This window comes from Sphingomonas oligophenolica (assembly GCF_039522915.1).
Taxonomy (GTDB): domain Bacteria; phylum Pseudomonadota; class Alphaproteobacteria; order Sphingomonadales; family Sphingomonadaceae; genus Sphingomonas; species Sphingomonas oligophenolica.
The window spans coordinates 1-55,827 of sequence record NZ_BAAAEH010000030.1 but is presented as its reverse complement, the minus strand read 5'-3'; the positions used below and the strand labels follow the sequence as shown (position 1 = coordinate 55,827).

The 55,827-nt window shown below is 65.4% G+C and carries 55 protein-coding genes and 1 riboswitch (1 of these 56 only partly in view); of the genes, 38 read left to right on the top strand and 17 right to left on the bottom strand.

Annotated elements, in window-relative coordinates; translation table 11 throughout:
* From ABD050_RS14965 to ABD050_RS14950, 4 genes are all read left to right on the top strand, one after another.
* A protein-coding gene (locus ABD050_RS14965; RefSeq protein ID WP_343890225.1) for a GAF domain-containing protein crosses the window boundary here: on the top strand, positions 1–185 show its 3' portion. 3,772 nt of this gene lie to the left of the window's left edge; 185 of the gene's 3,957 nt are visible here — the last part of the coding sequence; its start codon lies beyond the left edge, outside the window; its stop codon occupies positions 183–185.
* On the top strand, positions 182–958 hold the full coding sequence (locus tag ABD050_RS14960) for a LytR/AlgR family response regulator transcription factor (RefSeq protein WP_343890224.1): 777 nt from the start codon (positions 182–184) through the stop codon (positions 956–958). The genes ABD050_RS14965 and ABD050_RS14960 overlap by 4 nt, the downstream gene beginning before the upstream one ends.
* Positions 959–1,169: 211 nt before the next feature.
* A complete protein-coding gene (locus tag ABD050_RS14955; RefSeq protein ID WP_343890222.1) occupies positions 1,170–1,763 on the top strand; it encodes an outer membrane protein in 594 nt (197 codons plus the stop codon).
* Positions 1,764–1,996: 233 nt separating this feature from the next.
* A complete protein-coding gene (locus ABD050_RS14950; RefSeq protein ID WP_343890220.1) occupies positions 1,997–2,455 on the top strand; it encodes a MarR family winged helix-turn-helix transcriptional regulator in 459 nt (152 codons plus the stop codon).
* Positions 2,456–2,461: 6 nt separating this feature from the next.
* On the opposite strand, the gene ABD050_RS14945 is transcribed toward ABD050_RS14950, so the two are convergent.
* Both ABD050_RS14945 and ABD050_RS14940 read right to left on the bottom strand, forming a co-directional pair.
* Positions 2,462–3,784 (bottom strand): MFS transporter, encoded by a 1,323-nt coding sequence (locus ABD050_RS14945; RefSeq protein WP_343890219.1) that lies wholly within the window; start codon positions 3,782–3,784, stop codon positions 2,462–2,464.
* 125 nt (positions 3,785–3,909) lie between these two features.
* The gene (locus ABD050_RS14940; RefSeq protein ID WP_343890218.1) at positions 3,910–5,025 is read right to left on the bottom strand and encodes a 5-methyltetrahydropteroyltriglutamate--homocysteine S-methyltransferase; all 1,116 of its coding nucleotides are present in this window, start codon (positions 5,023–5,025) and stop codon (positions 3,910–3,912) included.
* A gap of 180 nt (positions 5,026–5,205) precedes the next feature.
* Here ABD050_RS14940 and ABD050_RS14935 point away from each other — a divergent pair, with 180 nt between their 5' ends.
* The 4 genes from ABD050_RS14935 to ABD050_RS14920 all read left to right on the top strand — a co-directional run bounded on the left by ABD050_RS14935 (position 5,206) and on the right by ABD050_RS14920 (position 11,097).
* Complete coding sequence (locus ABD050_RS14935) at positions 5,206–6,075, top strand: amidohydrolase family protein (protein ID WP_343890217.1); 870 nt, start codon at positions 5,206–5,208, stop codon at positions 6,073–6,075.
* Positions 6,072–6,536 (top strand): Saro_0803 family transcriptional regulator, encoded by a 465-nt coding sequence (locus tag ABD050_RS14930; RefSeq protein WP_343890215.1) that lies wholly within the window; start codon positions 6,072–6,074, stop codon positions 6,534–6,536. The genes ABD050_RS14935 and ABD050_RS14930 overlap by 4 nt, the downstream gene beginning before the upstream one ends.
* Before the next feature lie 89 nt (positions 6,537–6,625).
* Positions 6,626–7,504, top strand: a complete 879-nt coding sequence (locus tag ABD050_RS14925; RefSeq protein ID WP_343890214.1) for an ABC transporter ATP-binding protein — start codon at positions 6,626–6,628, stop codon at positions 7,502–7,504.
* Positions 7,505–7,506: 2 nt separating this feature from the next.
* On the top strand, positions 7,507–11,097 hold the full coding sequence (locus ABD050_RS14920; RefSeq protein WP_343890213.1) for an ABC transporter permease/M1 family aminopeptidase: 3,591 nt from the start codon (positions 7,507–7,509) through the stop codon (positions 11,095–11,097).
* A 20-nt stretch (positions 11,098–11,117) separates the two neighbouring features.
* On the opposite strand, the gene ABD050_RS14915 is transcribed toward ABD050_RS14920, so the two are convergent.
* The 3 genes from ABD050_RS14915 to ABD050_RS14905 all read right to left on the bottom strand — a co-directional run bounded on the left by ABD050_RS14915 (position 11,118) and on the right by ABD050_RS14905 (position 14,792).
* Positions 11,118–12,434, bottom strand: coding sequence for a dihydrolipoamide acetyltransferase family protein (locus ABD050_RS14915; protein WP_343890212.1), 1,317 nt, complete (start codon positions 12,432–12,434; stop codon positions 11,118–11,120).
* Position 12,435: 1 nt separating this feature from the next.
* Positions 12,436–13,440 (bottom strand): alpha-ketoacid dehydrogenase subunit beta, encoded by a 1,005-nt coding sequence (locus tag ABD050_RS14910; RefSeq protein ID WP_343890238.1) that lies wholly within the window; start codon positions 13,438–13,440, stop codon positions 12,436–12,438.
* Positions 13,441–13,502: 62 nt separating this feature from the next.
* Positions 13,503–14,792: a 3-methyl-2-oxobutanoate dehydrogenase (2-methylpropanoyl-transferring) subunit alpha gene (locus ABD050_RS14905; RefSeq protein WP_343890211.1), complete on the bottom strand. Its 1,290-nt coding sequence runs from the start codon at positions 14,790–14,792 to the stop codon at positions 13,503–13,505.
* A 188-nt stretch (positions 14,793–14,980) separates the two neighbouring features.
* Between ABD050_RS14905 and ABD050_RS14900 the strand changes: the two genes are divergently transcribed.
* The 5 genes from ABD050_RS14900 to ABD050_RS14880 are packed head-to-tail and all read left to right on the top strand — an operon-like array spanning position 14,981 to position 21,401.
* Positions 14,981–15,205, top strand: a complete 225-nt coding sequence (locus tag ABD050_RS14900; RefSeq protein ID WP_343890210.1) for a hypothetical protein — start codon at positions 14,981–14,983, stop codon at positions 15,203–15,205.
* A complete protein-coding gene (locus ABD050_RS14895; protein WP_343890209.1) occupies positions 15,202–15,618 on the top strand; it encodes a GtrA family protein in 417 nt (138 codons plus the stop codon). Before ABD050_RS14900 ends, ABD050_RS14895 begins: the two co-directional genes overlap by 4 nt.
* Before the next feature lie 56 nt (positions 15,619–15,674).
* The gene (locus ABD050_RS14890) at positions 15,675–16,421 is read left to right on the top strand and encodes an ImuA family protein (RefSeq protein WP_343890208.1); all 747 of its coding nucleotides are present in this window, start codon (positions 15,675–15,677) and stop codon (positions 16,419–16,421) included.
* Complete coding sequence (locus ABD050_RS14885) at positions 16,339–18,054, top strand: Y-family DNA polymerase (RefSeq protein WP_343890206.1); 1,716 nt, start codon at positions 16,339–16,341, stop codon at positions 18,052–18,054. Before ABD050_RS14890 ends, ABD050_RS14885 begins: the two co-directional genes overlap by 83 nt.
* On the top strand, positions 18,051–21,401 hold the full coding sequence (locus tag ABD050_RS14880) for an error-prone DNA polymerase (RefSeq protein WP_343890204.1): 3,351 nt from the start codon (positions 18,051–18,053) through the stop codon (positions 21,399–21,401). The genes ABD050_RS14885 and ABD050_RS14880 overlap by 4 nt, the downstream gene beginning before the upstream one ends.
* A 26-nt stretch (positions 21,402–21,427) precedes the next feature.
* Here the strand turns inward: ABD050_RS14880 and ABD050_RS14875 are convergent, their stop codons facing one another.
* On the bottom strand, positions 21,428–22,429 hold the full coding sequence (locus ABD050_RS14875; protein WP_343890203.1) for a fumarylacetoacetate hydrolase family protein: 1,002 nt from the start codon (positions 22,427–22,429) through the stop codon (positions 21,428–21,430).
* 122 nt (positions 22,430–22,551) lie between these two features.
* On the opposite strand from ABD050_RS14875, the gene ABD050_RS14870 reads away from it, so the two are divergent.
* A complete protein-coding gene (locus ABD050_RS14870; RefSeq protein WP_343890202.1) occupies positions 22,552–23,703 on the top strand; it encodes an acyl-CoA dehydrogenase family protein in 1,152 nt (383 codons plus the stop codon).
* Positions 23,704–23,713: 10 nt separating this feature from the next.
* Here the strand turns inward: ABD050_RS14870 and ABD050_RS14865 are convergent, their stop codons facing one another.
* Entirely contained in the window at positions 23,714–24,064 is a 351-nt protein-coding gene (locus ABD050_RS14865; RefSeq protein WP_343890201.1) for a response regulator, read from the bottom strand.
* 300 nt (positions 24,065–24,364) lie between these two features.
* Between ABD050_RS14865 and ABD050_RS14860 the strand changes: the two genes are divergently transcribed.
* Both ABD050_RS14860 and ABD050_RS14855 read left to right on the top strand, forming a co-directional pair.
* Positions 24,365–25,762, top strand: coding sequence for a DEAD/DEAH box helicase (locus tag ABD050_RS14860; RefSeq protein ID WP_343890200.1), 1,398 nt, complete (start codon positions 24,365–24,367; stop codon positions 25,760–25,762).
* Between the two features lie 55 nt (positions 25,763–25,817).
* Complete coding sequence (locus ABD050_RS14855; protein WP_343890199.1) at positions 25,818–26,084, top strand: hypothetical protein; 267 nt, start codon at positions 25,818–25,820, stop codon at positions 26,082–26,084.
* 17 nt (positions 26,085–26,101) lie between these two features.
* Here ABD050_RS14855 and ABD050_RS14850 read toward each other — a convergent pair whose 3' ends face one another.
* On the bottom strand, positions 26,102–26,767 hold the full coding sequence (locus ABD050_RS14850; protein WP_343890198.1) for a nitroreductase: 666 nt from the start codon (positions 26,765–26,767) through the stop codon (positions 26,102–26,104).
* 130 nt (positions 26,768–26,897) lie between these two features.
* Here ABD050_RS14850 and ABD050_RS14845 point away from each other — a divergent pair, with 130 nt between their 5' ends.
* The gene (locus ABD050_RS14845) at positions 26,898–28,070 is read left to right on the top strand and encodes an acetyl-CoA C-acetyltransferase (protein ID WP_343890197.1); all 1,173 of its coding nucleotides are present in this window, start codon (positions 26,898–26,900) and stop codon (positions 28,068–28,070) included.
* Positions 28,071–28,092: 22 nt separating this feature from the next.
* The gene (locus tag ABD050_RS14840; protein ID WP_343890195.1) at positions 28,093–28,875 is read left to right on the top strand and encodes an SDR family NAD(P)-dependent oxidoreductase; all 783 of its coding nucleotides are present in this window, start codon (positions 28,093–28,095) and stop codon (positions 28,873–28,875) included.
* Positions 28,876–28,925: 50 nt separating this feature from the next.
* On the opposite strand, the gene ABD050_RS14835 is transcribed toward ABD050_RS14840, so the two are convergent.
* From ABD050_RS14835 to ABD050_RS14820, 4 genes are all read right to left on the bottom strand, one after another.
* Complete coding sequence (locus tag ABD050_RS14835) at positions 28,926–29,291, bottom strand: hypothetical protein (protein WP_343890194.1); 366 nt, start codon at positions 29,289–29,291, stop codon at positions 28,926–28,928.
* Between the two features lie 73 nt (positions 29,292–29,364).
* Positions 29,365–30,894, bottom strand: coding sequence for a DHA2 family efflux MFS transporter permease subunit (locus ABD050_RS14830; RefSeq protein ID WP_343890193.1), 1,530 nt, complete (start codon positions 30,892–30,894; stop codon positions 29,365–29,367).
* A gap of 3 nt (positions 30,895–30,897) precedes the next feature.
* The gene (locus ABD050_RS14825; RefSeq protein ID WP_425542464.1) at positions 30,898–32,061 is read right to left on the bottom strand and encodes an HlyD family secretion protein; all 1,164 of its coding nucleotides are present in this window, start codon (positions 32,059–32,061) and stop codon (positions 30,898–30,900) included.
* On the bottom strand, positions 32,054–33,526 hold the full coding sequence (locus ABD050_RS14820) for an efflux transporter outer membrane subunit (RefSeq protein ID WP_343890235.1): 1,473 nt from the start codon (positions 33,524–33,526) through the stop codon (positions 32,054–32,056). Before ABD050_RS14820 ends, ABD050_RS14825 begins: the two co-directional genes overlap by 8 nt.
* A gap of 105 nt (positions 33,527–33,631) precedes the next feature.
* Here ABD050_RS14820 and ABD050_RS14815 point away from each other — a divergent pair, with 105 nt between their 5' ends.
* The gene (locus ABD050_RS14815) at positions 33,632–34,273 is read left to right on the top strand and encodes a TetR/AcrR family transcriptional regulator (RefSeq protein WP_343890192.1); all 642 of its coding nucleotides are present in this window, start codon (positions 33,632–33,634) and stop codon (positions 34,271–34,273) included.
* 48 nt (positions 34,274–34,321) lie between these two features.
* Here the strand turns inward: ABD050_RS14815 and ABD050_RS14810 are convergent, their stop codons facing one another.
* Positions 34,322–35,104 carry a crotonase/enoyl-CoA hydratase family protein gene (locus ABD050_RS14810; protein WP_343890191.1) on the bottom strand — a complete coding sequence of 261 codons (783 nt, stop codon included), beginning with the start codon at positions 35,102–35,104 and terminating at the stop codon, positions 34,322–34,324.
* Between the two features lie 10 nt (positions 35,105–35,114).
* Complete coding sequence (locus ABD050_RS14805; protein ID WP_343890190.1) at positions 35,115–36,656, bottom strand: acyl-CoA synthetase; 1,542 nt, start codon at positions 36,654–36,656, stop codon at positions 35,115–35,117.
* Positions 36,657–36,769: 113 nt separating this feature from the next.
* Between ABD050_RS14805 and ABD050_RS14800 the strand changes: the two genes are divergently transcribed.
* The 4 genes from ABD050_RS14800 to ABD050_RS14785 are packed head-to-tail and all read left to right on the top strand — an operon-like array spanning position 36,770 to position 38,035.
* A complete protein-coding gene (locus tag ABD050_RS14800; RefSeq protein ID WP_343890189.1) occupies positions 36,770–37,210 on the top strand; it encodes a PaaI family thioesterase in 441 nt (146 codons plus the stop codon).
* Positions 37,207–37,584: a PaaI family thioesterase gene (locus ABD050_RS14795; RefSeq protein ID WP_343890187.1), complete on the top strand. Its 378-nt coding sequence runs from the start codon at positions 37,207–37,209 to the stop codon at positions 37,582–37,584. Before ABD050_RS14800 ends, ABD050_RS14795 begins: the two co-directional genes overlap by 4 nt.
* Complete coding sequence (locus tag ABD050_RS14790) at positions 37,581–37,805, top strand: hypothetical protein (RefSeq protein WP_343890186.1); 225 nt, start codon at positions 37,581–37,583, stop codon at positions 37,803–37,805. Before ABD050_RS14795 ends, ABD050_RS14790 begins: the two co-directional genes overlap by 4 nt.
* Positions 37,799–38,035, top strand: a complete 237-nt coding sequence (locus ABD050_RS14785) for a hypothetical protein (protein WP_343890185.1) — start codon at positions 37,799–37,801, stop codon at positions 38,033–38,035. The genes ABD050_RS14790 and ABD050_RS14785 overlap by 7 nt, the downstream gene beginning before the upstream one ends.
* Before the next feature lie 4 nt (positions 38,036–38,039).
* Here ABD050_RS14785 and ABD050_RS14780 read toward each other — a convergent pair whose 3' ends face one another.
* Positions 38,040–39,272, bottom strand: coding sequence for a PQQ-dependent sugar dehydrogenase (locus ABD050_RS14780; protein ID WP_343890184.1), 1,233 nt, complete (start codon positions 39,270–39,272; stop codon positions 38,040–38,042).
* Between the two features lie 236 nt (positions 39,273–39,508).
* Between ABD050_RS14780 and rimP the strand changes: the two genes are divergently transcribed.
* From rimP to pnp, 15 genes are all read left to right on the top strand, one after another.
* Positions 39,509–40,072 carry a ribosome maturation protein RimP gene (gene rimP, locus ABD050_RS14775; RefSeq protein WP_343890183.1) on the top strand — a complete coding sequence of 188 codons (564 nt, stop codon included), beginning with the start codon at positions 39,509–39,511 and terminating at the stop codon, positions 40,070–40,072.
* The gene (nusA, locus tag ABD050_RS14770) at positions 40,072–41,694 is read left to right on the top strand and encodes a transcription termination factor NusA (protein ID WP_343890182.1); all 1,623 of its coding nucleotides are present in this window, start codon (positions 40,072–40,074) and stop codon (positions 41,692–41,694) included. The genes rimP and nusA overlap by 1 nt, the downstream gene beginning before the upstream one ends.
* A 6-nt stretch (positions 41,695–41,700) precedes the next feature.
* Positions 41,701–41,928, top strand: coding sequence for a tautomerase family protein (locus ABD050_RS14765; RefSeq protein ID WP_343890181.1), 228 nt, complete (start codon positions 41,701–41,703; stop codon positions 41,926–41,928).
* 144 nt (positions 41,929–42,072) lie between these two features.
* Positions 42,073–42,798 carry a DUF448 domain-containing protein gene (locus tag ABD050_RS14760; protein ID WP_343890180.1) on the top strand — a complete coding sequence of 242 codons (726 nt, stop codon included), beginning with the start codon at positions 42,073–42,075 and terminating at the stop codon, positions 42,796–42,798.
* Positions 42,799–45,462, top strand: a complete 2,664-nt coding sequence (gene infB, locus ABD050_RS14755) for a translation initiation factor IF-2 (RefSeq protein WP_343890179.1) — start codon at positions 42,799–42,801, stop codon at positions 45,460–45,462.
* Position 45,463: 1 nt separating this feature from the next.
* Complete coding sequence (locus ABD050_RS14750) at positions 45,464–45,865, top strand: hypothetical protein (protein ID WP_343890178.1); 402 nt, start codon at positions 45,464–45,466, stop codon at positions 45,863–45,865.
* Positions 45,862–46,266 carry a 30S ribosome-binding factor RbfA gene (rbfA, locus tag ABD050_RS14745; protein WP_343890177.1) on the top strand — a complete coding sequence of 135 codons (405 nt, stop codon included), beginning with the start codon at positions 45,862–45,864 and terminating at the stop codon, positions 46,264–46,266. Before ABD050_RS14750 ends, rbfA begins: the two co-directional genes overlap by 4 nt.
* Entirely contained in the window at positions 46,229–46,588 is a 360-nt protein-coding gene (locus ABD050_RS14740) for an AbrB/MazE/SpoVT family DNA-binding domain-containing protein (RefSeq protein ID WP_343890176.1), read from the top strand. The genes rbfA and ABD050_RS14740 overlap by 38 nt, the downstream gene beginning before the upstream one ends.
* Positions 46,585–46,974 (top strand): type II toxin-antitoxin system VapC family toxin, encoded by a 390-nt coding sequence (locus ABD050_RS14735; RefSeq protein WP_343890234.1) that lies wholly within the window; start codon positions 46,585–46,587, stop codon positions 46,972–46,974. The genes ABD050_RS14740 and ABD050_RS14735 overlap by 4 nt, the downstream gene beginning before the upstream one ends.
* Positions 46,974–47,555, top strand: a complete 582-nt coding sequence (locus ABD050_RS14730) for a thymidine kinase (protein ID WP_343890175.1) — start codon at positions 46,974–46,976, stop codon at positions 47,553–47,555. The genes ABD050_RS14735 and ABD050_RS14730 overlap by 1 nt, the downstream gene beginning before the upstream one ends.
* Positions 47,556–47,593: 38 nt before the next feature.
* Positions 47,594–47,965: a DUF6491 family protein gene (locus ABD050_RS14725; RefSeq protein ID WP_343890174.1), complete on the top strand. Its 372-nt coding sequence runs from the start codon at positions 47,594–47,596 to the stop codon at positions 47,963–47,965.
* 47 nt (positions 47,966–48,012) lie between these two features.
* Positions 48,013–48,696 carry a site-2 protease family protein gene (locus ABD050_RS14720; protein ID WP_343890232.1) on the top strand — a complete coding sequence of 228 codons (684 nt, stop codon included), beginning with the start codon at positions 48,013–48,015 and terminating at the stop codon, positions 48,694–48,696.
* Positions 48,697–48,703: 7 nt separating this feature from the next.
* Positions 48,704–49,666, top strand: coding sequence for a tRNA pseudouridine(55) synthase TruB (gene truB / locus ABD050_RS14715; RefSeq protein WP_343890173.1), 963 nt, complete (start codon positions 48,704–48,706; stop codon positions 49,664–49,666).
* Positions 49,667–49,680: 14 nt separating this feature from the next.
* Positions 49,681–49,950 (top strand): 30S ribosomal protein S15, encoded by a 270-nt coding sequence (gene rpsO, locus ABD050_RS14710; RefSeq protein ID WP_343890172.1) that lies wholly within the window; start codon positions 49,681–49,683, stop codon positions 49,948–49,950.
* Between the two features lie 217 nt (positions 49,951–50,167).
* On the top strand, positions 50,168–52,543 hold the full coding sequence (gene pnp, locus ABD050_RS14705; protein WP_343890171.1) for a polyribonucleotide nucleotidyltransferase: 2,376 nt from the start codon (positions 50,168–50,170) through the stop codon (positions 52,541–52,543).
* A 182-nt stretch (positions 52,544–52,725) separates the two neighbouring features.
* On the opposite strand, the gene ABD050_RS14700 is transcribed toward pnp, so the two are convergent.
* Complete coding sequence (locus ABD050_RS14700; protein ID WP_343890169.1) at positions 52,726–53,112, bottom strand: acyl-CoA thioesterase; 387 nt, start codon at positions 53,110–53,112, stop codon at positions 52,726–52,728.
* Positions 53,102–55,405, bottom strand: coding sequence for a 5-methyltetrahydropteroyltriglutamate--homocysteine S-methyltransferase (metE, locus tag ABD050_RS14695; RefSeq protein WP_343890168.1), 2,304 nt, complete (start codon positions 55,403–55,405; stop codon positions 53,102–53,104). Before metE ends, ABD050_RS14700 begins: the two co-directional genes overlap by 11 nt.
* Positions 55,406–55,528: 123 nt before the next feature.
* Positions 55,529–55,733: riboswitch (cobalamin riboswitch) on the bottom strand.
* Positions 55,734–55,827: the final 94 nt, after the last annotated feature.

Below are 55,827 nucleotides of genomic sequence, written 5' to 3'. Positions count from 1 at the left end.
CCGAGCTCCATGCCTGGATCATGGCCGAACGCCCCGATCTGGCCGACCGGGTCGGTTTCGCGACCGGCGATACGCTCGGCGCCGCGGCCGAACGCTTCCTCGGCGAGGCTCGGCGCCCTGTCCTCGAAAAGCCCTTCACCCCGGAAGCGGTGACCAGCTTCCTCCAGCAGATGGATCTGGCATGACTGACGCTACACCGTTCATCGTCCTCGTCGACGACGAGGAAGATCTCCGCGAACCCGTCGCCGCCTATCTCGGCGAGCAGGGCCTCGAGGTCGCGGAAGCCGATGGCGGCGCCGCGCTCGACGCGATTCTCGCGCGGCGGACGCCGGCACTCGTCGTGCTCGACGTGACCATGCCCGTCGAGGACGGCTTCAGCATCGCGCGGCGCCTGCGCAGCAATCACCCCGCGATCGGCATCGTGATGCTGACCGCCCGGCGCGACGTGATCGACCGGGTGGTCGGCCTCGAGATCGGCGCCGATGATTATATCATGAAGCCGTTCGAGCCGCGCGAACTGCTCGCCCGTATCCGTTCGGTAATCCGCCGCCTGAGCGTCGAGCCGCCCGCCGCGGCTGCGGCCGAGGCGAGCGATGCGGACCAGCCGGCCAGCGTTTCGGACAATGTCGACTATCACCGGGAATTCTGGGTGCCGACCTCGCGTGGCCAGATTCGCGTGCCGGTCGACACGATCGAGTGGATCGAGGCGGCCAAGGATTATGCGCTGCTCCACACCCGCGACCGCAGCCACATGATACGCGTCACCATGACGGCGCTCGAACGGGGTCTCGACCCCGACCAGATGATCCGCGTCCATCGGTCGGCCTTTGTCCGCCCCAAGGCAGTGCTGCAGATCAACGCCATCGGCCGCCATATGGCGCTGATCCTGCGTTCCGGCGCCACCGTCCGCGTCGGCCCGCGCCACTGGGACGAAGTGCGCCACCGCCTGCAGAGCTGAGGCGCGGCACGCATCGGCGCGAGGCCGGGCGCAGGCACATCCTTCTCGTCGCTTCGTCGGCCCTCCCGCCATCCTGGACGCAGTTTCGTCGCGCCCGTCGCGACGGTGGTTTCCTGCCCCTTCTTCCCCGCTAACCGGCCCCGCGTCGGCCGCTGATGGCCGTCTGACATCGCCGGCAAGGGACCGGCTGCACACATACCAAGGAAGACTTATGCGTATCTTCAATATCCTGCTTGCCTCAGCGGCCATGGCGGCCGCTGCCGCCGCGACCCCGGCCTTTGCGCAGGATTCAACCTTCACCGGACCGCGCATCGAAGCCAATGTCGGCTATGATTCGGTCCATGCCGACGATCATGTCGCAGCGACCCCCAATTCGATCGACGCGGCCCGCCTCGGCATCGCCGCCGGCTATGATGTCGGCATCGGCAAGGTGGTGACGATCGGCGTCGAGGGCGGCATCGGCTGGGCGCTCGGCGACGGCCGCAGCTATACCAGCGGCGCCACCACCGTAACGGCCGACACCGGGCGCGATATCGACGTTTCGCTGCGGGTTGGCGCGCGGGTCGCGCCGCGCACGCTCGTCTACGCCAAGGGCGGCTGGGCCAACAGCGAGTTTCACGGCACCGTCAAGACCGGCGCGACAAGCGTCAGCGCGCGCAGCGACGAGGATGGCTGGCGGATCGGACTCGGCGTCGAGCAGATGCTCGGCGAGCATGTCTATGCCAAGGCCGAGTATCGCTACACGGACTATGGCGACGACGTGACGCGCCACCAGGCGCTGGTCGGCATCGGCTACCGCTTCTGACACCGTGCGCCCGGCGCCGTCGCCGGGCGCTCCCCCCCTTTTTCTGGAGAAAGACCATGTTGAAGACCATCGTACACTTGGCGCTTGCCTTGTTTCCGCTGGTGACGTTGATCGGCGTCATGGCCACCACCGCCTGAATTCCCGTGCCGATCCGCCCGCCGGGATACGCGATCGGTTGAACCGGGCGGCAGGCGATGCGATGCAGTGCCGAGAGCAACAGCAAAAGGGCAGGCATGGCAATGGCGGAAAGCGACGGCGAACGCGTCGATATCGGCGTACTCGACGGCCTGGTCGGCTATCATTTGCGCCGCGCGATGGGCGCCTTCAGCGTCGACTATGCCCGAGCGGTCGCGGGTACGCCGATGCGTCAGGGGCTGTTCGGCGTCATGTCGGTGATCGCCGCCAATCCCGGGATCAGCCAGGGCATTGTCGGAAAGGCGCTCGGCATCCAGCGCGCCAACATGGTCGCGCTGATCACCGAGCTCGGGGAGCTCGGCCTTGTCGATCGCGAGCCCTCCGCAACCGATCGCCGCGCCTTCAACCTGACGCTGACCGACAAGGGCATGACGATGCTGAAGGATACGCTCGCCCGCATCCGCGACCATGAGGAACGCATGCTGGCCGCGCTGAGCCCCGCTGCCCGCCAGTCGCTGACCGCAACGCTCCGCGCGATCGCCGCGGTCGAGGAATAGTCCGGGCTAGTTTCCAGCCATCACCGGCGCATCGACCCGCAGCCTGAGCATCAGCAACGCGCCGGCAGCGAGCAGCGACCCCATCGCCATCGCGATCGCCACGCCCTGCAGCCCGAAGCCCGACTGGAACAACACCCCCGCCAGCATCGGCGACAGGGCCGAGCCGCCGCGGCCGATCCCGATCGCGAAGCCGGTGCCGGTTGCGCGGACATGGGTTGGGAAGGCGCGCGCTAGGATCGTGTAGATACCGACAACGGCACCGTTGGTGAACAACCCCGCCGCGCAGGCAAGCGTCGACAGATGCGCGAGGGTCGAGTGGCCGGCGCTGCCGAACACCGATACCATCACCGTCGACGCGAGCAGGGCGGCGATCGTCAAGGGCTTCAACCCGAAACGGTGCGCGAGAAGGCCGAAGATCGCCCCGCCGACCGCGCCGCCGATATTGGCCCAGACCAGCACGCCCGCCGCGCTGCTCGGCGCGAACCCCATGTCGACGACGATCTTGGGCGACCATTTCAGGATGAAATAGAAGCTCACGATATGCGCGAAATAGGCGAAGGTGGCGAGAATCGTCGTGGCCAGCAGCGCCGGGCTGAAGATGTCGGCGATCGATTGCCGGCTTTCGGCCGCCGTCACCTCGGGCAATGAATCGACCACTTCGTGCCCCATTCGGGCGAGCGTGCGATTGATTGCCTCGAGCGCGCCCTTGGGCCGCCGCGCCACGAGGAACTGCACCGGCTCGGGCACGAAGAACCAGACCAGAGGGATGAAGGCTGCGGTCGCGATCGCACCGAAGGCGAAGACGGTGCGCCAGTCGCCGCCCTTGAGGAGCAGTGCCGAGATCGACCCGCCGATCACCGCGCCGATCGGGTAGCCGATCACCATGATCGCAAGCGCGAGGTTGCGGCGGCGCAGATTGGCGAACTCAGCGGTGATCGCATTGGTCGCGGCCAGCATGCCGCCGATACCCAGACCCGTCGTCACCCGCCACACCGACAGGTCGACAACGCCGTGCGCCTGAGTCGCCATCACCATGCCGAACACCATGACGACAAGGCAGCCCAGGATTGTCCGCCGCCGCCCGATCGAATCGGCAACGCCGCCGAGCAGCAGCGAGCCGGCCGCCATGCCGATGAGCTCCATCGACAGCACGACGCCGAGCGCCGCCCGGTCGATCCCCCACTCGGCCGCGATGCCGGGCGAGGCGAAGCTGATCGAGAGCACGTCGAAGCCGTCCAGCGCGTTGAGCCCGACCGCAATCGCCACCGCTGCGATCTGGAGCCCGCTCATCGGCCGCTCGTCGATCAATGTTCTTGGATCGCTGGCCATTCGCAGTCCCCTCTTCCCGTATATTTATCGAGCCGATTGTTACCCTCGATAACTATCTGCAGCAAGCGAGAGGGAGGGCAGCTGCTTCCTCCCTATCACAGACGGGGAGGAAGCAGGGAGCGAGATCAGATCTCGCCCCAGACCTCGCGGGCGACGTCGATCACCAGGCGCATCTTGTCCGCCTGCTGCTCGACCAGGATGTCGTTGCCATGGACGGTCGAGGAGAAACCGCATTGCGGGCTCAGCGCCATCTGGTCGACCGAGAGGAACTTTGCCGCTTCCTCGATCCGGCGCAATATGTCGTCGCGGGTCTCGAGCTCGCCGAGCTTGGTGGTGACGAGGCCAAGCACCACCGTCTTGCCCTTGGGCACGAAGCGCAGCGGCGCGAAATCGCCCGAGCGCGGATCATCATATTCGAGGAAGAAGGCGTCGATATCGAGCTCGTTGAACATGACCTCGGCGACCGGCTCATAACCGCCCTCGGCTGCCCAGCTCGATCTGAAATTGCCGCGGCACAGATGGACCGCCGTCACCATGTCGTCGGGCCGGTCGCGGATCGCGCTGTTGATCAGCGACGCGTAGAGGCGCGGCGCATCGTCCGGATCCATGCCGCGCTTGCGGGCGTTCTCGCGCTGCGTGTCGTCGCACAGATAAGCGAGATTGGTGTCGTCGAGCTGGAGATAGCGGCAGCCCGCCTCGGCGAGGGTGGCCACCTCGGCGCGGTAGGCGGCGCCGACATCAGCGAAGAAATCGTCCATCTCGGGATAGACGTCGGTCGGGATACCTTCGCGGCCGGCGCGGAAGTGGAGCATCGTCGGCGACGGGATCGTGACCTTTGGCGTCTGGCTCACGACAGATTTCAGAAACTCGAAATCGGCCTGCTGGATCGGCTTCACATGGCTGACCTTGCCGTTGATCACCATCGCCGGCGGCGCGTAATCGAGCTCGGTGCCGCTGATGTGGCGGAAATTGACCTGCGTGCCGCCCTTTTCGACCACCCCGTCGAGCTGAAGCAGGAAATCGGTATGGAAATAGGTCCGTCGGAATTCGCCGTCAGTGATTCCCTTCAGCCCGAGATCTTCCTGGAACTTGACGATGCCGCGGATCGCTTCGTCCTCGACCGCGCGCAATACCGCCGCGTCGATCTCGCCGCTGCGATGCTGCGCACGCGCATCAAGCAGTGCCTTGGGGCGAAGGAAGCTGCCGACATGATCGGCGCGGAAAGGCGGTGTCGCTGACATTGGGAACCCTGTGATGATGGATTGTGGAAATCGTATGCATGACATACCGCCGTCCGACTAGGCCGGGACGAGATAGCTATCAACAGTAACCGCTTTTCGATACGGCCATACCCAGAAGGGGCGCGCCAGCCAGGAGGGACCTCTTGACGCCGCCCGCAAGGAAATTGTGAAGACCGCAGCATGATCGATCCCGCCAAAATCACCGCCATTGATGTCCACGTCCATGCGGAAGTGTCGTGCCACGACCCCGAAGACCCGGTGATGGGCAAATATTTCGACGCCGCCAGCGCCTATTTCAAGGCTGACCGCAAGCGTCCGACCATCCCCGAGACGATCGATTTCTACCGGGAACAGAATATCGCCTTCTGCCTGTTCACGGTCGATTGCGAGAGCGGCATCGGCGCGAAACGGGTGAGCAATTACGAGATCGCCGAACTAGCCGCCGCGAACGGCGACATCGTCATCCCCTTTGCCTCGATCGATCCGCACAAGGGCAAGATGGGCGCCCGCGAGGCGCGCGACCTGGTCGAAAATTTCGGGGTCAAGGGCTTCAAGTTCCACGGCATCATGCAGGATTGCCATCCGGCAGACCGGGTCGCCTATCCGATCTACGAGGTGATTGCCGAGCACAAGCTGCCGGCGATCTTCCACACCGGCCATTCGGGCATGGGAACGGGCATGCGCGGCGGCGGCGGGGTGCGGCTGAAATGGGGGCAGCCGATGCTGATCGACGATGTCGCGGTCGATTTCCCCGACATGAAAATCATCCTCGCCCATCCGAGCTGGCCCTGGACTGACGAGAGCCTGTCGATGGCGCTGCACAAGGACAATGTCTTTATCGACCTGTCCGGCTGGTCGCCCAAATATTTCCCGAAGCAGGTGATTCAGTACGCAAACACGCAGTTGAAGCACAAGATGATGTTCGGATCCGACTTCCCGCTGATCCGCCCCGACAAATGGATCGCGGCGGCGAAGGAAGCTGGCTTTCGCGACGAGGTGATGCCGCTGATCCTCAAGGACAATGCAGCCCGGGTGCTGGGGTTGGCATGAGCGGGGCCGCGCCAGGCATTTCCCAGCCCGCGGAACCGGGCAACGACATCGGCGAACTGGACTCGATCCTCGGGTTCCACATCCGCCTCGCGCATGGTGCTGTCTATCGGCATTTCACCGAGAGCTTCAGCGACCTGGGCCTGACCCAGAAGCAGGTCTCGGTGCTCTGGCTGATCGACGATCATCCCGACATCTCCCAGGCCGAGATCGGCCGGCTGCTGCAGATCGATCGCGCGACGATCATGGCGATCATCAACCGTCTCCAGAAGCGAGGCTATGTCGAGCGCGGCAAATCGACCAGCGACAAGAGGCGCCAGACGCTTCACCTGACGCCCGCCGGCCATGAGGCGCGGATCGGCGCGCAGCAATGCATCCTCGGCCATGAGCAATGGCTGAAGGCGCGCTTCAGCGAGCGCGAGATCGCGACGCTGATCGACATGCTCCGCCGCATCCACGAATAAGCCGGCGGCCGCAGTCTCGGCCTGTTGACATCTCGCTGCTTTACAACAGCAACACACTTGATAAGATGCACGCAACCGGGAGGGTTGTCATGCTGAAGATCGAGAAGCTCACCCATGTCTACGGCAACGGCACCCGCGCGCTCGATGGAGTCGATCTGACGATACCGCAGGGCATGTTCGGGCTGCTCGGCCCGAACGGCGCGGGCAAATCGACGCTGATGCGCAGCGTGGCGACGCTGCAGACGCCGACCTCGGGCTCGATCGTTTTCGACGGGATCGAAGTGATCGCCGAGCCCGAGAAGCTCAGGCGCACGCTCGGCTATCTGCCGCAGGATTTCGGCGTCTACCCGCGCGTTTCGGCCTATGACATGCTCGATCACATGGCGGTGCTGAAGGGCATCTCCGGCCGCGGCGACCGCAAGACGACGGTCGAGGGACTGCTCAACCAGGTCAATCTGTGGAACGTCCGCAAAAAGGCGCTTGCCGGCTTTTCGGGCGGCATGCGCCAGCGTTTCGGCATTGCCCAGGCGCTGATCGGCAACCCGAAGCTGATCATCGTCGACGAGCCGACCGCCGGCCTCGACCCCGAGGAACGCAACCGTTTCCTCAACCTGCTCGGCGAGATCGGCGACAAGGTCGTCGTGATCCTGTCGACTCATATCGTCGAGGACGTCGCCGATCTCTGTCCGCGCATGGCGGTGCTGGCTGAGGGGCGAATCCTGCTCGAAGGCGCGCCGCTCGACCTGATCGCGGCGACCCGCGGCAATATCTGGCAGAAGACGATCGACCGTAGCGAGCTCGACGCAGCCCGCGAGAAATATCGGATCATCTCGACCCGGCTGTTCGCCGGCAGGACGATCATCCATGTCATGGCCGATGCATCGCCCGGTGAAGGTTTCGAACCTGTCTCGGGCGGGCTCGAGGATGTCTATTTCTCGACCCTCGACGCCTCGCGCCGCGCGGCCTGAACATGGGCATGTTCCTCGGCGTCTTCCGCTTCGAGCTTCGCTACCAGCTTCGCAACCCGGTCTTCTGGGTGGCGATCATCCTCTTCTTCCTGATCCCCTTCGCCGCAACGACGGTCGACCAGATCACGATCGGGTCCGGGGCCAATGTCCACAAGAATTCGCCTTATGCGATCGCCCAGATCACGCTGCCCATGTCGCTCTTTTACATGTTCGTATCGACCGCGTTCGTGGCGAACGTGATCGTGCGGGACGACGATACCGGGTTCGGGCCGATCGTGAGGGCGACGCGGATCACCCGAACCGCTTATATCCTCGGCCGGTTTCTCGCTGCTTTTCTCGTGGCTGCGATCGGCTTTCTTGCGGTCCCGCTCGGTATATGGGTCGGCTCGCACATGTGGTGGGTCGATAGCGAACTGATCGGACCGAACAGCTTCGCGAACTATGCGGTTCCTTATCTGTGGATCGGACTGCCGAACCTGTTGCTGACGTCGGCCTTGTTCTTCGCCCTCGCAACGATGACCCGATCGATGATGGCCACCTATGTCGGCGTGGTCGCATTCCTGATCCTGTGGACGATCACCCGGGTCGTGCTCGGCCGCAATCCCGCTTATGAGCTGATCGGCGCCTATGCCGAGCCGCTTGGTTCCGGGGCCTTTCGCTATCTCACCAAATATTGGACTGCGGCGGATCGCAACACGCTGACGGCGCCGATCGAAGGCGTGTTCTTCTGGAATCGGGCGGTGATCATCGCCGTGTCCGTCGCGATCCTGGGCGTAGTGAACGCAACGTTCCGTTTCGGTGCCAAACCATCGAAGAAAAGTCGCAAGGCCCAGGCACTCGCCGTGCAGAGCGAGGCGCACGCAGCGCCCACTGGAACGCTCGGAGAAATGCCCCGGCCACAGTTCGGCCGCGCGACCGCCTTCGCCCAATTGCGAGTCCGCACAAGGCTGGAAATGGCGCAGGTGTTCAAGAGCCCGGCCTATTTCGTGCTGCTGGCGCTTGGTGTGTTCAATTCGATCGGCGGCTTGCTCAATGTCGGCGAGATTTTCGGAACGCCCGTCCTCCCCCTGACCCGAGTCTTTATCGGCCTGCTCCAAGGCACCTTCACCATCATCCCGATCATCGTGTCGATCTATTATGCCGGCGAGCTCGTCTGGCGCGAGCGCGACCGCAAGGTGCACGAGATCATCGATGCGAGCGCGATCCCCAACTGGGCCTATGTCATTCCCAAGGCGCTTGCGGTCGCGCTGGTGCTGTGCACCACCCTGCTGGTCAGCGTTGTGACCGGCATCGTCATTCAGCTGATCCACGGCTATACCGATCTCGAACTCGGCAAATATCTGCTCTGGTACGTCCTGCCCGGAACGATCGACGCAACGCTGATCGCGGTGCTCGCCGTGTTCATCCAGGCGCTCAGCCCGCATAAATTCTGGGGCTGGGGCGTGATGATGCTGTTCTTCATCAGCCAGATCGTCTTCGGCACTCTCGGCTGGGGTGACGCGCTCTACAATTACGGTCAGGTGACCGATATGCCGCTCTCCGACATGAACGGTCTGGGGCGGTTCTGGATCGGCGCCTATTGGCTGCGTTTCTACTGGTCCGCCTTTGCGCTGATCCTGCTCGTGCTCGCGCATCTCCTTTGGCGGCGCGGCACGGAGACGCGGTTGCGGCCGCGGCTCGCGCGCTTGCCTGCCCGGCTCGGGGGCCAGGCGGGCGCCGTTGGTGCAGTGGCGCTGGCCGCATTCGTCGCGAGCGGTGGGTGGATCTTCTACAATACCCATATCCTGAACCACTACACGACGCCGCTCGCGGACGATCAGTTCTCGGCGGACTATGAAAAGGCGTTGTTGCCCTATGAGAAGCTGCCGCAGCTTTCGGTAAAAGCCGCGCGGGTTGCGATCGACGTCCGGCCGAAAGAACCGGGCCTCTCCGCACAGGGCGTGCTGACCCTGATCAACAACAGCGCAGCCCCGATCCGCGACGTGCATGTCCGGATGAACGACCAGATCACCAAGATCGTCTCGCTGAGCCTGCCGGGCGCCACGCTGATCAAGGATTATCCCAAATATCAGTACCGCATCTACCGGCTCGCGACACCGCTCGCGCCGGGCGCGACGACCGAGCTCGGCTTCCGCACCGAGCGGACCCAGCATGGCTTTCTCAACACCGGCAATGATACGCGGGTCGTCGAGAACGGCACTTTCGTGAACAACTTCGAGATCGCGCCCTCGATAGGGATGGATCGCGGCGGGCTGCTCCAGGACCGGGTCAAGCGCCGCAAATATGGCCTGCCGCCCGAACTGCGCCCGGCAAAGCTCGAGGATCTCTCGGCGACCCGCTTCAGCCAAATCCGCACTGACTTGGTGACGACCGACATCACTGTCACCACCGATGCCGGCCAGACCCCGATCGCGCCGGGCTACAAGGTGAGCGACACGATAGCGCATGGGAGGCGTACCGCGCGGTTCGTCACGGATGCGCCGATCCAGAATTTCTATTCGATCCAGTCGGCGCGTTATGTCGAGAAGCACCGGATGCACAATGGCATCGACCTCGCCGTCTATTATGATGCGCGGCATTACCGGAATGTCGACCGGATGCTCGCCGCCTTCGGCCATGGGCTCGATTATTATCAGCCCAATTTCGGGCCCTATCAGTTCCGCCAGGCGCGAATCATCGAGTTTCCCGATTACGCCCAATTCGCGCAGGCCTTTGCCGGCACCATGCCCTATTCGGAAGGGATCGGCTTCAACGCCGATCTCTCCGACCCCGACAAGATCGACTATGTCACCTATGTCGCCGCGCACGAACTGGCGCATCAATGGTGGGCGCACCAGGCGATCGGCGCCGACATGCAGGGCGCGACGATGCTGACAGAGACGCTGGCGCAATATTCGGCGCTGATGGTGATGGAAAAACTCTATGGCCGCGACCAGATTCGCCGCTTCCTGAAATATGAACTCGACCGCTACCTGCGCGGCCGCGGCGGCGACGTGGTCGAGGAAATGCCGCTCTACCGGGTCGAGAACCAGCAATATATCCATTACCGCAAGGGCTCGCTGGTCATGTACCGGCTGAAGGATGCGCTGGGCGAGGCGCGGGTCAACGCGGCGCTGAAACGCTATCTCGAACGCTTCCGCCTCAAGGGACCGCCCTATCCGCGCTCGCTCGACCTGATCGCCGAGTTCCGCAAGGGCGCGAGCCCCGAGGAACAGGCCCTGATCACCGACCTGTTCGAGCGCATCACGCTCTACGATATCAAGACGAAGAGCGCGGTCGTGAAAAAGCTGCCCGACGGTCGCTTCGAAACCACGCTGACGGTCGAGGCGCGCAAGCTTTATGCCGATGGCAAGGGCAAGGAGACCGAGGCGAAGATGGCCGAAACCTCCGAATTCGGCGCGTTCGGGGCGATGCCCGGACAAGGCAGCTTCGCAGCGAAAGACGTGCTGTCGTTGACGCGGCTTCCACTGCACAGCGGCACGCAGACGGTGAGACTGGTGACGAAGGCGCGGCCGGCATATGCGGGCGCCGACCCCTATAATATCCGGATCGACCGCAACTCGGACGACAATGTCATCGCGACCACGGGCTGAGCCGACCCAGGGCGTACCGGTCAGTCAGCGAACAGCAGGACAGGTGTTTCGAGATATTTCTTGAGCGCCTGGACGAAGCTCGCCGCATCCCAGCCATCGACAACTCGGTGATCGCAGCTGATCGAAAGGTTCATCAGCTTGGCGCGGCGAATCTCGTCGCCCCCCTGATTATTTTTGGCAAAGACCGGACGTTCGACGATCTTGTTCGGGCCGATGATCGCAACCTCGGGCCGGTTGATCACCGGCGTCGTGGCAATGCCGCCGAGCGGGCCAAGGGAGGTGATCGTCAGGGTGGAACCGGACAGTTCCTCCGATTTCGCCTTCCCGGTCCGCGCCGCCTCGGCGAGCCGGCCGATCTCGGTCGCGAGCTGCCACACATTGCGGTCCTGCGCGTCGCGGATCACCGGCACCATCAGCCCGGCGTCGGTCTGGGTCGCCATGCCGAGATGGACCGAGCCGTGGCGCGTCACCACGCCGGCTTCGTCGTCATAGCGCGCGTTGATCATCGGGAAGGCGGGAATCGTCTTGCAGATCGCGGCGATCAGCAACGGCAGCATGGTGAGCTTGGGCCGCGCACCGCGATTGGCGTTGAGATCGGCGCGCATCTCCTCGAGCGCGGTGACGTCGATTTCGTCGACATAAGTGAAATGCGGGATCGCGCGCTTCGACGCCGCCATATTCTCGGCGATGCGGCGGCGCATGCCGATGACCTTGATCGTCTCGTCGGCGCGAGCATGGCTTGCATGGGGAGCGTGATAGCCCTGGCCGGTGCCGTAGCGCAGATAGGCATCGAGATCGGCGTGGCGGATGCGGTCGCCATCGGATTTAACCGAGGCGAGATCGATGCCGAGATCGGCAGCGCGGGCGCGGACGGCGGGAGAGGCGAGGACGTGGGCGCGCGTGGGAGAAGGCGCGGGCGCCTCTTCCTGTTTCGCCGGCGAAGGAAAGGGTTCGAGCACGGCTTCGACCCCCGGCGTTTCAGCCTCGAACTGCGCCTCCACCTCTTCCGCTCGGGTTTCTTCAACCGGCAGATCGCCCGGCGCGATATCGTCGATCGTCTCCAATGACGGCTCGATCGCACCGTCGCCCTCATCCGCGTCAGTCTCGATCACCACCAGAGCAGCGCCAATCGACACCTGATCGCCGACCTCGCCGGCCAGCTCGACCACCGTGCCGGCGACGGGAGATTCCATCTCGACCGTCGCCTTGTCGGTCATCATGTCAGCGAGCTGCTGGTCCTCCTCGACCCGGTCGCCGACCGCGACGTGCCACGCGACGATCTCCGCCTCGGAAATGCCTTCGCCGATATCCGGCAGTTTGAACACAAAGCGCCTCATGTCAGTCCTTCATCACTTTCTTCAGCGCCTCGCCGATCCGCACCGGCCCGGGAAAATAGGCCCATTCAAGGCTGTGCGGATAAGGCGTATCGAAGCCGGTCACGCGCTCGATCGGCGCTTCGAGATGGTAGAAACAGCGTTCCTGGACGATCGCCGACAGCTCGGCACCAAAGCCGCTGGTGCGGGTCGCCTCATGGACGATCATACAGCGGCCGGTCTTCTTCACCGAGGCCTCGATCGTCTCGATATCGAGCGGCACGAGCGTGCGCAGATCGATGATCTCGGCGTCCACGCCGGCCTCGGCGATGACCGCCTGGCAGACATGCACCATGGTGCCGTAAGCGAGGATGGTGAGCGCCTCGCCGGGGCGGACGATCTTCGCCTTGCCGAGCTCGATCTTGTAATAGCCGGTCGGCACTTCGCCGGCGGGATGCTGAGACCAGTTCTGCGTCGGCCTGTCCCAATGACCATCGAACGGGCCGTTATAGATTCGCTTCGGCTCGAAGAAGATCGTCGGATCATTGTCCTCGATCGCTGCGATCAACAGGCCCTTGGCGTCATAGGGCGTCGAGGGGATCACCGTCTTCACGCCCGAGACGTGCGTGAAGATTCCTTCGGGGCTCTGGCTGTGGGTCTGCCCGCCGAAGATGCCGCCGCCGAAGGGCGAGCGCACCGTGATCGGCGAGGTGAATTCGCCCGCCGAGCGATAGCGCAGCCGCGCCGCCTCCGACACGAGCTGGTCGAGCGCTGGGTAGATATAGTCGGCGAACTGGATTTCGGGCACCGGGCGCAGGCCGTAGGCGCCCATCCCGACCGCGACGCCAATGATACCGCATTCGGTGATCGGCGTGTCGAACACGCGCGTCTTGCCATATTTCGCCTGGAGGCCGGCGGTCGCGCGGAACACGCCGCCGAAATAGCCGACATCCTCCCCCATCACGATCACATCGGGATCGCGCCCCATCATCACGTCCATGGCCGAGTTGATCGCCTGGATCATGTTCATGCGGGCAGTGCCGCGTTCGTTCGGCTCTGGGGCGATGATATCGGCGGGATCGGTGATGGCGCTCATGACTTGCGCGCCCATGGCCGGCCCGAGGCGGTTTCCTCGGCAATCATCTGCGCCTGCTGCTCCCGTAGATGCCAGGGCATCTCCTCGAAGACGCCGTCGAACAAGGTATCGAGCGGCTGGTGGAGGCCGTGGCCGAGGATGCCGTTCGCTTCCGCTTCCTTCTGCGCGCGCTTCACCTGTTCGGCGAGTTCGACATCCTGCGCGGCATGGCGCGCCTCATCCCATTCGCCGAGCGCGATGAGATGGTCCTTCAATCGCGTGATCGGATCGCCGAGCGGCCAGGCCGTCGCCTCACCGGCGGAGCGGTACTGGCCGGGATCGTCCGAGGTCGAATGGCCTTCGACGCGGTAGGTGAAATGCTCGATCAGCGTCGGCCCCTGGTTGGTCCGCGCACGTTCGGCGGCCCAGGCGGTCGCGGCATAGACAGCGAGCGCGTCATTGCCGTCGACGCGCAGGCCGGCAATGCCATAGCCGATCGCCCGCGCCGCGAAGGTGGTCGATTCAGCGCCGGCGAACCCCGAAAAGCTCGAAATCGCCCATTGATTGTTGACGACATTGAAGATCACCGGCGCGCGGTAGACGCTCGCGAAGGTGCAGGCAGAGTGGAAATCGCCCTCAGCGGTCGAGCCCTCGCCACACCAGGTCGCGGCGATCCGCGTATCGCCCTTGGCCGCCGAGGCCATCGCCCAGCCTACCGCCTGCGGATATTGCGTGGCGAGATTGCCCGAGATCGAGAAGAAGCCCGCTTCCTTGACTGAATACATGATCGGCAACTGCTTGCCCTGAAGCCGGTCGCCCCTGTTCGAATAGATCTGGTTCATCATGTCGACCATCGACCAGCCGCGCGCGATCAGCAGGCCTTGCTGACGATAGGAGGGGAAGCACATATCCTCATAATCGAGCGCGAAGGCGGCAGCGACAGCAACCGCCTCTTCGCCGGTGCACTTCATGTAGAAGCTCGTCTTGCCCTGGCGCTGGGCGCGGAACATGCGCTCGTCAAAGGCGCGGACCAGGGCCATGCTGCGCAGCATGGCGCGCAACGTCTCGGACGACAGGCGCGGATTCCAGGGGCCCACCGCCCTGCCCTCATCGTCGAGCACGCGGACCAGCTCATAAGCGAGATCGATGAAGCTCTCGGCCCGATCGGCAGTGTCCGGCCGACGCACATCGCCCGCCGCAGGAATTGTGACCTGGGTGAAGTCGACCGTATCGCCGGGCCGGAATTTGGGCTCCGGCACATAGAGCGACAGGGGCTGCAGATTGGCGCGCGGAAGGTCGCTTGCCATGGGTTCTCCAAAATCAAATCGCGAGCGCGAGCATTCGCCCCAGCCAGTCGCTAAGGGGCAAACGCGCGGATTCGCTGTTCGGAACCTTGTTATAAAATTTCAACGCGCTTGGCGAGGGGCCTGTGGCGGCGATCTTGATGATCCGTTAACCATTTGGGGCGATGGTCGGTATTCGAAAGGATCGCATCATGTACATGGCCCCGATCATCCGTACCAAGGCGCCCGTCTCGACCATCGCTCGGCGTGCCACCGGTGCGGTCGTACCGCCCTTGTCGGTGGCGTTCATGGTGCCGTTCCTCGCCGTCTACGCTGCCTATGCCGGCCTAGCCCTGTCGGCGCGCACCGTCGCCAGGGCTCCCAGGGCGCTGCTCGACATGATCGATTATACCGGAACCGCGATCCTCGGTCGTTGATCGCATTGCGAAAGCTGTTCCATAGTGAGGCGCTGACTCAGCTCGCGCGCTTCGTCGTCGCGGGGCTCGGCGTCACCGCATTATCGGTCGCGATCTATCTCGTCTATGCGATCGTTCTTCACGTAAATCCGCTTCTCGCCAATATCGTCAGCCATTTCGGCGGGGTGGCGGCCGGCTATGCAATCCATAGCCGCTGGAGCTTCCGCGGATCGGGCGAGCAAAGCGCGGCGAGCCTCGGCAAGTTCGCGCTCGTGTCGGGGATCGCGCTCGCGCTCAATTCCTGCTGGGTCTGGATCGCGACTGTCGCGATGCACGGCCCTGCCTGGGCTCCCGTGCCGGCAATGCTGTTCGCGACACCGCTCGCCAGCTTCACGCTCAACCGCTATTGGGTGTTCGCGCCAAGGACTGCTTGACTCAGCTCGCCTTATAGGAACAAAATGGGAACATTACCCATTAGCGAGTCGTGCCTTTGTCGTCTGCCGTCGCCCTTTCCACTCTACGCGAAACGCTACGCGCGATCGAGGGCGATGGACTGCGTCGGCGCCCCGTGCTGCCGTTCGGGGTGGGCGCCATCGATTCGCGGCTGGCGACGACCGGGCTGCGACTCGATTCACTCCATGAGATAGCAGCCGCCAGCCCAGGCCTTGGCGACGATGCCGCCGCAACCCTGTTCATGGCCGGGGTCGCTGCGCGCGCCTGGGGGCCAGTGCTGTGGGTGGTCAGGCGCCGCGACCTGTTCGCGCCCGGCCTGTATCAGTCGGGGCTTGCCCCCGAGCGCATCCTTCATGCCGAAGCCGGCGACGATGCAGAGCTGCTCGCGCTGATGGAGGAGGGCCTGCGGCATCGCGGGCTCGGTGCGGTGATCGGCGAAGTGAAGAGCGCCTCGATGCCCAATACCCGCCGGCTTCAGCTCGCGGCCGAAGGCGGCAAGACCATCGCCCTCCTGCTGAAACGCCATGCGCGCGAAGGCGGCAATCCGCTCGCCGTCCCTTCAGCCGCAGTGACGCGCTGGCGGATCGCGGCCGCGCCCTCGACCCCGCTCCCGGTCGAGGGTGTCGGCTGCCCGCGCTGGCGGATCGAGCTGGTGCGGCAGCGCGGCGGCGAACCCCATGACTGGATAATGGAGGCATGCGATGAAACGGGTCGCCTCGCTCTACCTGCCCGACTGGCCGATCGACCGGCTGCGGCAGGCAGCGCACACCGCCGCGCCGCCTGACCTCCCACCCATCTTGCCGGTCCCACCGGCACATGAGCGCGGGGATGGCTGGCGGCCGGGTGCACGCTGGGCTCGCGAGAATCGCCACTCCCTGCCCGTGATAGGGCAGTGCGACACAGTCGGCGACGTGCCGCTCGTCACCTCAATGCGCGCGGGCAGCAAGATCCTGATCGCCGCGGCATCGTCGGCGGCGCGGGCGGTCGGCCTTCATCCCGGCATGGCGGTGACCCAGGCCCGGGCGCAGGTGCCGGGGCTCGATATCAGGCCCGCCGATATCGAGGGCGACCGCGCCGATCTCAGGCGCCTCGCCATCATCGCGGCACGGCGCTGGTCGCCGATCGTCGCCGTGTCGGGAGAGGACGGGTTGTTCCTCGACATCACCGGCGCTGCGCATCTGTTCGGCGGCGAAGCGGCGATGGCGCGGCGGATCGTGCGCCTGCTCGCCCGGCTCGGCATCACGGCCAGGATCGCGGTGGCGGACACGGCCGGCGCTGCCTGGGCACTGGCGCGTTCCCCTCATGGGCGCTGGGACAAGGGCGTCCTGCTCTGCCCGCCCTCTGCTCATATCGACGCCATTGCCGCCCTCCCTGTCGTCGCGCTCCGGCTCGACCCTGCCGCCGTCGAGCTGCTCAAGCGCCTCGGTGTCGACAGGATCGGCCAGCTCGCCGGTATGCCGCGGGCGCCGCTTGCCCGGCGCTTCGGCGCTGGCCTGGTCGAACGGCTCGATCAGGCGACGGGGCGGGTGAGCGAGCCGCTCGATCCGGTCGTGCCGACTGAAACGATCGCCATCGTCCAGCGCTTCGCCGAACCGATCGCGACCGCCGAGGCGATCGAGCATTGGCTTGCTCATCTCATGCCGCGCCTCGTCACCGCGCTCGTCGGCGCCGGCCTGGGCGCGCGCGTGATCGAGCTGGTCGCCGACCGGATCGACGGGGTGCCGCAGCGATTGCGGATCGGCCTCGCCCGGCCGAGCCGCGACGCTGCCCATCTGCTGCGGCTGATCGTACGCCGCATCGAGGAGATCGCACCGGGATTTGGCGTGGATGCGCTAACGCTGCATGTCCGTCGTGCCGATCCTCTCGCCCCGCAATCCTTTGACGAACGGCTCGAGGATCGCCCGCCCGACCTGGCGCCTCTGGTCGATGCGCTTGCCAACCGGATCGGCGATGCGCGCCTGTGGCGAGCCCGGCCAGTCGAAAGCGAAGTGCCCGAGCGCTCGGTCGAGGCGGCACCGCCGCTCGATCCGCCGGCGCAGCCTGCCGTGAAGTCGAAACTCGACGATGTCCGGCAACTCGATCGATCGTCCGATCTTCACCCCTGGCACCATCGCTGGCCACGCCCGGTCCGGCTGCTCCGCCGCCCCGAACTGCTCGACCATGTCATCGCCGAGCTGCCCGACCATCCCCCGCGCCGCTTCACCTGGCGTGGACAGGCGCACAAGGTGGTGCGGGCCGACGGCCCCGAACGCGTTCGCGGCGAATGGTGGAAACGCGCTTCCGAACAACATAGCGTGCGCGATTATTTCCGCGTCGAGGATGAGGTGGGCCAGCGTTTCTGGCTGTTCCGGCGCGGCGATGGTGAACGCAGCGAGACCGGCGATCTCAGCTGGTTCATGCACGGGGCGTTCGGGTGACCTATTCGGAGCTTCAGGTCACCACGCATTTCAGCTTTCTGCGCGGTGTCTCGTCGTCGGAAGAGCTGTTTGCGGCCGCGACTCATCTGGGGCTGCCTGCACTCGGTATCACTGATCGCAATTCGGTCGGCGGCGTCGTTCGCGCACTGGTCGCGGCCGAGCAGATCAGCAAACAGGGCTATCCCATCCGGATGATCGCCGGCTGCCGGCTTGATCTGGTCGATGGTGCGTCGATCCTGGTCTGGCCGGAGGATCGCCCGGCCTGGAGCCGCCTCACCCGCCTGCTGACGCTCGGCAAGGGCCGCGCCAATGCGCAAAAGGGCGAGAAGGGGCAATGCTTCCTGCATTGGGAAGATATTGCGCAGCACAGTGCCGGGCTTGTCGGCGCGCTGGTGCCTGGTCTCGCTGATCATGGCGACCCTGTCGCGATGCGCTGGATGGCGGATATTTTCCAGGATCGTGGCCATGTCTGCCTGACGCATCAGCGTCGCCCCGGCGACCCGCTCCGGCTCCATCAGCTCGAACAGATGGCGCAGGGCTTCGGCCTGACGCCGCTCGCGACCGGCGACGTGCTGTATCACGTGCCGGAGCGCCGCATGCTGCAGGATGTCGTCACCGCGATCCGCAACAAATGCGCGGTCGACGATCTCGGCTTCCGGCGCGAACGCAGTGCCGACCGGCATTTGAAGGGCCCGGCAGAGATGGCGCGTCGCTTTCGTGCACACCCGGCAGCGCTCAGGGCGACCGAGGCGATCGCTGAGCGCTGCACCTTTTCGCTGCGCGAACTCAGGGACCAGTATCGATATCCCGACGAAGTGGTGATCAGCGGCAGGACGCCGCAGGACGCGCTGGAGAAGATGACCCGGACGGCGCTGGCAGACCTGTTCCCGGGCGGCCCGCCACCGGCCTATTCGGACCTGCTTGAACATGAGCTCGAGCTGGTCCGGGAAATGGACTATGCGCCTTATTTCCTGACCGTGAACTCGATCGTTCGCTTTGCGCGCAGCCAGGACATATTGTGCCAGGGCCGCGGATCAGCGGCCAACTCGATCATCTGCTTCGTGCTCGGCATCACCTCGATAGACCCGGTCAAGCACACCCTGCTGTTCGAGCGATTCATCTCGACCTCGCGGCATGAGCCCCCCGATATCGACGTCGATTTCGAGCATGAGCGGCGCGAGGAGGTGATCCAGTGGATCTATGAAACCTATGGCAAACAGCATGCCGCGCTGACCGCAGTGGTCAGCCGGTTCCGCACACGCGGCGCGCTGCGCGAGGTCGGCAAGGTGATGGGTCTGTCCGAGGACATGACCTCGGCACTGGCCGGGCAGGTCTGGGGCATTTCGAGCGAAGACGTGGATGACGCGCATATCGAGCAGCTCAATCTCGATCGCGATGATCCCAAGCTTGCATTGACCCTTCAGCTCGTCAGCGAGCTGGTCGAGGCCAAGACGCCGCGGCATTTGTCGCAACATCCCGGCGGCTTCGTGCTGTCGCATGACCGGCTCGACGATCTGGTGCCGGTCGAACCCGCCGCGATGGTCGATCGCCGCGTCGTTGAATGGGAGAAGCTGGATGTGGAGGAGCTCGGCCTGATGAAGGTCGACATCCTCGGCCTCGGCATGCTGGGCTGCATGCGCCGCGCCTTTCAACTGCTCGAGACACGCAAGGGCATCTTCCTGACCATGGCGTCGCCCGAGATGCAGGACGACGATCCCGCAACCTATGCGATGATCCAGAAGGCCGACACGCTCGGCGTCTTCCAGATCGAGAGCCGGGCACAGATGTCGATGCTGCCGCGCATGAAACCGGCGAAATTCTATGACCTGGTCATCGAGGTAGCGATCGTCCGGCCCGGGCCGATCCAGGGTGACATGGTCCATCCCTATCTCAAGCGACGCGAGGGCAAGGAGCCGGTCACCTATCCCAGCCCTGCCTTGCAGAAGGTGCTGGAAAAGACCCTCGGCGTGCCGCTGTTCCAGGAGCAGGCGATGCAGGTCGCCATGGTGGGGGCAGGCTTCAGCGCCAATGACGCCGATCGGCTGCGGCGCGCGATGGCGACGTTCAAATCCACCGGGGGCGTGGGCGCGTTCCGCGAGCCACTGATCAACGGCATGCTCGAAAGGGGCATCTCGCTCGATTTCGCCGAACGCATGGTGAAGCAGATCGAGGGATTCGGCAGCTACGGCTTCCCCGAAAGCCATGCGGCGAGCTTCGCCAAGATCGCCTATGCCTCATGCTGGATGAAGTGCCATCATCCCGATCTCTATTGTGCTGCGCTGCTCAACGCCCAGCCGATGGGCTTCTATGCGCCAGCGCAGATCGTGCGCGACGCGCGCGATCATGGAGTGGAGGTCCGGCCGGTCTGTATCAATCGAAGCGACTGGGATACGCAGGTGCTCGATGCTGACCTGCAGCGCGAGAAGAACGAACATTTCTGCGGGAGCGATGAAGATTGGGCGCGATTGCTGCCGATCAGGCTCGGCATGCGGATCGTTCAGGGGCTCGGCGACAAGGAAGCGGAGGCCATCCTGAAGGCACGCGCCACCGGCCCCTTCCTGTCGATCGAGGATGCCTGGCGCCGCTCAGGGGTCAGGCCCGCAGCTCTGGAGCGGCTGGCCCGTGCCGATGCGTTCGCCTGTCTGGGCCTCGACCGGCGCCAGGCGCTCTGGGCGATCAAGGGACTGGGTCAGGCACCCCTGCCCCTGATCGCCGCGGCTGACGCGCGGGCCGGCGCCCTTCTTCCGGAAGCGAGCGAAGAACGGGTTTCCCTGATCCCGCTGACCGCCGGCCGCGAGGTGGTGGAGGATTATCGCGCGACCCAGCTTTCGCTGCGCCGGCATCCGCTCAGCTTCCTGCGGCCTGAGCTCCAGCTCATGGGCATCCGGCCCTGTGGCGACCTCAAGACGATGAAGGACGGTGCCCGGGTCGAGGTGGCGGGGATCATCCTCGTCCGGCAGAGGCCGGGCAGCGCCAAGGGCGTGCTGTTCCTCACGCTGGAGGACGAAACCGGCATCGCCAACGCCATCCTGTGGCCCGACCGGTTCGAGGCACAGCGGCGCACCGTGATGGCGTCGGCGATGGTCAGCGTGATCGGACGAATGCAGCGCGAGGGGTTGGTGATCCATGTCGTCGCTGACCGGATCATCGATCATACGCCGATGCTGCGCAGCATCGGCGATCTCGACCTGCCAAGCATGGTCTCGCGCGGCGACGGCGCGACTCATGGCGGATCACCCGATCGGGGTGAGGCTGGCTGGCAGCCGAAGCTGCGGTCAGATTATCACTATCGGGAGAAGATTGATCGGGAGGATGTGATCCCGATCAAGTCGCACGATTTCCATTGATTCCTCCCCGTCGCAGACAGAAAAAATCACGCGATTGTCTGCTCGATCACCCCGAAGATCGGATGGTGCCTGTCATCCTCGGCCCAGATCCGTACGGTATCGCCGGTCTTCAGGAAGGGCGTCACTGGGGCACCCCTCTGAAGCATCTCGACCGTACGCAGCTCGGCAATGCAGGAATAGCCGACGCCACCATCGGCAATCGGCTTGCCCGGGCCGCCATCCGCGCCGCGGTTCGAGACGGTACCCGAGCCGATGATCGTCCCCGCACCGAGCGCTCGCGTCTTTGCGGCATGGGCGATCAGCGTGCCGAAATCGAAGGTCATGTCCTCACCCGCCTCGGCGCGGCCGAATGGATTGCCGTTGAGATCGACCATCAGCTTGCGGTTGAGCTTGCCGTCCCGCCACCAGTCGCCGAGCGCATCGGGCGTCACGAACACCGGCGAGAAGGCGCTGGCGGGTTTGGACTGGAAGAAGCCGAAGCCCTTGGCGAGCTCGCCGGGGATGAGGTTGCGCAGCGACACGTCGTTGGTCAGCCCGACCAGCCGCACCGCCGCCAACCCTTCGGCGCGGTTCGCGCCAAGCGGCACGTCGCCCGTCACCACGACCACCTCGGCCTCGAGATCACAGCCCCAGGTTTCGTCGGCGAGCGGGATGGGATCGCGCGCGCCGAGGAATCCGTCCGAGCCGCCCTGATACATCAGCGGATCGTGCCAGAAACTCTCGGGCATCTCGGCACCGCGGGCCTGCCGTACCAGGGCGACATGGTTCACATAGGCCGAGCCATCGGCCCATTGATAGGCGCGCGGCAGCGGCGCCGCGGCATCATGCTCGTGGAAGCGTCGCATCGGAATCATCTCATGCTCGAGATCAGTCGCGAGATTCTGCAGATCGGGCAGCAGCCGATCCCAATCGTCGAGCGCTGCCTGCAAAGTGGGGGCGATGTGCCCCGCATCGGCATACCAGGCCAGATCGTTCGAGACGATGATGAGCTTGCCATCGCGTCCATGCTTGAGGCTGGCCAGTTTCATGCGATCTCCTGCGTTTTGCCGGCAAGCATAGTCCGCTCGCCCGCGCTGTCGAGCGCAACCGGCTTGACGTGAGCGTAAGCTGACCGCAAACCCTGCGCAAAAGGTTTCAAGAGAGGACTGATATGCTCGACTCCATCCCCGGCCGCTTCGCCTATAACGAAGATCACGAGGCTTTCCGCCAAAGCGTGCGCAGCTTCCTCGAAAAGGAAGCCGCTCCCCATGTCAACGCATGGGAAGAGGCCGGCATCGTCGACAAGTCGATCTGGACCAAGGCCGGCGCGGTCGGGATGCTGTGCCCGACAGTGCCCGAGGAATATGGCGGGCTCGGCCTCGATTTCGGCTATAACGCGATCGTCGACGAGGAGCTCAGCTATGGCGGAATCCCGGTCGGCTTCTCGCTCCAATCGGATATCGTCTGCGACTATATCGTCCAGTACGGCTCCGAAGAGCAGAAGAAGCAATGGCTGCCGCGCCTCGTCTCGGGCGAGACGATCACCGCGATCGCGATGACCGAGCCGGGCACCGGGTCCGACCTTCAGGCAGTCCGCACCACCGCGAAGAAGGACGGCAATCATTATGTCGTCAACGGCTCCAAGACTTATATCACCAATGGCCAGAATGCCGACCTGATCCTGGTCGTCGCCAAGACCGATCCCGACGCGAAGCCGGCCTATAAGGGAATGTCGATCATCCTGGTCGAGAGCGATCGCGAAGGCTTCAAGCGTGGCCGCAACCTCGACAAGATCGGCCAGGATGCCGGCGACACGAGCGAACTCTTCTTCGAAGACGTCCGCGTGCCGATGACCAATTGCCTCGGCGAAGAGGGCAAGGGCTTCATCTATCTGATGAGCCAGCTGCCGCAGGAGCGCCTGTCGATCGCGATCGGGGCCCAGGCTTCGGCGCAAAAGGCGTTCGAAGAGACGATCAGCTTCACCAAGGACCGCAAGGCCTTTGCCGGCGTGGTGTTCGATTTCCAGAACACGCGGTTCGTCCTCGCCGACCTCAAGTCGAAGCTCCAGGTCGGCTGGGCGCATCTCGACTGGGCGATCAAGCGGCACCTGGCGAAGGAACTGACCGCAGTGGAAGGTGCCGCCGCCAAATTATGGCACACGGAGCTGCAATGGGAGGTGATGGACAAATGCCTCCAGCTCCATGGGGGTGCCGGATACATGAACGAATATCCGATCGCGCGGGCATGGCGTGGCGCGCGCGTCACCCGGATCTACGGCGGCACCAACGAGATCATGAAGGAATTGATCGGGCGCTCGCTTTAGCCCCGCGGTCTCAATACGGCGCGACCGCCTTGAACGCGGCGCGCACGGCTGCGTTCGTGATGGGCTTGCCGAGAATGACCGCTGACGGCTCGCAGGGGGAACAGGATTCGGGCGTCGCTGTGATGAAGATCACCGGCAGCGGCCCCATCTCTTCCTGGATCACCTCTACGGCGCGAGGCCCCGTACCTTCGCGCAGGATCACATCCGACATGATCACGTCAGGCCGGCGTGCCCGCGCGGCGTCGAGCGCCTCGTTCTCGGTTTCGGCAAAGGAAAAGGTCGTCGCGCCAGCAGATGCAAGCATATCCTGAAGATCGAGCGCGATCAGCGTTTCGTCTTCAATGATCAGCACGTGGCACATCGCCCGGTCTCCTCAACCATAGCAAACGCCCCATCGCAGGAAACGGGTAGTGAATATGTGCAGCGGGTTGAATCGCGCCCGTTATCGCATCTCCCTGTCGCGGCAGCGACCTTGACTTTTTGCGCCGCAACATGCATATGCCGCTCATCGAGGCGTCATGCAGCGTGATCGGATCGCAAGGTCCAGGCTCCGCCTCGGTCGTTTTTAACGGGCTTCCCTTTTCACGCGGGGTGTCATTCTCCCCCGCCACTCGTGCGTCCGCCGGATTCGCGAGCCCGGCTATTATCGGACTTTATTTTCATGACTTTTGCACATCTCGGCCTCGACGAGCCGCTCGTCCGCGCCCTCGAAGCCAAGGGCTACACCACCCCGACCCCAATCCAGAAGCAGTCGATCCCGACCCTGCTCGAAGGCCGCGACCTGCTCGGCATCGCCCAGACCGGCACCGGCAAGACCGCTGCTTTCGTCCTTCCCTCGATCCAGCGCCTCACCAACGAGGGCAAGAAGGTGCTTCCCACCCATTGCCGCATGCTCGTCCTCGCGCCGACCCGCGAGCTGGCCAGCCAGATCGCCGACAGCGCGCGTGACTATGGCCGCTTCTCGAAGATGTCGGTCGCGACCGTGTTCGGCGGCACCAGCATCAACAAGAACCGCCAGGACATGGCGCGCGGCGTCGACATTCTCGTCGCGACCCCGGGCCGCCTGCTCGACCTGATCGAGCAGCGCTTCGTCAGCCTGGCGATGCTCGAGATCCTCGTCCTCGACGAGGCAGATCAGATGCTCGATCTCGGCTTCATCCATGCGCTGCGCAAGATCGTCCGGATGCTGCCCAAGCAGCGCCAGACCCTGTTCTTCTCGGCGACCATGCCGAATGCGATCCGCGAACTGGCCGACCAGTTCCTCAAGGACCCGGCGACCGTCAAGGTCGCGCCGGTGTCCACGACGGCGGAGCGCGTCGATCAGTTCGTCAGCTTCGTGAACCAGGGCGAGAAGCAGGCGCTGCTGACCATCCTGCTCCAGAATCCCGAGGTCGAGCGTTGCCTCGTCTTCACCCGCACCAAGCATGGCGCCGACCGCGTCGTGAAGCTGCTCGGCCATAACGGCATCGCCTCCAACGCGATCCACGGCAATAAGAGCCAGCCGCAGCGCGAACGCGCGCTCGCCGAGTTCAAGTCGGGCAAGGCGAAGATCCTCGTCGCGACCGATATCGCGGCGCGCGGCATCGACGTGTCGGGCGTCAGCCACGTCATCAATTTCGAGCTGCCCAACGTACCGGAGCAATATGTCCATCGCATCGGCCGCACCGCGCGCGCTGGGGCATCGGGCGTTGCGATCAGCTTCTGCGCCGATGACGAGAAATCCTATCTGCGCGACATCGAGCGGCTCACCCGCGTGAAGCCGACACCGATGCCGCTTCCGGAAGGCTTCACCGCCGAAGCGGCGCGGATCAAGGCAGCGCGCCCGGCAGGCTCGGACGTCGACGATCGTCGCCGTGACGAATCCGGCCGTCACCGTGCGCCGCCGCGCGCGACTCATGCCGCACGCCCGACCGGCGCTCGCCCCGAAGGCGCTGCCCGGCCGCATGGCGCCGGCCGTCCCCATGGTTCCGGCCGGCCGGGCGGCACTGGCCGCCCCGGTGGCGGTGGCCCGCGTCGCCAGCATTCGGGCGGCGGTCGCCGTTCGCCCGCAGCGGGCTGAGGGATACCGGCGGCGTCTTGATGGTTGAGCCGGGTGAAAGCCCGAGGAGATGATCATGGACGTCGCCACCACCCCCATCGCCGAACGAATCGCCCGAGTCCTTGCCGGGCAGCGCATCAGCGCCAACGCAAAGGGCGACGAGGAATCCGCCGCCGACCTGGTCGAGCGCAGCTGGTCGCATCATCTGAGCGACGCCGTCGCCATATTGCACACGCTGCGCGCGCCCGACGAGGCGATGGCGGCGGCGGGCGATCCGGCAGTGTGGGAACGGATGGTCCTGGCGGCGATCGAGGAAGCGAGGCCCGAGACGGTCATCCTGTAGCACGACCCGCATCGCGGCTATGGGCGAACCGTCAGCCACTCCTCCGATGGCGCCCGCATGCTCCGCAGCCGGTTCGCCGGCGCGGCGGGATCCTCATAGCCGATCGCCATCCCGCAAAAGAGCATCCGCTCCCCGGGCGTGCCCAGAAAGCCGGTGATCGTCTCGGGATACATCGCCCAGCATTCCTGCGCGCAGGTCGCGAGTCCCGCCTCGACCGCAAGCAGCATCACATTCTGCAGATACATGCCGAGATCGGCCCATTGCGGTGGCCCCATCTGACGGTCGACCGTGCAGAACAGGGCCGCCGGCGCACCGAAGAACTGGAAGTTGCGCGCGAACCACATCCGCCGCGCCGCCTTGTCCTCGCGCGGAATGCCGATCTCGGCGTACATCGCCTCGCCGATCGCGAAGCGGCGGTCACGATAGGGGGCGGCCAGGTTCGGTGGATAGATCGCATAGGCCGGTTCTTCGATCTCGCCCGCCACCAGCTTTGCCGACATGATCGCCTTGAGCGCGGCCAGCGACTCGCCGGTCACCAGATCCACATGCCATGGCTGGAGGTTGCCGCCGGTCGCCGCGCGAGCCGCCTTTGTGACGATCGCTTTCAAAATCGGCAGATCGACCGGCGCGTCGAGAAATCCCCGCACCGATCGCCGTGCCGCTACGGCCTCCGTCACATTCATTCGACAGCTCCAGATTTTCGAGCCCGATTCGATGGGAGATTCGATGATCGGGTATGCACGCGCACCCTTGCCGACCCGGCGCGATTGGGCAAGAGAGGCCCTTAAAGACGAAGCAGATGGAGAGTCGAGCATGGCCGAGGCCTATATCGTGGAGGCGGTGCGGACCGCCGGCGGCAAGCGGGGCGGCAAGCTTGCCGGGTGGCATCCGGTCGACATGGCGGCGAGCGTGCTCGATGCCGTCGTGGCCCGAACCGGGATCGACGGCGCCGCCGTCGAGGATGTCGTCATGGGCTGCGTCATGCAGGGCGGGCAGCAGGCCGGCCAGGTCGGGCGCAACGCAGTGCTCGCAGCGCGGAACCTGCCCGACAGCGTTCCGGCCGTCTCGATCGACCGCCAGTGCGGATCCTCGCAGCAATCGATCCAGTTCGCCGCCCAGGCAGTGATGTCGGGCACCCAGGACATGGTCATCGCCGCCGGCGTCGAGAGCATGACCCGGGTACCGATGGGATCGACCGCGACGCTGTTCATGAAGGAGGGGCTGGGCAACTATAAATCGCCCCGGCTCGAGGAGAAATATCCCGGCCTGATGTTCAGCCAGTTCATGGGCGCCGAGATGCTGGCCAGGAAGCACGGCTTCGACCGCGCCCAGCTCGATGCCTTCGCGCTCGAGAGCCATCGCCGCGCCGCCGCCGCGACCCAGCGTGGCGATTTCAGCGACGAGATCGTGGCGCTCGAGATCGAAACGCCCGAGGGTATCGTCCTCCACACCATAGACGAGGGCATCCGCTACGACGCGACGCTCGAATCGATCGGCTCGGTGAAGCTCATCCAGGAAGGCGGCAGCATCTCCGCCGCCAATGCCAGCCAGATCTGCGACGGCGCCAGCGCGGTGCTGGTGGTCAGCGAAAGAGCGCTCAAGGACCACGGCCTGACTCCGCTCGCGCGAATCCATAATCTGACCGTCACCGGCGGCGACCCCGTCATCATGCTCGAAGAGCCGCTGTTCGCGACTGACCGCGCGTTGAAGCGTGCCGGCATGAAGATCGAGGACATCGATCTCTATGAGGTCAACGAGGCGTTCGCGCCCGTGCCTCTCGCCTGGCTCAAGCATGTCGGCGGCGATCCGGCCAGGATCAACGTCAACGGCGGTGCGATCGCGCTCGGCCACCCGCTCGGCGCGAGCGGCACCAAGCTGATGGCGACTCTCATCCATGCCCTGCGCAAGAGCGGCGGCCGCTACGGGCTGCAGACGATGTGCGAGGGCGGCGGGATCGCCAATGTGACGATCATCGAGCGGCTTTGATCCTTCGACGGAGACCTGATTCATGAAACTCGACTCAACTATCGCAGCCGTCGTCACCGGCGGTGCCTCCGGCCTCGGCGAAGCCACCGCCCGCGCGCTTGCCGCCAAGGGCGTCAAGGTCGCGATCTTCGATCTCCAGGCGGAGAAGGGCGAAAAGGTCGCAGCCGAGATCGGCGGCGTGTTCTGCGAAGTGAACGTCACCTCGGACGAGAGCGTCGATGCCGGCTTCGCGAAAGCCCGCGCCGCCAATGGCCAGGAAAGCGTGCTGGTCTGCTGCGCCGGCACCGGCAACGCTATGAAGACGGCGAGCCGATCCAAGGAAGACGGCAGCATCAAGCATTTCAGCCTCGAGGCATTCAACTGGCTCATCCAGATCAACCTGGTCGGCACTTTCCGCTGCGTCGCGAAATCGGCGGCCGGCATGCTGACGCTCGATCCGGGCGTTGACGGCGAGCGCGGCGCGATCGTGATGACCGCTTCGGTCGCCGCCGAGGATGGGCAGATCGGCCAGGCCGCCTATTCAGCCTCCAAGGGCGGTGTCGTTGGTATGACCCTCCCGATCGCGCGCGACCTGATGGGTGAAGGAATCCGCGTCAACACCATCCTGCCCGGCATCTTCAACACGCCGCTGATGCAGGGCGCGCCGCAACAGGTGAAGGACAATCTCGCTGCCTCGGTGCCGTTCCCCAAGCGGCTCGGCAATGCGTCCGAATATGCCAACCTCGCGCTGACGATGATCGAAAACGGTTATTTCAACGGCGAGGATGTCCGCCTCGACGGCGCCATCCGCATGGCGCCACGGTGAGCTGATTGCGCCGTGCGGTACGGCGCGCCAGTTGCACTCGGTACCGCGTTTCACCGACAAGCTGCCGGGCATAGGGCGCTGCGAAGCGCCTGATACTGCGCGATCGTGAAGCCGGACTCGGCATAGAGATTCGCCTCGCCGGCGCCGGGCTCCACGCCATGGCGCAGCAGGACCGCGACGCGACGCAAGGTTTCGAGTCGCGGATCGGCAAGACGGGTCTTGCGGCGCACGCCGAACAGATGGTGCAGTCGCCGGCGCCATATTCCGGGTTCGCCAAGGCTCGAGAGACCGTCGTGCAGGCTCGTTTCGATGACGATCCGTTCAAGCGGAGAAAAGAGCGCAAGGCCCGGATAGGGCCGTCCGACGCCTGTGCTCGTGCCGGCCGCCGGCACGATGTTGAAGCAGATAAAGGCCATGGGCTTCGTTCCGGGGAGGGAAGGGAGGTCGTCCAGAGTCGTTTGCAGCTTCGCCGTCTTACTGAAAACGACTCTAATGCGCCGCGCCGGCCGCGACGGCGCGCCTGGGCCTGGGGGAGAGCCAGATCACCATCGCTGCGCCCGCGAAGATGAAGGCCGAGAGAAGGAAAAGGTGATTGATCGCAAGCGCCATGCTTTCCTGGTCAGCCATCTGCGACAAGGTCGCCCTGACCTGATCGAGCGAGAAGCCACGGTCCTGCAGTGCCTGGCTGGTCGCATCGCTGTTCATGGTGGAGACGATCTCGCTACGCGACACGACCGCGCTGTTGGCGAACAGCGTCGTCGAAATCGAGGTGCCGACAGCGCCCGCCAGCGTGCGCAGGAAGCTCATCACACCGGCGGCCGACGCGGTTTCCTCGGGCTCGACCGCGCCGAGCGCGATCGTCGTCAGCGGGATGAAGAAGAACGGCATCCCGATCCCCTGCAGCAACTGCGGCAGTGCTAGCGTCCAGAAATCCGCCCCGCTCGTCCAGAAGACCCGCAGCAGCGAGGTGAAACCGAGCCAGAGGATGCCGAAGCAAACCAGGCCGCGCGGATCGACCTTTTCCGAGAGCTTGGCGACAATCGGCGACATGACCACCGCCGCGACGCCGACAAAGGCCGTCACATAACCGGCATAGGTGGCCGTATAGCCCATGCTCGATTGCAGCCATTGCGGAATGACCACCACCGCCGAGAAGAAAGTAGCGAAGGTCAGGGCCAGGCTGATCACCGCGACGGTGAAGCCCCGGTGCCGGAACACCTTCAGGTCGACGATCGGTTGCGCCTCGGTCAGCTCCCAGACGACGAACACGACAAAGCCAATCGCAGCGACGATCGACAGCATGACGATCGAACTGTCGGCGAACCAGTCATGCTCACGCCCGATATCGAGCATGATCTGCAACGCGCCGATCCACAGGATCATCAGGGCAAGCCCGATCGTGTCGACGCCGAGCCGCGCGGTCTTCGTTTCGGCGGGCATGAGCAGGCGAATGGCGCCGAACGCGCACAGCCCGGCGATCGGAATATTGATGAAGAAGATCCAGTGCCACGACCAGTCGTCGCTGATGGTGCCGCCCAGGATCGGGCCGAGGATCGGCGCGACGACAGTGGTCATCGCCCACAGCCCCATCGCCTGGCCCTGCTGCTCTTTCGGGAAGATCCTCAACAGGAGCGTCTGGCTAAGCGGCATGAGCGGTCCGCCGCAAAGCCCCTGCCCGATCCTGCACACGACGATCATCGCCAGACTGCCCGACAGGCCGCACAGCAGCGAGAACAGGCCGAAGCCCAGCATCCCGAAGACGAAAGTGCGCACCGTGCCGAACCGGCCCGCCAGCCAGCCGGTTAGCGGTACGCAGATCGCCTCTGCCACGGCATAGGAGGTGATGATCCACGTGCCCTGGCTTGAGGAGATGCCGAGCGAACCCGCAATATGGGGCACCGATACGTTCGCGATCGTCGTGTCGAGCACCACCATGAAGTTGGAGAGCGCAAGGACCGCCCCTGCCAGCAGCAGGGTCACCCCCGTCAGCGGTTTGAAGTCGTCGCTCAGGCCGGCCATGGCTCAGTTGCCCGACGTGTCGATCTCGGCTGTCATCGACAGCCCGACCCGCAGCGGATGCGCGACGAGTTCCTTCGGATCGAGCGCGACTCGAACCGGGAGGCGCTGGACCACCTTGATCCAGTTGCCGGTGGCATTCTGCGCGGGGATCAGCGCGAACGACGATCCCGTGCCGCCCGAAAAGCCGGTGACACGGCCATGATATTCGACGCCTGAGCCATAGAGATCGGAGGTCAGCTTCACTGCCTGGCCCGGCTTCACCGCCTTCAGCTGGCCTTCCTTGAAATTGGCATCGACATAGACCCGGGTGATCGGCACGATCCGCATCACGGTGGCGCCCGGCGCGATCCGCTGACCCACCTGGATCGTTCGGCTGGTGACGACGCCGTCGATCGGCGCGCGGATCACGGTCCGCGACAGATCGAGCCTTGCCTGCTTCACCCGGGCTTCGGCAGCGAGGACGTCAGGCGCGCTGGCGACAGTGGTGCCCTGGATCAGCGCATCATTGGCGGCGAGATTTCCGGCGGCGGCGCCGCGGGACGAGGCAGCCTGCGCAACGGCCGCCTGCGCCTGCGCGACGCTGGCGCGCGCGGCAGCGAGTGCGTTGGTGGCTGAGGTCAGCTCGTCACCGGAAACCGCGCCATTGGGGGCCAGCTTCCGGCGGCGATCGAAATCGACCTGCGCCTTCTCGAACGCGGCCTGGGCGGAGAGCAGTTGCGCCCGCGCACTCCGGATATCAGCGGCGCGCGCCTGGACCTGCGCGGACAACGCATCGCTGGTCGCGGCGGACTGGCCGAACTGGCGCCGCGCCTTGGCAAGGTCGGCTTCGGCAGAGGCGAGTGCGATCTGCGCGTCGCTGTCATCGAGCCGGACGAGGACATCGCCGGCCTTCACGATATCGGTGTCCGACTTCAGCACCGCGATCGCCTGACCCGATACCATCGGCGTCACCTGGGCGGTGTCTGCCCCGACATAGGCATTGTCCGTCTCGACATAATGGCTGCCGACCAGCGCATACCAGCCGCCATAGCCGAGCCCGGCAAGCAGCACGACGCCGGCGATGCCGACGAGCAGCGTCCTGCGGAGGTTGTTCGGCGGTGTCTCGATATGGATTGCCGCTGCCTTCGACTCGGTCAGGCGGCGGTCTGCGGGATCGGCATCAGCCACGGTCTTTGTCCTTGTTGATCGGGGTGGGGTTGGTGGCGACCGGGGCGGCGAAGCCGCCGCCAAGGGCGCGCACAAGGGCGACATCCAGGGTGAAGGCGCGGGCCTTCAGGTCAGCGACGGTGCGGAGCGCCTGCAGCGCCCGGTCCTGCGCGGTCAGCACGTCGAGAAAGGTCGACAAACCTCCCTCGTAGCGCTGGCGCGCCACTGAATAGGCGGCCTGCGAATCAGTCAGCGCCAGTTCGGAATCCGCCAGCCGGACGCCCAGCGCACGCTGGCTCACGACGGCGTCCGCCACCGCCCGGTAGGCATCAGTTACGGTCCGGTCATAATGGGCGACCGACTCGTCATAGGTGGCGCGGGCATTGCGATATTTGCCCTGAAGTTCGCCGCCCCTGAAGATCGGCAGGCTGATCGCCGGCCCCGCGCTGCCAAAGCTCGACCCACCCTTGAGCAGATTGCTGAGCCCCAACGACTGGAAGCCGATCACCGCGCTGAGCTTCACCGACGGGTAAAATGCGGCCCGCGCCACCTTGATCCTGCTCGCTTCCGCCTCGACCCGCGCGCGGGCCGCGACGACATCGGGCCGGTGTCCGATCAGGTCGGTCGTCACGTCCTGGGGAATGCCGCGCGATGTGATCGATACCGCCGGTGCCGTGATCGCCAGTCCGCGATCGGGGCCGGCCCCGAGCAGCGCAGCAAGGCGATTGCGCGTCAGCGCGATCTGTTCGTCGGTCGCGGAAACATCCGCCCGCGCCGTCGGCACGGCCGCGCTGGCTTGTTTCAGCTCGGCCTGGGTGTCCAGTCCGCTGGCCACGCGATCCGCCGTCAGTTTCTCGGTCTGCTGCCTGACCTGCAGCGCAGTGGCCTGGACCGACCGCTCGGCGAACAATCGCGCGAGGTCTGCGTAAGCGTCGGCAATGTCGGTCGACAGCACAAGCGACGCCTGGGCATAATCCAGCTGTGCAGCCTCGGCCTCGGATCGCGCTGCGGCATAGGCGGCGCGGTTACTGCCCCACAGGTCGAGGTCGAAATCGAGATTGGCTGATACCTTGCCGGTGTCGTTCCAGCCCTTGGGCACAAAAGCAGCCGGGATGCCGTTATTGTAGCTCTGCTTCGCCTCGCTCGCGCTGCCGCTGACATCGAGTATGGGCAGGCGCGCCGCGCCGGCCTGCTGCGCATAGCCCTCCGCCTCCCGCACTCGCGCCGCGGCGACGGCCATGTCGGGCGAGGAGGCAAGCGCCTCGCCGATCAGCGCGTCGAGCTGGGGGTCGCCATAGGCCTGCCACCAGCCCGACTCCGGCCAGGCAGCCGGCACGGTGGAGACAAGACTCACATTCGAGGCATAATGATCAGGCGCAGCTACCGCGGGCGCGGGTCCGAGCTTGGGAACGGACGCGCAAGCGGATAGCATCAACAATGCGATCAAACCGGTGGGATATGCCGCAGCGATGAGACGAGAGGACATCATGCAAAAAACCGTACTAGAGGGTACAGTTGCGCCAATGGACTCGGGCAAAGCCCTTGTCAACGAAAAACTGTACCTTACAGTACATGGTTGGTAACGGACGCGATGGAACCCGCCACCACCCGACGCGAGATACGCAAGCAGGATCGACGCGAGGCGATCGTCGACGCGGCGCGCGCATCGTTTCTCGAGCAGGGCTATGCCGGCACCTCGATGTCCGGCCTGCTCAAGACCCTCGGCGGATCGAAGGCGACGCTGTGGAGTTATTTCCGCTCGAAGGAAGAATTGTTCGCGGCCGTCATCGAGCAGGTCAGCGCTTCATTCCGTTCTGAACTCGGGGGCGTCCTGGGCTCGGCGACCGGGCTGGAAGCCGGGCTCATTGCCTTTTGTCGCCGCTTCCTGCTGACGATCGGATCGCCGGACGCTGTCGCTACCTGGCGGATGGTCGTGGCGGAAAGCGGGCGCTTTCCGGAACTGGGCCGCATTTTCTACGATCGCGCGGCTGGCTTCACCGAGACCACGCTCAGCGCTTATCTTGCCCGCCACGTCGCAACCGGCGAGCTTCGCTCCGAAGACCCGAAAATCATGGCCCAGACGCTGATCAGCCTGTGCGCCGGCCGGCATAATCGCCTGCTCTGGGGCGTCGATGTGGAAGAACCGGGCGCGATCGACCTCCAGGCAAGGCGGTTCGCCGATGTCTTCATGCGGGCCTATGGCGTCGCGGCTACCGGCGAGGCATCGCGCTAGAGTCTGTTTCAGTAGGACGGCACCGACTAAGCGAAGCAACAGACTTCTCTAGTCGATGAAGACCGGCGCCCGCTTCGCCATGTTCGCCATCACCGCCTCGACCTGGTTGGGCTGGCGGATCACCTTCAGCTGCTCGACCGTCTCCGCCTCGAGCATCGCGGCCGGATCACTATCATGCGCCAGGTTGCAAAGCCGCTTCGCGCCGCGCACCGCATGCGGATTCCGTGCGGCAATCTCCCGAGCGAGCGTCATCGCGGCGCTACGCGGATCGTCGGCGACACGACTGACGAAACCGTGCCGTGCCGCTTCCTCGCTGTCGAATTCGCGCGCGGTGAAGGTCAGCTCGCGCAGCACATCGTCGCGCACCAGGGTCCGCCACAGCGGAAAGCCGCCCATATCGGGCACCAGCCCCCAATGCAGCTCGCGGATCGCGAAGCGGGTGCCCGGCGCGGCGATCCGGATATCGGCGCCCGACATGATCTGGAAGCCGCCGCCGAGGGCAACGCCATGCACCGCCGCGATCACCGGCATCGGCAGCGTCCGCCAGCCCCAGCTGACCTGCTGGACGAGATTGGCGCCGTTGGGCCAGCGATCGGCAAGGTTCAGGCCTGATCCGCCGCCGGCCATGCTTGCCATGTCGAGCCCGGCACAAAAGCCGCGCCCCTCGCCCGAGAGCACCACCGCACGCACATCGGCCATGCCGGCGAGCTGGTCGATCGCGTCGGCAATGCCCTGAAACATCGCCGGATCAAGCGCATTCATCTTCTCCGCGCGGGTGAGGCGGACGTCGGCGATGTGATCGGCGACAGTGATCGATACGCGCTCGTTCATGGTTTTTCCCTCACACGATCCGCCCGCCGTCCACGCCCCAATAGCGATCCCGCAGCAGTCGCTTGTAGAGCTTGCCCGTCGCATGACGGGGCAATTCTTCGGTGAAATCGATCTGGCGCGGCGTCTTCACGCCGGAAAGCTCGGCGCGGCACCAGGCAGTCAGCTCCGCGGCGAATTCGGGAGTCGCTTCGGCCATATCGACCGGTTGCACCACGGCCACCACGCGCTCGCCCATTTCGGGATCCGGCGCTCCGATCACCGCCACATCGGCGACACGGGGGTGGGTGATCAGCCGGTTCTCGATCTCCTGCGGATAGATATTCACCCCGCCCGAGATGATCATGAAGCTCTTGCGATCAGTGAGGTAGAGATAGCCCTCCTCGTCGATCCGGCCGATATCGCCGATCGTCGTCCAGCCCTGAGCATTCCGCGCCTCCGCGGTCTTGCCCGGGTCGTTATGATATTCGAACTGGCCGCCGCCCTCGAAATAGACCAGCCCCTCTTCACCGACGCCGAGCTCGGTGCCGTCCTCGCTACAGATATGCGCCACGCCATACGCTGCCTTGCCGACCGAGCCCTTGTGCCCGAGCCACTGCGTCGAATCGATCGTGGTCAGCCCATTCCCTTCCGAGCCGGCATAATATTCGTACAGCACCGGGCCCCACCAGGCGATCATCGCTTCCTTTACCGGGATCGGACAGGGTGCTGCGGCGTGGATCGCTGTCTTGAGGGTCGAAAGATCGTGGCGGGCGCGCTCCGCCTCGCTCAATTTCAGCATGCGCACGAAATGGGTCGGGACCCATTGGCTTGCCGTCACCTTGTAGCGCTCGATTGCCTCGAGTGCGGTGACCGGGTCGAAATGTCGCATCATCACCACCGTCCCGCCGAGCCGCTGGACGGTCATTGACCAGCGCAAGGGGGCCGCATGATAGAGTGGCGCCGGGCTGAGGTAGATTGTGTCCGGGCCGATTCCGTAAAGTCCGCTCGCCAGCATCGCGAGTATGTTGGGTCCGGCGATATTCGGATCGTCGGGCAGCGCAACCCGGACTCCCTTGGGCCGCCCCGTCGTGCCCGAGGAATAGAGCATATCGGCGCCGGAGCGTTCGTCGGCGATCGGCGTGTCGGGCATCGCGGCGACAGCTTCCTCCCAGCTTGCCCAGCCCGGCACGTCGCCACCGAGCGCGAACAGCAGGGTATCGCCGAGAGTGCCGGCAAGCTGCGCCGCAACCGGGGCGAGTCCGGCCGAGGCGACCACCAGCTTCGCGCCGCTGTCGCGCACGATATAATCGACCTCGGGCGTGGTCAGCTTGGTCGAGATGCACACGAAGAACAGCCCGCTGCGTTGCGCGCCCCAGACGATATCGTAGAATTCCGGGACGTTCTCGACGAACAGCGCAATCGTATCGCCCGCCTTCAGCCCCTTGGCGCGAAACAGTTGCGCGGCGCGATTCGATCGCCGATCGAGATCGGCGAAGCTGATGGTTTCGCCGGTTTCGGCGACGATCAGCGCCGGCTTGTCGGGCGTCTCGCGGCCATGGACGCTTGGATGCACCCGTCTCTCCATCGGTTGTTTTTTGAAACGCTATACGGCGGCGGCCGCTGGGGCAATTGCTTTGCGCAGGGCGCGCTTTGCACAGGCGGGGCACTGGGATAGACGCAGGAGCGATGACGCCACCAGAGACCATCCGCTTCGACCCCGAAGAGTTCCTCCGCTTCGGCGCCAACGGCCATGCGGGTCGCCTCGGCGTGCGCTATGAGGCGCATGGCGAGGACTGGGTCGATCTGGCACTGCCCTATAATCCGGCGCTGGTCGGCGATCCGGAGAGCGGGGTGCTCGCCTCGGGGCCGATCCTGGCGATGATGGACGTGGCGACCAGCCTGTCGATATGGCTCAAGCTCGGCATGTTCCGCCCCCATGCGACGCTCGATCTGCGGATCGACTATCTTCGGCCGGCAACGCCGGGCAGGACAGTCATCGGGCATGGCCAATGCTACCGGATCACGCGCTCGATCTCCTTCATCCGGGGCCAGGCGCATGACGGCGACCCGGGCGATCCGCTCGCGCATGTTGCGGGCACCTATATGTTCACCGAGGCGCTGCCATGATCCTGCCGCCTTATGCCGATCTCCTGAGGCTCAGCGCCGACCCGGAGGACAGGACGATCCTCGTCATGCCGTTCGACGACGACGTGATTGGCCGGCCTGGCTTCCTGCACGGCGGCGCGATCGGCGGGCTGCTCGAAATGGCGGCGATCGTCGCGCTCAAATATGCGCTCGAGGAAGAAGGCGGCGGCCGGATCAAGCCGATCAACGTGACGGTGGACTATATGCGCGGCGGGCGCGAGAAGCCCACATATGCGCAAGGTACCGTCACTCGCCTCGGCAACCGGGTCGCCAATGTCGAGGCGAATGCGTGGCAGGACGACCGCAGCCGGCCGATCGCCGCGGCGCGGATGAACTATCTGGTCGCGCGGCCATGACTGACCGGCGGCAACAAGCTGAAGGCTATGCCCGGGCGGCGCAGGCGTCACGCAACAAGGGCAATTTCTACGATGCGCTGCTTCAGCAACGCCGCGCCGTTGCGCTGCTGCGCGATGTTGGCGAGCCGCGGCGCTTGCCCATGCCATCCGGCATGTCGCCGACATCCTGGTCGATGCAGACCGCGCCGGGGAGGCGGCCGAGCCGATCACCGAGATGCTGACGCTGTATCGCGGCAACTCGGACGCGGCGCCTCTCGACATCGCCAATGCGCTCCGCAGCGCGGCGGTTCACGCCGAGGCAATCGGCGACAACGAGACCGCACGGGCCTTCTGGATTCAGGCGCGCGAACGCTATGCCGCACTCGATGCCTTGTTCGAACAGCTGACCGGCAGCCTCGGCAATCCCGGCGTGGCGGAAGCCGACGCCCGGCTTGCCGCGTTGCGCTATTGATCGGTCAGCTCTTCGGCGTCAGCCGCAGGAGTTGGCCTTTCCGGTCCCCGCCGCCCTCCCCGAGCAGCCAGATCGCGCCGTCAGGCGCCTGGGCGATATCGCGGATCCGCATTCCCATTTTCCATTGGTCGCCCGGCGTGGCGGTGTCGCCGTTCAGGCCGACCCTGATCAGCGCCTCGCCCGAGAGCGCTGCGATGAAGGCCGATCCTTTCCAGGCAGGGAACATGGCCCCTGAATAAATGATCATCCCGCCGGGCGAGATCGAGGGGTTCCACCACAGTTTCGGCGCCTCCAGATCGGGGCGGCTGGGGTGATCGGGGATCGGCTGGCCTGAATAATTGTCGCCATTCGAGACGATCGGCCAGCCATAATTCCTGCCCGGCAGGATGAGGTTGAGTTCGTCGCCGCCGCGAGGGCCCATCTCCACCTCCCAGAGCCGCCCGGCCGAGTCGAACGAGAGGCCATAAGGATTGCGGTGGCCGCTCGACCATGTCGCGGCGCGAACGCCGCCGGCCGCGGCCATCGGGTTGCCGGGCGCCGGTTGGCCGTCGAGGGTGAGATGGAGAATCTTGCCGAGCGCCCGATCGGGGTCCTGCGCCGGGGTGAAGCGCTGACGTTCGCCGGAAGACAGGAACAGCGACTTGCCGTCGGGCGCGAACGCGATATTGGCGCCGAACTGCCCGCCCGGGCCGTCCGATCCCGCCCGCCAGATCACCCTGACATCCGAAAGGCTGGTCGCGCCGAGCGTCGCGCTGGCGAGCGCGAGGCTGCTGCCCTGGCTGCGTGGCTCGGAATAGCTGAGATAGATCCGCTTGCTGGCGGCGAAATCGGGCGCGACGGCGACGTCGAGCAGGCCGCCCTGCCCACCCCGCGCCACGCTCGGAACGCCGGCGATCTCGGTAACGCTGCCATTGGTCGCGCGGCGTTTGAGATGGCCGGCCTTTTCGGTCACGAGCAATCCGCCGTCGGGAAGAAAGGCAAGCGCGAAAGGTGTGTTGAACTGGCCGATCGGTGTGATGGTGAAAGGCGGCGCAGTCGGCGCCAGGTTCGCCCGCCCGGTGGTCGCCGGCACGTTCACGATCGAGGGATCGAGCGGGGCGTTCTCGGGAAGCTCCATCGAGATCGGCGGCGTGGTGGTAGGTGTGGACGCATTCTGCGCAGGGCCGGGGGAGGCCGAACAGGCCGCGGCGATCAGTGCCGGCAGGGACAGCAATGTACAGATGGAGAATCGCGTCATTCCGAAGTGCCTCTCTTTATGCGATCCCATAACGCACCCGCCATCGGCCCGCTCCCCCTGGTGCAACAGGATCCGCGCGAAAGAAAGAGAGACGGAGCGTGATTCCAGCCCCCGACTTTGCCCATTGCCCAATGGGATCACCCGCCGTATATCGGCCTCGCATTCTCTACATCGTTATGGGTGAAGAGGTCGGGACCAGTCGGTTCCGGCGGCACAAAGTCATGTTTGGAGTTTGAATGGCGGATATCGCACAGCTGACGCGGATGATCGAACCCGAGGCGAAAGCACTCGGCTTCAATCTCGTGCGCGTGAAGCTGTTCGGCGCCGCCGGTGACATCACCCTGCAGGTGATGGCCGAGCGCCCCGATACCCGCCAGCTGACGATCGACGATTGCGCCGCGCTGTCGCGCCGCATTTCGGACCTGTTCGACGAGAAGGACCCGATCGAGGACGCCTATCGGCTCGAAGTCAGCTCGCCGGGCATCGACCGGCCGCTGACCCGCCTCTCGGATTTCAGCGACTGGGCCGGGCACGAGGCGCGGATCTTCCTCACCGCCCCGGTCGAGGGGCGCAAGCAGCTGACCGGCATCCTCAAGGGCGTCGACGGCGACCGCATCAGCATCGATGTGAAGAAGCATGAAGTGATGACGATCGGCTTCGATCAGGTCGCCGACGCCAAGCTGCTGCTGACCGACGCCCTGATTGCATCCACCCGGCCGCTTTCGACTGAAGGCGCCGACGAATTCGAAGACGAGGCGCTCGAAAGCGCCGACCAGAACCAGAGTGAAGGGCAAGACTGATGGCAACTGCCGTTTCCGCCAACAAGGCAGAATTGATTGCGATCGCGAATGCGGTCGCCACCGAGAAGATGATCGACCGCGCGATCGTGATCGAGGCGATGGAGGACGCGATCCAGCGCGCCGCCCGCTCGCGCTACGGCGCCGAGAACGACATCCGCGCCAAGCTCGACCCGAACACCGGCGACCTTCGCCTGTGGCGCGTCGTCGAGGTGGTCGAGGCAGTCGATGACTATTTCAAGCAGGTGAACCTGAAGGAAGCGCAGAAGCTTCAGCCCGGCGCCGTGGTCGGCGATTATATCGTCGATCCGCTGCCCCCGATCGAGTTCGGCCGCATCGCCGCCCAGGCCGCCAAGCAGGTGATCTTCCAGAAGGTCCGCGACGCCGAGCGCGAGCGCCAATATGAAGAGTTCAAGGACCGGATGGGCGAGATCATCACCGGCGTGGTGAAACGAGTCGAGTTCGGCCATGTCGTGGTCGACCTGGGCCGCGCCGAAGGCGTCATCCGCCGCGACGCGCAGATCCCCCGCGAAGTGGTGCGCGTCAACGACCGCATCCGCTCGCTGATCCTCAATGTGCGCCGCGAGAACCGGGGCCCGCAGATCTTCCTCAGCCGGGCCCATCCCGATTTCATGAAGAAGCTGTTCGCTCAGGAAGTGCCCGAGATTTACGACGGCATCATCGAGATCAAGGCAGCCGCACGCGATCCGGGCAGCCGCGCGAAGATCGGCGTGATCAGCCATGACAGCTCGATCGATCCGGTCGGCGCGTGCGTCGGCATGAAGGGCAGCCGCGTGCAGGCAGTCGTCCAGGAAATGCAGGGCGAGAAGATCGACATCATCCCTTGGTCGCCCGACACCGCGACCTTCGTCGTCAACGCGCTTCAGCCGGCTTCGGTGTCGCGCGTGGTGATCGACGAGGAAGAGGATCGCATCGAGGTCGTCGTGCCCGACGATCAGCTTTCGCTCGCGATCGGCCGCCGCGGCCAGAATGTCCGCCTCGCCAGCCAGCTCACCGGCAAGGCGATCGACATCCTGACCGAGGCCGATGCGTCCGAGAAGCGCCAGAAGGAATTCCTCGAACGCACCGAGATGTTCCAGACCGAGCTCGACGTCGACGAGACGCTCGCCCAGCTGCTGGTCGCCGAGGGCTTCGGCGCGCTTGAGGAAGTCGCCTATGTCGAGGCCAGCGAAATCGCCTCGATCGAAGGGTTCGACGAGGATCTCGCGGCCGAGCTGCAGAACCGCGCGACCGAGGCACTCGAGCGCCGCGAGGAAGCCAATCGCGCCACCCGCCGCGAGCTCGGCGTGTCCGACGATCTCGCCGGCATCCCTTATCTGACCGAGGCGATGCTGGTCACGCTCGGCAAGGCCGGGATCAAGACGCTCGACGATCTCGCTGATCTGGCGACTGACGAGCTGATCCAGAAGAAGCGCCAGGAACCGCGCCGCCGCGCCGAGGATGCGCCCAAGCGCCCCGAGGACAAGGGCGGTGTGCTCGGGGAGTACAACCTCTCCGAAGAACAGGGCAACGAGATCATCATGGCCGCCCGCGCGCACTGGTTCGAGGATGAGGAAGCCCCCGCTTCCGAAGCGCCTGCCGACGCCCCGGCCGAGGAAGCGTAAGCACCCATGCCATTCGTCAGCATCCGGATCGCGGGCACCGCGACGCACGACCAGAAAGCGGGGATCGTCGCTGACGTGACCGCGTCGCTGGTCGCGCGTCTCGGCAAGCCCGCGGGCGCGGTGCAGATCGTGATCGAGGAAGTCTCCACGGAGAATTACGGCGCGGGCGGCCAGCTGATCGCTGATCGCGACGCGCCGAAGAGGGAGGACGCGCATGCGGATCCCTCAGTATGAGGCGCTAGGGCTTCTCCCCATTCTGCCGTCACCCCGGGCCTGTTCCGGGGCCCACGGTGCCGCGCAACTAGCCACAGTTGCCCTTGCGGAACGGTGGATGCCGGAACACGTCCGGTATGACGGTTATACGAGGGGGTTGCCCGCATGACCGCCGCCGACCCCATCCGCCGCTGCATCCTGCTCGGCGACCGCGCGCCGCGCGCCGCCTTGGTGCGCCTCGCGCTGTCGCCCGACGGCCATGTCCTCCCCGATGTCCGCGCCAAGGCGCCCGGGCGCGGGGCATGGATCGGCGTCACCCGCGCCGAGCTCGAGACCGCGATCGCCAAGGGCAGGCTCAAGGGCGCGCTCGCCCGCGCCTTCAAGACCGGGCCGGTGCTGATCCCCGACGACCTGCCCGCGCTGATCGAATCAGCGCTCGAACGCGCGGCGCTCGACCGGCTCGGCCTCGAATCGCGTTCCGGCGGCCTGCTGATCGGCACCGAGCGGATCGAAGCCGCTGCCCGCTCCGGCAAGCTCAGCCTCCTGCTCCACGCCAGCGATGCGGGCGAAGACGGCAACCGCAAGCTCGACCAGGCCTGGCGCGTCGGCAATGACGAAGAAGGCAGCGGCCTCAGGGGCTTGGCGTTGCCCATCTCACGCACCATATTGGCCGTGGCACTAGGCCGCCAGAATGTGGTACATGTCGGCCTGACTGATCCCGATGCAGCGAAGCGGGTGGGCGAAGCGCTCCATCGCTGGCTGCATTTTATCGGCCCTGACCCGAGTACAGCGCCTTGCGAAACGGCCTCGCAGGGCGCAACGCCGTTTGAAACCGAGCCGACGGGCAGTGGCGCGCCCGATACGGACGAAGATGATCTACGAGGAATTTGAGTGAGCGATACCGACAACGAAAAGCCGAAACTGGGCATGCGCGCGCCGCTGGGGCTGAAGCGCACGGTCGAGACGGGCAAGGTGAAGCAGAGCTTCAGCCATGGCCGCTCCAACACCGTGGTCGTGGAAGTGAAGAGCCGGCGTGTCCTGCGGCGCCCCGGCGAGGCCGAAGCGCCCGTGGTGGAGGAGGTACAGGCCCCCGCGCCCGTCGCCGCCCCGGTGCGCGCGCCCGAGCCGCCGCGTCCGGCGCCGGTCTCGCCCGCCAACTCGCTGCTGTCGCGCCAGGAGCTGCAGGCCAAGCTGCTTCGCGAGGCCGACGAGGCGCGTATGAACGCGCTCGAGGAAACCCGCCGTCGCGAGGAGCGCGAGCGCCTCGAGGCAGTCGAGGAGGAGCGCCGCCGCGCCGAGGAAAATCGCCGCGCCGGCGATGCCCCCGATTCAGCCGCGGCACCCGAACAGCCGGCACCAGTCGAAGCAGCGGCCCCCGCTCCCGCGCCCGCGCCTGCCGCCCCCGAACCCGTCGCGCCAGCGCCTCCCCAGCCGGTCAGCGTATCGCTCGATCCGAGCATGCCGGCACCCCGCCGCTTTACCCCGGTCGCGCGCCCGGAACGGCCACGCCCGCCGCCCGCACCGGCCCCGGCACCCGCCGCCGCTCCCGCGCCGACGAGCAGCGCGGCCCCCGCCGGCGCGCCCAAGCGTCCCGGCCCCGGCGCGCCCGTCAATGAGAGCCCCAGCCGTCCGCAGCTTCGCGACCGCAAGGGCGACGATCGCCGGACAGCCGGCAAGCTCACCGTCAACCGAGCGCTCGGCGACGGCGACGGCGCACGCGCGCGCAGCCTCGCAGCCCTCAAGCGGGCGCGCGAGAAGGAACATCGCCGGATGGGTGGCCCGCGCGAAGCGCAGGCCAAGCAGATCCGCGACGTCGTCGTCCCCGAGGCGATCACCGTCCAGGAGCTCGCCAACCGCATGGCGGAAAAGGGCGCCGACCTGGTCAAGGCCCTGTTCAAGATGGGCATGCCCGTCACGATCAACGCAACAATCGACCAGGACACCGCCGAACTGCTGGTCACCGAGTTCGGCCACAACATCACCCGCGTGAGCGATTCGGACATCGATCTCGCGATCGAGACCGAGGACGATACCGATGAAGGCGCGCTGCCGCGTCCCCCGGTCGTCACGATCATGGGCCATGTCGATCACGGCAAGACCAGCCTGCTCGACGCGCTACGCGGCACTGATGTCGTCAAGGGCGAAGCCGGGGGCATCACCCAGCATATCGGCGCCTATCAGGTCACGCTGAAGGACAAGTCGAAGATCACCTTCCTCGATACTCCTGGCCATGAAGCCTTCACCGAGATGCGCGCCCGCGGCGCCAATGTCACTGACATCGTCGTGCTGGTGGTGGCTGCCGATGACGGCCTCAAGCCCCAGACGATCGAGGCGATCAACCACACCAAGGCGGCCGGCGTGCCGATGATCGTTGCGATCAACAAGGTCGACAAGCCCGACGCCAATCCGCAGAAGGTCCGCGAGGCGCTGCTTCAATATGAAGTGGTGGTCGAGGAAATGTCGGGTGACGTGCAGGATGTCGAGGTCTCGGCGCTCAAGAAGACCGGTCTCGACGAGCTGATCGAGAAGATCCAGCTCCAGGCCGAACTGCTCGAGCTGAAGGCCAACCCGAATCGCCCCGCCGAGGGCACCGTGATCGAGGCCAAGCTCGACAAGGGCCGCGGCCCGGTCGCGACGATCCTCGTCAACCGCGGCACCCTGAAGGTCGGCGATATCTTCGTCGTCGGCGCCGAGAGCGGCAAGGTCCGCGCGATGACCAACGACAAGGGCCAGCAGATCAAGGAAGCCGGCCCGGCGATGCCGGTCGAGGTGCTCGGCCTGTCCGGCGTGCCGCGTGCGGGCGATCCGCTGTCGGTGGTCGAGAATGAAGCGCGTGCCCGCGAGGTGGCCGAATATCGCCAGGGCGTGATCACCAGCAAGCGGACCACCTCTGCGCCGGCCAGCCTCGAGAGCATGTTCTCGGCGCTCAAGGACAAGCAGGCGATTGAATATCCGCTCGTCGTCAAGGCCGATACTCAAGGCTCGGTTGAGGCGATCGTCGGCTCGATCAACAAGATCTCGACCAACGACATCAAGGCGCGCGTGCTGCACGCCGGCGTCGGCGGCATCACCGAGAGCGACGTGACGCTCGCCGGGGCATCCGGCGCGCCGATCATCGGCTTCAATGTCCGCGCCAATGCCAAGGCGCGCGAGATCGCCGAACGCCAGAAGGTCGCGCTCAAATATTATGACGTGATCTACGACCTGATCGACGACATCCGCGCCGGCATGGCGGGCGAGCTCGGCCCCGAGGCGTTCGAGACGGTCGTCGGCCGTGCCGAAATCCGCGAGGTCTTCTCGGCCGGCAAGCATGGCCGGGCGGCCGGCCTGCTCGTCACCGAGGGCTTTATCCGCAAGGCACTCAAGGCCCGCATCACGCGCGACGACGTCATCATCTACAATGGCGAGATCGCGTCGCTCCGGCGCTTCAAGGACGATGTGCCCGAGGTTCGGGCAGGTCTGGAGTGCGGCGTTACGTTCGCAAGCCATACCGACATCAAGCCGGGCGACTTCCTCGAAACCTATGAAGTCGAGCTGCGCGAACGGACGCTGTAAGATGGCGGGATTGCGGGTCGGTGCGGCGTTGACCCTTGGGTTGGCGCTGACCGGCTGCGGCGAGCCGACGATCGCGTGGCAACGGGCTCAATCGCCCGACCACCGTTACGTCGCGACCGCCGAATATGATGCGCCGGTGCTGGAGAAGAACGACACTTATGTGTTCCTCCAGTCCGGCCAGCCCTTCTCCCGGAGCGTGGTGTACCGGGCGCATCGGCATGATTGCATCCTGCTCCGATGGACCGGGCCGCGGGCACTGTCGGTCTTTCATCTCGGCGGCCTGCCGCTGACGATGGAGCGGCAATGGAAGCCGTTCTGGGGTGGCGATCCGGTTGCGATCACCTATCGCGACTTCACAATTTCGGGGATGAAAATCCCCGCTGAATGTATGGTGGCGCGATGAGACCAGCTGAAACCCCGGAAACCCGCGCCGTTCGCCTGCTCCGCGTCGGAGAGCAGGTGCGCCATACGCTGAGCGACATCCTCGCGCGCGGCGACGTGCACGACGAGACGCTTGCCAAGCACATGGTGACCGTCACCGAGGTCCGCATGTCGCCCGACCTGCGCCACGCCACGGTGTTCATCAAGCCGCTGCTGGGCAAGGACGAGGCGGCTGTGCTCAAGGCATTGCGCACCAACACGGCCTATCTCCAGCGCGAGACCGCGGCGCGCGTGCAGACGCGCTATGCCGCCAAGCTCAAATTCGTCGCTGACGAGAGCTTCGACGAGGGCAGCCATATCGACAAGCTGCTCAAGGATCCGCACGTTGCGCGCGATCTGGCGCAACCCGACGCCGAAGATTGACATATATGTCGGTAAGACGCATCTTACCGACATGACGGCACAAACTTCCCTGTCGGCAAAAGGCCAGGTGGTCATCCCGAAGGATGTTCGGGATGCCTTGGGGTACAAACCAGGTCAGACCTTCGATGTGGTCAAGACCGACGGAGGTATCCTGCTGCGGCCACTGGCGCGGAAAAGCGGCAGAACGACGGATCAGATCGTGGCTGAAATCCGGGCGCTCTACCAGCATGAAGGGCCACCCGTCACGATCGAGGAAATGAACGCAGCGGTCGATGCGATGTTCGCAGTCGAAGGGGCCGACATGACCCGGGACGATTCCTGATTCGCGCCCTCGATACCAATATCCTGCTGAGACTGTTGACCGGCGACGATGCCGACCAGGCGCGCGTCGCCCGGTCGATCATCGATGAAGATTTCATCGTCACTGCGACGGTATTCATTGAAACGGCCTGGGTGCTTCGCTCGCGCTATGGCTGGAACAGGACCAAGCTCGCGCAAGGCCTTCGCATGGTCATCGATCTGCCGCATGCGGTCAGTGTACCGGACCATGCCGCCTGGGCGATCGACCGGCTGGAAGCAGGCGCTGACTTCGCCGATATGATGCATATCGCAACGGCCGCCGGCGCGACGCGTTTCGCTACCTTCGACCAGGGCGTCGCGAAAAAGGCCGGCGCGGCCGCCCCCCTATCGATCGAGACCCTCGCCTAATGGCCAAGCTCTATTTCTACTATGCCTCGATGAATGCTGGCAAATCGACCACTCTGCTCCAGGCCGATTTCAACTATCGCGAGCGCGGCATGCGCACCTTGCTGTTCACCGCCGCGATCGACGACCGGTTCGCGCCCGGCACGGTTTCCTCGCGGATCGGGCTCGGCGCCGATGCGATCGCCTTCGAGCGCGATACCGATCTCGCCGCCACCGTCCGGCGCGAAGGGGAAGCACCACCAGCCTGCGTGCTGGTCGACGAAGCCCAGTTCCTGACTGCGGACCAGGTCGACCAGCTCGCGCATCTCGCCGATTTCGACGGCATTCCCGTTCTCGCCTACGGCCTGCGCACTGATTTCCAGGGCGAATTGTTCGAAGGCTCGGCGCGATTGCTGGCGATCGCCGATGCGCTGATCGAGATCAAATCTGTCTGCGAATGCGGTCGCAAGGCAACGATGAACCTGCGCGTCGACGCCAGCGGCAATGCGGTACGCGAGGGCGCGCAGACCGAGATCGGCGGCAATGATCGCTATGTGGCGATGTGCCGCCGGCACTTCATCGAGCGTACAGCCGGGGCGCAATAGAAGAACGCTCGACGATGTTTCGAGGAGCAAATCCCGTAATGGTTCGCAGCCTGCTCACCCTCTCCCTGCTGATGCTCGGCGCTGCCGCGACCGCGCAGAAGGCGCCGACGCCACCCGGCACACCCGCGTCGATCCCGTTCGTCGATCATGACGGCATCTATGATTTCGAGGCCGATGGCGATCACGCGGTCTACCTCCAGGATCGCAGCCGGAAATGGTATCACGCGACGCTGATGGGCCCGTGCCTCGGCTTGTCCTTCGCCACCCGAATCGGCGTGAAGACCAGTGGATCGAGCTCACTCGACAAGTTCGGCTCGCTGCTTGTCGATCGCGACGAATGCAAGATCGACGAACTGGTGACGAGCGGCCCGCCGCCGAAGAAAGAGAAGAAGGCGAAGCGGAAAGGCTGAGCCCTGCCGCGCTGGCGCATGGCAGCGCGCATCCCTAGATGCAGACGATGAACAACCCCGTCTATGCCGCCGCGATCTGGATCATCCCGCTCGTCATCGCCATCGTGCTGCACGAGATATCGCATGGCTGGGTGGCCAATGCGCTTGGCGACCCGACCGCGAAAAGGCTCGGGCGGCTTTCGGTCAACCCGATCACCCATATCGATCCGGTCGGCACGCTTCTCGTGCCGCTCGGCCTCGCGATCGCGCATCTGCCGGTGTTCGGCTGGGCCAAGCCGGTGCCGGTCGATTCGACCCAATTGCGCAATCCGCGGCGCGACATGATGATCGTGGCGCTGGCCGGACCGGCGATGAACCTTGTGCTTGCCCTGGTCGGCGCGCTGGGGCTCGCCGCGCTCCACCCGCTTTGGCGCGACGCTGCGCCGACCGGAGTCGCCCTCTTCGTGCTCGGGAATCTGGTCAACTTCATCCAGATCAACGTCTTCCTGGCGGTGTTCAACCTGTTGCCGATCCCGCCCTTCGACGGCGGCCATGTCGTCGAGGGGCTGCTGCCCCGGCCTCTCGCGCTCCATTATGGCCAGATCGCCCGCTATGCGTTCGCGGTGATGCTGTTCCTGCTCGTCATCCTGCCGATGATCGTGCCCGCCGCGAATGTGGTCGAGCGCGTGGTCGGCCCGCCGGTCGATCTGCTCACCAGGTTCTTCTTCCGCCTCGCCGGCCTTCGGGCCTGATCCGTCGATGCATGGCTGGATCATCCTCAACAAGCCGATCGGGCTCGGCTCGACCCAGGGCGTGTCGGCCGTCAAGCGCGCGCTGCGGGCCGGCGGCTACGGCAAATTCAAGGTCGGGCATGGCGGCACGCTCGACCCGCTTGCCTCGGGCGTGCTGCCGATCGCGATCGGCGAGGCGACCAAGCTCGCCGGGCGGATGCTCGACAGCGACAAGGTGTATGACTTCACGATCGCCTTCGGGGTCGAGACCGATACGCTCGATGGCGAAGGCGTTGAGATAGCGCGCTCGGACGTGCGGCCGACGCTTGCCGATATCGAAGCGGTGCTGCCGCGCTTCACCGGCCCGATCGAGCAGGTGCCGCCGGCCTATTCGGCGCTCAAGGTCGATGGCCAGCGGGCTTATGACCGTGCGCGGGCGGGCGAGGAGGTTGTGCTGGCGAGCCGCTCGGTAGTGATCCACCAACTTTCCCTTCGTCACCCCGGACTTGTTCCGGGGTCCATCGCGCCCCAAGCGGCAACGCCTGGGGATGGATGGATGCCGGAACAAGTCCGGCATGACGGTGTGGTTGAAACCATCACCCTCACCGCCGATGTCTCGAAGGGCACCTATATCCGCAGCCTCGCCCGCGACATCGCGCACGCCCTGGGAACGGTCGGCCATGTCACCATGCTCCGCCGCATCAAGGCCGGTCCGTTCACCCTTGCCGACTCGATATCGCTGGACAAACTGGCCGAACTCGGCCATGGGCGCGCCCTTGAAGACAAACTCCTGCCCCTGAGGGCGGGGCTGGACGACATCCCGGCTCTATCCCTCACCCCCGATCAGGCAGGGCTGCTCCGACAGGGGCGGATGTTGATCGGGATCGCCGCAGACGATGGCCTCCACTTTGCGATATCGGACGATGTTCCGGTCGCTCTGGTGGAAGTTCAGGACCGCGAGGTCCGGGTCGTCCGTGGTTTCAACCTCTGATTGAAAGGAAACCGATGTCGATTACGCAAGAGCGCAAGGAAGCGCTCGTCAAGGAACATTCCCGCGCCGAAGGCGATACGGGTTCCCCCGAAGTCCAGGTCGCGATCCTCACTGAGCGCATCCGCAACCTGACCGAGCATTTCAAGGACCACAAGAAGGACAATCATTCGCGCCGCGGGCTGCTGATGATGGTCAACAAGCGTCGGTCGCTGCTCGACTATCTCCGTCACAAGGACGGGGCACGGTACACCGATCTCATCGCGAAGCTCGGCCTTCGCAAGTAACCCGGACGGCGCCTGCGGGCGCCGTTTTCGTGAGATTTCTTGGGCTTTCGCCGAGGCGGAGCCCGGACTGAGTCCCCGCCCATGGCGGGGACATATCGCCACACTGCAATTCGGCAGTTCTGGCTCCGAGGCACGAAAGGCCTCGAACCGCGCGGACCGGCTAAGTCCGCACATAGGCCCCGGCACGCATTGGGCGGCCGGTGTTGAAGGAAATAAAATGTTCGATACGAAAACTGTAAGCATCCAGTGGGGCGGCAAGACCCTCACGCTGGAAACGGGCCGCGTTGCCCGCCAGGCTGACGGCGCCGTGATGGCGACGCTCGGCGAAACCGTCGTTCTCTGCGCGGTCACCGCCGCGCGCTCGGTGAAGGAGGGCCAGGATTTCTTCCCCCTCACCGTCCACTATCAGGAAAAATTCTCGGCTTCGGGCCGCATCCCCGGCGGCTTCTTCAAGCGTGAGCGTGGCGCCACCGAGAAGGAGACTCTGACGAGCCGCCTGATCGATCGCCCGATCCGCCCGCTCTTCCCGGAAGGCTTCTACAACGAGATCAACGTGATCTGCCAGGTTCTCAGCTATGATGGCGAGAACGAGCCTGACGTGCTCGCGATGGTCGCTGCTTCGGCGGCGCTCACCATCTCGGGCGTGCCCTTCATGGGCCCGATCGGCGCAGCGCGCGTCGGTTACATCGACGGCGAATATATCCTGAACCCGACCCTCGAGCAGACGAAGGAAGGCGATCTCGATCTCGTCGTCGCCGCCACCAATGCTGCCGTGATGATGGTCGAGTCCGAAGCCAAGGAGCTCTCGGAAGAGGTCATGCTCGGCGCCGTCCAGTTCGCGCACAAGGCATGCCGCGAGGCAGCCGGCGCGATCATCAGCCTCGCCGAGCAGGCCGCCAAGGAACCTTGGGAAATGGCCGAACAGGCTGATCTCTCGGCCGCCAAGGACAAGCTCAAGAAGCTGATCGGCAAGGACATCGCCGCCGCCTACAAGGTGACCGACAAGTCGAAGCGCTCGAACCTGCTCAACGAAGCCCGCGCCAAGGGCAAGGCAGCGTTCGCCGACGCAGCTCCGCAGGACCAGATGGCAGCCGGCAAGCTGATGAAGAAGCTGGAAGCCGAGATCGTTCGCGGCGCCATCCTCAAGGACGGCCAGCGCATCGACGGCCGCACCACCACCCAGATCCGTCCGATCGAGGCGATGGTGCACTTCCTGCCGCGCACGCACGGCTCGGCTTTGTTCACGCGCGGCGAGACCCAGTCGATCTGCTCGACGACCCTCGGCACGCGCGACAGCGAGCAGATGATCGATGGCCTGACCGGCCTGTCCTACGAGCATTTCATGCTGCACTATAACTTCCCGCCCTATTCGGTCGGTGAAGTCGGCCGCTTCGGCGCGCCGGGCCGTCGTGAAGTCGGCCATGGCAAGCTCGCCTGGCGCGCGCTGCACCCGGTGCTGCCGTCGAAGGAAGAGTTCCCCTACACGATCCGCGTTCTCTCCGACATCACCGAGTCGAACGGCTCGTCGTCGATGGCGACGGTGTGCGGCGGTTCGCTGAGCATGATGGATGCTGGTGTGCCGCTGAAGCGCCCGGTCTCGGGCATCGCGATGGGCCTGATCCTGGAAGGCAAGGATTTCGCCGTCCTGTCCGACATCCTCGGCGACGAGGATCATCTCGGCGACATGGACTTCAAGGTCGCCGGCACGTCCGAGGGCATCACCACGATGCAGATGGACATCAAGATCGCCGGCATCACTGAAGAGATCATGCGCGCAGCATTGGCCCAGGCCAAGGAAGGCCGCGCGCATATCCTCGGCGAAATGGCCAAGGCGCTCGACCACACCCGTGAAGAGCTTTCGGCCCATGCACCGCGCATCGAGACGATCACGATCGACAAGTCGAAGATCCGTGACGTGATCGGCACCGGCGGCAAGGTGATCCGCGAGATCGTCGCCACCACCGGCGCCAAGGTCGACATCGACGACGAGGGCGTGATCAAGGTCAGCTCATCGGATTCGGCGCAGATCGATGCAGCGATCAAGTGGATCAAGGGTCTCGTCGAAGAGGCCGAGGTCGGCAAGATCTATGACGGCAAGGTCGTCAACCTCGTCGATTTCGGTGCGTTCGTGAACTTCATGGGCGGCAAGGACGGTCTCGTCCATGTCTCCGAGATCCGCAACGAGCGGGTCGAGAAGGTCAGCGACGTGCTGAGCGAAGGCCAGGCAGTGAAGGTCAAGGTTCTCGAGATCGATCCGCGCGGCAAGGTTCGCCTGTCGATGCGCGTCGTCGATCAGGAGACCGGCGCCGAGCTGGAAGATACCCGTCCTGCCCGCGAGCCCCGCGAAGGCGGTGACCGCGGCGATCGTGGCCCGCGTCCTCCGCGCCGTGACGGCGATGGCGGCCGTGGCCCGCGTGGCGAAGGCGGCGACCGTGGCCCCCGCGGCCCGCGCCGTGACGGCGACGGCGGCCGTGGCCCGCGTCGCGAAGGCGGCGGTGAGCGCGGTCCGCGCCCCGAGCGTTCGGGCGGCGACAAGGATGAAGGCCCGGCGCCCGAATTCGCGCCCGCCTTCCTGACCGGCGACCGCGACTAAGCGACGCGTCCCTTGGGACAAAGAAGAGGGGCCCGGGAAACCGGGCCCCTTTTTGTTGGTGAAGGATAAGCGATCCCCACCCACCACCGTCACCCCGGACTTGTTCCGGGGTTCACCGTTCCACAAATCGCAAGGCTCGTGGGGGAGTGGATGCCGGAACAAGTCCGGCATGGCGGTAGTGGCTAAATCCCCCGCACCGGCCGCGGCCTCCGGTCCTGCCCGACCGCCACGAACGCGAACACCGCCTGAGTCACCTTGTTCGCCTGGTCCGAATGCCGGTCCCGCGCCCAGGCCTCGACTTCGACCTGCATCGACGTCCGCCCGACCTTGATCAGCCGCGCGAACACCGACACCTCGTCGCCGACGAAGACCGGGCGGTGGAAGGCCATGCCCTCCACCGCGATCGTCACCGCCCGGCCCGCCGCATGACGCGACGCGACCGAGGAGGCGGCGAGGTCCATCTGGCTCATCAGCCAGCCGCCGAAGATGTCGCCATAGACATTGGCGTCGGCCGGCACCGCCGTCACGCGGACGGCGGGCTGCGCATCCGGCATCACCTCAGCCGGCATCATAGGCGCCCCGCACCCGCATCCGCTGCGCCGCCGCGACCATGGCGATCAGCGCCGGGCGGACCTCTTCCCATTTCCGCGTCTTGAGCCCGCAATCGGGATTTACCCAGAGCTGCTCCACCGGCAGCCTCTTGCCCGCCAGGCTGAGCAGTTCGACCATCTCGGCCTCGGCCGGGATGCGCGGCGCGTGGATGTCGTACACGCCCGGCCCGATCTCGTTGGGATAGGCGTAGTCGGCAAAGGCATCGAGCAACTCCATCTGCGACCTGGCTGTCTCGATCGAGATGACATCGGCGTCCATCGCCCCGATCGCGGGCAATATGTCGTTGAACTCGGAATAGCACATATGGGTGTGGATCTGAGTCTCGTCGCGCACGCCCGAGGCCGTCAGCCGGAAGCACTCCACCGCCCAGTCTAGATAGGCCTGCCAGTCGGCGCGCCTGAGCGGCAGGCCCTCGCGCAGCGCTGCCTCGTCGATCTGGATCACCTTCGCGCCGGCGGCTTCGAGATCCAGTACCTCGTCCCGGATCGCCAAAGCGATGGCGCGGCAACTGCGCTCGCGGGGCTGATCGTCGCGCACGAAGGACCAGTTGAGGATCGTCACCGGCCCGGTCAGCATCCCCTTCATCGGCTTGTCCGTCAGCGACTGCGCGTAGCGCCACCACTCGACCGTCATCGCCCTTGGCCGCGCGACATCGCCATAGAGGATCGGCGGACGCACGCAGCGCGAGCCATAGCTCTGCACCCAGGCGCTGCGGGTGAAGGCGAAGCCCCAGAGCTGCTCGCCGAAATATTGCACCATGTCGTTGCGCTCGAACTCGCCGTGCACCAGCACGTCGAGGCCGATCGTCTCCTGCCACGCAACGGCTTCGGCGGTCTCGGCGCGCAGGAACACCTCATAGCCGGCTTCGTCGATCTCGCCGCGGATATAGGCTGCCCGCGCCTTGCGGACCTCGGGCGTCTGCGGGAAGGAACCGATCGTCGTTGTCGGGAAGCTCGGCAGCTTCAGCCGCGCCTGCTGGAGCGGCTTGCGCTCGGCGAAGGGCGGCGCCCGTTTCGCCATGGCGTGGTCGACCGCAGCCAGCCGCGCCGCGACCGCCGGGTTGTGGATCAGCGATGAGGTCTTGCGCGCGTCGACCGCTGCCCGCGCCGCTGCAAGCGGCTCGGCGACGGTTTCCGCGCCGTCGTTCAGCGCCCGCGCCAGCACTGACAATTCGCCGATCTTCTGCACCGCGAAAGCAAGCCATTGCGTCACCTCCGGATCGAGCCCGGTCTCGAGCGCGAGATCTACGGGCGTGTGGAGCAGCGAGCAGGACGGGGCGAGGATCAGGTCGCGTTCGGCGGCGATCGGCCCGATCCGGGCAAGCAACGCGTCGAGATCGGCGCGCCAGACATTGCGCCCGTCGATCACGCCGAGCGACAAGAGCAGGTCGGGCCGCGCCCGCTGCCACACCGCCTCGAGCTGTTCGGGCGCGCGGACCAGATCCACGTGCAGGCCGTGCACCGGCAGGTCGGTCGCCAGTTCCAGATTGTCGCCGAGCGCGCCGAAATAGGTGGCGAGCATCACCTTCGGCCCGTTCACCGAGAGGCGCTTGTACGCCCGCTTCAGCGCGGCGCGCTGGTCCTCGTCGAGATCGAGCACGAGACAAGGCTCGTCGATCTGCACCCAGTCCGCGCCGGCTCGGGCAAGTTGCGCCAGCACTTCCTCATAGACCGGCAGCACCGCATCAAGCAGCGAGAGCGGCTCCACGTCCCTGCCCTTGGCGAGGGTCAGCCAGGTGACCGGACCGAGCAGCACCGGCCTGGTATGATAGCCGAGCGCCCGGGCTTCATTGAACTCGTCGACTGCCTTGCTCGACGATAAGGCGAAGCGCTGCCCCGCGGCCAGCTCGGGCACCATGTAATGATAGTTGGTGTCGAACCATTTGGTCATTTCCTGCGCGGTGCTGTCGACTGCGTGGGAGCACCCCTCGCCATGATCCTGCGCACCCCTGGCCATCGCGAAATAGGTATCGAGCCCGACCTTGCCGCCCGCCCAGCCATAGCGCGCCGGCACCACGCCGAGCATCGCCGAGATATCGAGGACATGGTCGTAGAGCGAGAAGTCGCCGCTTGGCAGCACGTCGGCACCGAGCGCCTTTTGCCGCGCCCAGGCGGCCGCGCGCAGGCCCACCGCGGCGAGCGAGAGGGAGTCGGCGTCCGACTTGCCCGACCAGTAATTCTCGAGCGCGAACTTCAGCTCGCGGCGCGGGCCGATACGGGGGAAACCGAGGGTTGCGACTTGAATGGTCATCGACTTGGCCTTGCGTTGGGCAAGGGTGTCGGCCGGACGCGCGGCAAGGGGCCGACGCCCCTCCCTTACGGGCGACAAGCCGGGGCGCGGTGTTGCACGCGGCCTGACCGGGCACCCCGCCGGAGGACGTTATCTGACGAGGCAGGTCTCCTGGCTCGCGGGTCAGTGCGGCGATCCGGCCTTCCCGGTCCCTTGTCCGGACCAGTGACGCGAAATGGATCGCCGCTCGCCGCTCACAGTTGCGGGGGCAGCGCCGGAATTGCACCGGCTTCCCGTCTTGGCTCCGTCCGGCAGGACCGGACGAAGAACCTCGACAGCGCCAAGGATAGCCTCCCATGGCGCGGCGTCAAGATTCATCTGAACGACTACCGGCTGGCGCCGGTAGGTTCGGTTGGAGTGGCTGAAGCCTTTTCAATTGGGGC

Excerpts from the sequence above, each read along its gene's own strand:
- ABD050_RS14960 (WP_343890224.1), top strand. The coding sequence starts at position 182 with ATGACTGACGCTACACCGTTCATCGTCCTCGTCGACGACGAGGAAGAT.
- ABD050_RS14955 (WP_343890222.1), top strand. The coding sequence starts at position 1,170 with ATGCGTATCTTCAATATCCTGCTTGCCTCAGCGGCCATGGCGGCCGCT.
- ABD050_RS14950 (WP_343890220.1), top strand. The coding sequence starts at position 1,997 with ATGGCAATGGCGGAAAGCGACGGCGAACGCGTCGATATCGGCGTACTC.
- ABD050_RS14945 (WP_343890219.1), bottom strand. The coding sequence starts at position 3,784 with ATGGCCAGCGATCCAAGAACATTGATCGACGAGCGGCCGATGAGCGGG.
- ABD050_RS14940 (WP_343890218.1), bottom strand. The coding sequence starts at position 5,025 with ATGTCAGCGACACCGCCTTTCCGCGCCGATCATGTCGGCAGCTTCCTT.
- ABD050_RS14935 (WP_343890217.1), top strand. The coding sequence starts at position 5,206 with ATGATCGATCCCGCCAAAATCACCGCCATTGATGTCCACGTCCATGCG.
- ABD050_RS14930 (WP_343890215.1), top strand. The coding sequence starts at position 6,072 with ATGAGCGGGGCCGCGCCAGGCATTTCCCAGCCCGCGGAACCGGGCAAC.
- ABD050_RS14925 (WP_343890214.1), top strand. The coding sequence starts at position 6,626 with ATGCTGAAGATCGAGAAGCTCACCCATGTCTACGGCAACGGCACCCGC.
- ABD050_RS14920 (WP_343890213.1), top strand. The coding sequence starts at position 7,507 with ATGGGCATGTTCCTCGGCGTCTTCCGCTTCGAGCTTCGCTACCAGCTT.
- ABD050_RS14915 (WP_343890212.1), bottom strand. The coding sequence starts at position 12,434 with ATGAGGCGCTTTGTGTTCAAACTGCCGGATATCGGCGAAGGCATTTCC.
- ABD050_RS14910 (WP_343890238.1), bottom strand. The coding sequence starts at position 13,440 with ATGAACATGATCCAGGCGATCAACTCGGCCATGGACGTGATGATGGGG.
- ABD050_RS14905 (WP_343890211.1), bottom strand. The coding sequence starts at position 14,792 with ATGGCAAGCGACCTTCCGCGCGCCAATCTGCAGCCCCTGTCGCTCTAT.
- ABD050_RS14900 (WP_343890210.1), top strand. The coding sequence starts at position 14,981 with ATGTACATGGCCCCGATCATCCGTACCAAGGCGCCCGTCTCGACCATC.
- ABD050_RS14885 (WP_343890206.1), top strand. The coding sequence starts at position 16,339 with ATGAAACGGGTCGCCTCGCTCTACCTGCCCGACTGGCCGATCGACCGG.
- ABD050_RS14875 (WP_343890203.1), bottom strand. The coding sequence starts at position 22,429 with ATGAAACTGGCCAGCCTCAAGCATGGACGCGATGGCAAGCTCATCATC.
- ABD050_RS14870 (WP_343890202.1), top strand. The coding sequence starts at position 22,552 with ATGCTCGACTCCATCCCCGGCCGCTTCGCCTATAACGAAGATCACGAG.
- ABD050_RS14865 (WP_343890201.1), bottom strand. The coding sequence starts at position 24,064 with ATGTGCCACGTGCTGATCATTGAAGACGAAACGCTGATCGCGCTCGAT.
- ABD050_RS14860 (WP_343890200.1), top strand. The coding sequence starts at position 24,365 with ATGACTTTTGCACATCTCGGCCTCGACGAGCCGCTCGTCCGCGCCCTC.
- ABD050_RS14855 (WP_343890199.1), top strand. The coding sequence starts at position 25,818 with ATGGACGTCGCCACCACCCCCATCGCCGAACGAATCGCCCGAGTCCTT.
- ABD050_RS14850 (WP_343890198.1), bottom strand. The coding sequence starts at position 26,767 with ATGAATGTGACGGAGGCCGTAGCGGCACGGCGATCGGTGCGGGGATTT.
- ABD050_RS14845 (WP_343890197.1), top strand. The coding sequence starts at position 26,898 with ATGGCCGAGGCCTATATCGTGGAGGCGGTGCGGACCGCCGGCGGCAAG.
- ABD050_RS14840 (WP_343890195.1), top strand. The coding sequence starts at position 28,093 with ATGAAACTCGACTCAACTATCGCAGCCGTCGTCACCGGCGGTGCCTCC.
- ABD050_RS14835 (WP_343890194.1), bottom strand. The coding sequence starts at position 29,291 with ATGGCCTTTATCTGCTTCAACATCGTGCCGGCGGCCGGCACGAGCACA.
- ABD050_RS14830 (WP_343890193.1), bottom strand. The coding sequence starts at position 30,894 with ATGGCCGGCCTGAGCGACGACTTCAAACCGCTGACGGGGGTGACCCTG.
- ABD050_RS14820 (WP_343890235.1), bottom strand. The coding sequence starts at position 33,526 with ATGTCCTCTCGTCTCATCGCTGCGGCATATCCCACCGGTTTGATCGCA.
- ABD050_RS14815 (WP_343890192.1), top strand. The coding sequence starts at position 33,632 with ATGGAACCCGCCACCACCCGACGCGAGATACGCAAGCAGGATCGACGC.
- ABD050_RS14810 (WP_343890191.1), bottom strand. The coding sequence starts at position 35,104 with ATGAACGAGCGCGTATCGATCACTGTCGCCGATCACATCGCCGACGTC.
- ABD050_RS14800 (WP_343890189.1), top strand. The coding sequence starts at position 36,770 with ATGACGCCACCAGAGACCATCCGCTTCGACCCCGAAGAGTTCCTCCGC.
- ABD050_RS14795 (WP_343890187.1), top strand. The coding sequence starts at position 37,207 with ATGATCCTGCCGCCTTATGCCGATCTCCTGAGGCTCAGCGCCGACCCG.
- ABD050_RS14790 (WP_343890186.1), top strand. The coding sequence starts at position 37,581 with ATGACTGACCGGCGGCAACAAGCTGAAGGCTATGCCCGGGCGGCGCAG.
- ABD050_RS14785 (WP_343890185.1), top strand. The coding sequence starts at position 37,799 with ATGCTGACGCTGTATCGCGGCAACTCGGACGCGGCGCCTCTCGACATC.
- ABD050_RS14780 (WP_343890184.1), bottom strand. The coding sequence starts at position 39,272 with ATGACGCGATTCTCCATCTGTACATTGCTGTCCCTGCCGGCACTGATC.
- rimP (WP_343890183.1), top strand. The coding sequence starts at position 39,509 with ATGGCGGATATCGCACAGCTGACGCGGATGATCGAACCCGAGGCGAAA.
- nusA (WP_343890182.1), top strand. The coding sequence starts at position 40,072 with ATGGCAACTGCCGTTTCCGCCAACAAGGCAGAATTGATTGCGATCGCG.
- ABD050_RS14765 (WP_343890181.1), top strand. The coding sequence starts at position 41,701 with ATGCCATTCGTCAGCATCCGGATCGCGGGCACCGCGACGCACGACCAG.
- ABD050_RS14760 (WP_343890180.1), top strand. The coding sequence starts at position 42,073 with ATGACCGCCGCCGACCCCATCCGCCGCTGCATCCTGCTCGGCGACCGC.
- ABD050_RS14750 (WP_343890178.1), top strand. The coding sequence starts at position 45,464 with ATGGCGGGATTGCGGGTCGGTGCGGCGTTGACCCTTGGGTTGGCGCTG.
- rbfA (WP_343890177.1), top strand. The coding sequence starts at position 45,862 with ATGAGACCAGCTGAAACCCCGGAAACCCGCGCCGTTCGCCTGCTCCGC.
- ABD050_RS14730 (WP_343890175.1), top strand. The coding sequence starts at position 46,974 with ATGGCCAAGCTCTATTTCTACTATGCCTCGATGAATGCTGGCAAATCG.
- ABD050_RS14725 (WP_343890174.1), top strand. The coding sequence starts at position 47,594 with ATGGTTCGCAGCCTGCTCACCCTCTCCCTGCTGATGCTCGGCGCTGCC.
- ABD050_RS14720 (WP_343890232.1), top strand. The coding sequence starts at position 48,013 with ATGAACAACCCCGTCTATGCCGCCGCGATCTGGATCATCCCGCTCGTC.
- truB (WP_343890173.1), top strand. The coding sequence starts at position 48,704 with ATGCATGGCTGGATCATCCTCAACAAGCCGATCGGGCTCGGCTCGACC.
- rpsO (WP_343890172.1), top strand. The coding sequence starts at position 49,681 with ATGTCGATTACGCAAGAGCGCAAGGAAGCGCTCGTCAAGGAACATTCC.
- pnp (WP_343890171.1), top strand. The coding sequence starts at position 50,168 with ATGTTCGATACGAAAACTGTAAGCATCCAGTGGGGCGGCAAGACCCTC.
- ABD050_RS14700 (WP_343890169.1), bottom strand. The coding sequence starts at position 53,112 with ATGCCGGCTGAGGTGATGCCGGATGCGCAGCCCGCCGTCCGCGTGACG.
- metE (WP_343890168.1), bottom strand. The coding sequence starts at position 55,405 with ATGACCATTCAAGTCGCAACCCTCGGTTTCCCCCGTATCGGCCCGCGC.